Annotated in this window: 35 protein-coding genes (1 of these 35 running past the window's edge); 25 read left to right on the forward strand and 10 right to left on the reverse strand. The window is 57.4% G+C overall.

Translation table 11 applies throughout. The annotated features are described in order from the left end of the window. Positions 1-415: 415 nt before the first annotated feature. The 4 genes from NG895_RS07005 to NG895_RS07020 all read left to right on the forward strand — a co-directional run bounded on the left by NG895_RS07005 (position 416) and on the right by NG895_RS07020 (position 12,446). Positions 416-1,573 carry a TIGR03032 family protein gene (locus tag NG895_RS07005; RefSeq protein ID WP_261360703.1) on the forward strand — a complete coding sequence of 386 codons (1,158 nt, stop codon included), beginning with the start codon at positions 416-418 and terminating at the stop codon, positions 1,571-1,573. A gap of 257 nt (positions 1,574-1,830) precedes the next feature. Further along, positions 1,831-10,785 (forward strand): beta strand repeat-containing protein, encoded by an 8,955-nt coding sequence (locus NG895_RS07010; RefSeq protein WP_252851759.1) that lies wholly within the window; start codon positions 1,831-1,833, stop codon positions 10,783-10,785. A 538-nt stretch (positions 10,786-11,323) separates the two neighbouring features. After that, positions 11,324-11,566 (forward strand): hypothetical protein, encoded by a 243-nt coding sequence (locus NG895_RS07015; RefSeq protein WP_252851760.1) that lies wholly within the window; start codon positions 11,324-11,326, stop codon positions 11,564-11,566. A gap of 691 nt (positions 11,567-12,257) precedes the next feature. Further along, the gene (locus tag NG895_RS07020; protein ID WP_252851761.1) at positions 12,258-12,446 is read left to right on the forward strand and encodes a hypothetical protein; all 189 of its coding nucleotides are present in this window, start codon (positions 12,258-12,260) and stop codon (positions 12,444-12,446) included. Positions 12,447-13,682: 1,236 nt separating this feature from the next. Here NG895_RS07020 and NG895_RS30835 read toward each other — a convergent pair. From NG895_RS30835 to NG895_RS07045, 5 genes are all read right to left on the reverse strand, one after another. Then, the gene (locus NG895_RS30835; RefSeq protein WP_425267211.1) at positions 13,683-14,030 is read right to left on the reverse strand and encodes a PEP-CTERM sorting domain-containing protein; all 348 of its coding nucleotides are present in this window, start codon (positions 14,028-14,030) and stop codon (positions 13,683-13,685) included. Further along, positions 14,027-17,644 carry a hypothetical protein gene (locus NG895_RS07030; protein WP_252851763.1) on the reverse strand — a complete coding sequence of 1,206 codons (3,618 nt, stop codon included), beginning with the start codon at positions 17,642-17,644 and terminating at the stop codon, positions 14,027-14,029. The genes NG895_RS30835 and NG895_RS07030 overlap by 4 nt, the downstream gene beginning before the upstream one ends. A 52-nt stretch (positions 17,645-17,696) precedes the next feature. Further along, on the reverse strand, positions 17,697-20,462 hold the full coding sequence (locus NG895_RS07035; RefSeq protein ID WP_252851764.1) for a serine/threonine-protein kinase: 2,766 nt from the start codon (positions 20,460-20,462) through the stop codon (positions 17,697-17,699). Between the two features lie 22 nt (positions 20,463-20,484). Then, positions 20,485-21,099: a sigma-70 family RNA polymerase sigma factor gene (locus tag NG895_RS07040; protein ID WP_252851765.1), complete on the reverse strand. Its 615-nt coding sequence runs from the start codon at positions 21,097-21,099 to the stop codon at positions 20,485-20,487. Positions 21,100-21,829: 730 nt separating this feature from the next. Continuing rightward, positions 21,830-23,380 carry a BCCT family transporter gene (locus NG895_RS07045; RefSeq protein WP_252851766.1) on the reverse strand — a complete coding sequence of 517 codons (1,551 nt, stop codon included), beginning with the start codon at positions 23,378-23,380 and terminating at the stop codon, positions 21,830-21,832. Between the two features lie 146 nt (positions 23,381-23,526). Here NG895_RS07045 and NG895_RS07050 point away from each other — a divergent pair, with 146 nt between their 5' ends. From NG895_RS07050 to NG895_RS07055, 3 genes are all read left to right on the forward strand, one after another. After that, positions 23,527-24,255, forward strand: a complete 729-nt coding sequence (locus tag NG895_RS07050; RefSeq protein ID WP_252851767.1) for a sulfotransferase-like domain-containing protein — start codon at positions 23,527-23,529, stop codon at positions 24,253-24,255. A gap of 143 nt (positions 24,256-24,398) precedes the next feature. Further along, on the forward strand, positions 24,399-24,530 hold the full coding sequence (locus NG895_RS30175; RefSeq protein WP_261360704.1) for a hypothetical protein: 132 nt from the start codon (positions 24,399-24,401) through the stop codon (positions 24,528-24,530). A 747-nt stretch (positions 24,531-25,277) separates the two neighbouring features. After that, the gene (locus NG895_RS07055; protein ID WP_252851768.1) at positions 25,278-25,613 is read left to right on the forward strand and encodes a hypothetical protein; all 336 of its coding nucleotides are present in this window, start codon (positions 25,278-25,280) and stop codon (positions 25,611-25,613) included. A 334-nt stretch (positions 25,614-25,947) separates the two neighbouring features. On the opposite strand, the gene NG895_RS07060 is transcribed toward NG895_RS07055, so the two are convergent. The 3 genes from NG895_RS07060 to NG895_RS07070 form a co-directional block, all read right to left on the reverse strand. Further along, positions 25,948-26,814, reverse strand: coding sequence for a phytanoyl-CoA dioxygenase family protein (locus tag NG895_RS07060; RefSeq protein ID WP_252851769.1), 867 nt, complete (start codon positions 26,812-26,814; stop codon positions 25,948-25,950). Positions 26,815-27,045: 231 nt separating this feature from the next. After that, a complete protein-coding gene (locus NG895_RS07065; protein WP_252851770.1) occupies positions 27,046-30,339 on the reverse strand; it encodes a hybrid sensor histidine kinase/response regulator in 3,294 nt (1,097 codons plus the stop codon). A 122-nt stretch (positions 30,340-30,461) separates the two neighbouring features. Continuing rightward, positions 30,462-31,052: an ANTAR domain-containing response regulator gene (locus NG895_RS07070; RefSeq protein WP_252851771.1), complete on the reverse strand. Its 591-nt coding sequence runs from the start codon at positions 31,050-31,052 to the stop codon at positions 30,462-30,464. Positions 31,053-31,534: 482 nt separating this feature from the next. Between NG895_RS07070 and NG895_RS07075 the strand changes: the two genes are divergently transcribed. From NG895_RS07075 to NG895_RS07165, 18 genes are all read left to right on the forward strand, one after another. After that, positions 31,535-32,737, forward strand: coding sequence for a CpaE/TadZ family protein (locus tag NG895_RS07075; RefSeq protein WP_252851772.1), 1,203 nt, complete (start codon positions 31,535-31,537; stop codon positions 32,735-32,737). Between the two features lie 39 nt (positions 32,738-32,776). Next, on the forward strand, positions 32,777-34,120 hold the full coding sequence (locus NG895_RS07080; protein WP_252851773.1) for a TadA family conjugal transfer-associated ATPase: 1,344 nt from the start codon (positions 32,777-32,779) through the stop codon (positions 34,118-34,120). Beyond that, positions 34,120-35,061, forward strand: a complete 942-nt coding sequence (locus NG895_RS07085; RefSeq protein ID WP_252851774.1) for a type II secretion system F family protein — start codon at positions 34,120-34,122, stop codon at positions 35,059-35,061. The genes NG895_RS07080 and NG895_RS07085 overlap by 1 nt, the downstream gene beginning before the upstream one ends. Before the next feature lie 13 nt (positions 35,062-35,074). Then, positions 35,075-36,001, forward strand: a complete 927-nt coding sequence (locus NG895_RS07090; protein WP_252851775.1) for a type II secretion system F family protein — start codon at positions 35,075-35,077, stop codon at positions 35,999-36,001. Between the two features lie 2 nt (positions 36,002-36,003). Next, on the forward strand, positions 36,004-36,456 hold the full coding sequence (locus tag NG895_RS07095) for a TadE/TadG family type IV pilus assembly protein (protein WP_252851776.1): 453 nt from the start codon (positions 36,004-36,006) through the stop codon (positions 36,454-36,456). Between the two features lie 16 nt (positions 36,457-36,472). Further along, the gene (locus NG895_RS07100; protein ID WP_252851777.1) at positions 36,473-36,937 is read left to right on the forward strand and encodes a TadE/TadG family type IV pilus assembly protein; all 465 of its coding nucleotides are present in this window, start codon (positions 36,473-36,475) and stop codon (positions 36,935-36,937) included. A gap of 12 nt (positions 36,938-36,949) precedes the next feature. Next, a complete protein-coding gene (locus NG895_RS07105) occupies positions 36,950-38,752 on the forward strand; it encodes a TadE/TadG family type IV pilus assembly protein (RefSeq protein ID WP_252851778.1) in 1,803 nt (600 codons plus the stop codon). A 47-nt stretch (positions 38,753-38,799) separates the two neighbouring features. After that, positions 38,800-40,101 carry a PAS domain-containing sensor histidine kinase gene (locus NG895_RS07110; RefSeq protein ID WP_252851779.1) on the forward strand — a complete coding sequence of 434 codons (1,302 nt, stop codon included), beginning with the start codon at positions 38,800-38,802 and terminating at the stop codon, positions 40,099-40,101. 39 nt (positions 40,102-40,140) lie between these two features. Then, the gene (locus NG895_RS07115; RefSeq protein ID WP_252851780.1) at positions 40,141-40,551 is read left to right on the forward strand and encodes a response regulator; all 411 of its coding nucleotides are present in this window, start codon (positions 40,141-40,143) and stop codon (positions 40,549-40,551) included. A gap of 60 nt (positions 40,552-40,611) precedes the next feature. Next, positions 40,612-41,061: a hypothetical protein gene (locus NG895_RS07120; RefSeq protein WP_252851781.1), complete on the forward strand. Its 450-nt coding sequence runs from the start codon at positions 40,612-40,614 to the stop codon at positions 41,059-41,061. An 869-nt stretch (positions 41,062-41,930) separates the two neighbouring features. Beyond that, the gene (locus NG895_RS07125; protein WP_261360706.1) at positions 41,931-42,473 is read left to right on the forward strand and encodes a sigma-70 family RNA polymerase sigma factor; all 543 of its coding nucleotides are present in this window, start codon (positions 41,931-41,933) and stop codon (positions 42,471-42,473) included. Then, complete coding sequence (locus NG895_RS07130) at positions 42,466-44,307, forward strand: LamG domain-containing protein (RefSeq protein WP_252851783.1); 1,842 nt, start codon at positions 42,466-42,468, stop codon at positions 44,305-44,307. The genes NG895_RS07125 and NG895_RS07130 overlap by 8 nt, the downstream gene beginning before the upstream one ends. Before the next feature lie 52 nt (positions 44,308-44,359). Beyond that, positions 44,360-45,388 carry a DUF1559 family PulG-like putative transporter gene (locus NG895_RS07140; RefSeq protein ID WP_279676014.1) on the forward strand — a complete coding sequence of 343 codons (1,029 nt, stop codon included), beginning with the start codon at positions 44,360-44,362 and terminating at the stop codon, positions 45,386-45,388. Between the two features lie 56 nt (positions 45,389-45,444). Then, on the forward strand, positions 45,445-45,870 hold the full coding sequence (locus NG895_RS07145) for a hypothetical protein (RefSeq protein ID WP_252851784.1): 426 nt from the start codon (positions 45,445-45,447) through the stop codon (positions 45,868-45,870). Positions 45,871-45,945: 75 nt separating this feature from the next. After that, positions 45,946-46,977 carry a PEP-CTERM sorting domain-containing protein gene (locus NG895_RS07150; protein WP_252851785.1) on the forward strand — a complete coding sequence of 344 codons (1,032 nt, stop codon included), beginning with the start codon at positions 45,946-45,948 and terminating at the stop codon, positions 46,975-46,977. An 83-nt stretch (positions 46,978-47,060) separates the two neighbouring features. Further along, complete coding sequence (locus NG895_RS07155; RefSeq protein ID WP_252851786.1) at positions 47,061-48,980, forward strand: hypothetical protein; 1,920 nt, start codon at positions 47,061-47,063, stop codon at positions 48,978-48,980. Between the two features lie 87 nt (positions 48,981-49,067). Continuing rightward, entirely contained in the window at positions 49,068-49,913 is an 846-nt protein-coding gene (locus NG895_RS07160; protein WP_252851787.1) for a PEP-CTERM sorting domain-containing protein, read from the forward strand. A 156-nt stretch (positions 49,914-50,069) separates the two neighbouring features. After that, complete coding sequence (locus NG895_RS07165) at positions 50,070-54,107, forward strand: lamin tail domain-containing protein (RefSeq protein ID WP_252851788.1); 4,038 nt, start codon at positions 50,070-50,072, stop codon at positions 54,105-54,107. A gap of 407 nt (positions 54,108-54,514) precedes the next feature. On the opposite strand, the gene NG895_RS07170 is transcribed toward NG895_RS07165, so the two are convergent. Next, positions 54,515-55,351, reverse strand: a complete 837-nt coding sequence (locus NG895_RS07170; RefSeq protein ID WP_252851789.1) for a PEP-CTERM sorting domain-containing protein — start codon at positions 55,349-55,351, stop codon at positions 54,515-54,517. Between the two features lie 212 nt (positions 55,352-55,563). Continuing rightward, positions 55,564-57,671 carry the final stretch of a PEP-CTERM sorting domain-containing protein gene (locus NG895_RS07175; protein ID WP_252851790.1) on the reverse strand. The gene runs 2,200 nt beyond the window's last position, so only the last 2,108 of its 4,308 coding nucleotides appear in the window; its start codon lies beyond the right edge, outside the window; the stop codon is at positions 55,564-55,566.

A 57,671-nucleotide genomic window follows, 5' to 3' on the forward strand; every position in this document is an offset into this window, starting at 1 on the left:
CAAAAACAGAGGGGAAATGACCGATTCCCCATCCCCATGGCGCAGCAGTTGGCGCACATTTCTAACCATAGGAACCTAACAGTTGAAATTCTCAGTGAGCCCCGGTGGCATCGTAGCGTACGCACGCAGTTCCGATATTGCTTCGCGCCACAAGACCACGGCCCTCGGCGGAGAGGCTCAGTTGGACAAATGACCTTAGAAGATTACGCGAGCCAGTCACGCAATGGCACCTGAAGGTTGACCGTCGCAATAGGGGCCGCTTATGGTGATGAAGCGGGAGAGTAGCTACAAAGCCTAGATTCACTTGATGCAACTTGGGCTGCGGTCACGCTCGGTGAGAAGGCTGCTCCCCATCTGATCTTTATTGCGACTCATCCGATCCCAGCCTTCAGTCTCCGATCCACATTCAATTACCATGGCCGATCCGATAGGACCCGAGCATAGCAATCCACCGAAACAAAGTACCGCAAACGCAGAACCATGGGTGACCGTACAAACGTCTCGTCACTTCATGGATTGGCTCGGTGAGTTCGACATCAGTTTGGGTTTCACGACCTACCAGACTGGGAAAGTCTTCTTTCTCGGGCGAAAGCCCGATAATGGAATCTCCGTGTTTGAGCGGACTTTCAACCATTGTATGGGGTTGTGGGCATCCGACGACTCCCAAGAGCTTTGGCTCAGCTCTAAGTTTCAACTATGGCGGTTTCAGCAGGTTCCTGCGGCGGCAGTCCCGTACCGGACGGATCACGAAGCAGGTGGTTCCACAACTCACCAAGCGTGGACAGAACGAGGTTATGACGTCGCGTATGTGCCCCGGGTCGGTTACACCACCGGCGATCTAGATATTCACGACATCGCCGTGGATTCGGATGGGAGAGTAGTTTTCGTGTGCACTTTGTTTGGCTGCTTGGCAACACTCAGCCAGCGCGCCAGTTTCCAGCCGTTGTGGCGACCTCCTTTCCTGAGTGCTTTGGTGCCCGAGGACCGTTGTCACTTGAATGGACTGGCCATGCGAAATGGTCGGCCTGCCTTCGTGACTGCGGTGGCCGACACCGATGTGGTGGATGGGTGGCGAGATCGTCGGCATGATGGCGGGTGCGTGGTCGACGTTCACTCTGGCGAGATGATCGCACGAGGGCTCTCAATGCCTCACTCACCGCGATGGTACCGCGACAGCTTGTGGGTGCTGAATTCTGGGACCGGAGAGTTGGGCACGATCAATCTCGACACGGGCCAGTTCGATCCCGTCGCCTTTTGCCCTGGATACCTGCGCGGGCTCAGCTTTATCGGCGACTACGCGATTGTCACACTCTCGAAGCCAAGACACGCTAGCTTCAATGGGCTCGCACTTGACGATCGCCTTCAGGCCCGCAACGCTGAGGCGCAGTGTGGTCTGCAAGTCATTGATGTGCGAAGCGGCACAGTCGCACACTGGGTGCGCTTGGACGGAGCGCTCGTAACGGAGCTTTACGATGTAGTCGTACTCCCTGGTGTGCGTCAGCCTATAGGGTTGGGGTTGAAGACAAACGAGATCGAACGGCTCATTCTGGTCGACGAACCAGGAAACCTCTAGACTTCGGACGATTAGATTCGTCGTTCTGGCCTTTGACGACTCGCTTATCCTAGCAGTTTACCAGTAAGAACCGCCCATCGCATAATTTGACAGCACGTGTCGCCAACGTTTATTCTTGCGGGGTCTCACGTCTGTTGATTCTCATCTAGTTGGGGGGGCTTGCGATGAAGCGGTCGGACTTGCTTGCTGGATTACGCCCACTGTTTCCTGCAGCCACCCGGAAGCGCACTCCCAAGACGACATTTCCGCGGCCATCGATGCGCCGAGCCAGATTCGAGCACCTGGAAGACCGTCGGCTACTGGCGGTCGACTTCGGCGACGCGCCGGATACGGCGTTGGGAACAGGCGTCGGCAATTACAATACGCTCTCCACGGACAACGGTCCGCAGCATACGATTGTCGTCGGCCTCCAAATGGGCGCCAGTGTCGATGGCGACGGAGGCGCTCTGCAGAACGCTGCCGCGAACGCCGACGACGTCAACGCCGCGCTACCCGACGACGAAGATGGCTTGGTCAATCCCACTGCTGACCTCGTGCTGACCGAGGGCACCCAGCCCACAATCGACGTATGGGTCACGAACACCAGCGGCTCGACGGCCACGCTCTACGGTTGGATCGACTATAACACCGATGGGGTGTTCGACAATGTGACGGAGCGAACGTCGGTGAATGTCGCCAATGGCACGACCGATGGTGTGTCTACGCTCCTGTTTCCCACCGTGCCGGACGGCATTGCAGGCACTACCTACGCACGGTTCCGACTGAGCACCGATACGGCGGCTGCTAGTCCAACAGGCGCCGCAGCGGATGGGGAGGTGGAAGACTACCGGGTCAATGTGACTGCCCGCAGCAGTGGTTTGGTTGACAATGCAAAGAGCGAAAAGATTGCCCATAACGGCATTGGCCGGCCCACGCTAGACAATAGCGATTATTTTGGGCGATCGGTTGCCGCGATTGGTGACATCGATGGTGATGGCATCACAGACTTAGCAGTAGGCGCCAACGGAGATGATACTATTGGCAACGAACGAGGGGTCCTTCATATATTCTTGATGAATCCTGACGGTTCGGCTAGAGCTGAGTCGGTGATTTCCTCCGGTCAGATCGGGTTGGCGAATGGTGACTACTTTGGCAGCTCAGTAGCGTCAATTGGTGATCTTGACGGCGATGGAATTACGGACGTGGCCGTGGGCGCGGAGAGAGCTGATGTTTCCAATGGCACCAACGTTGGGCGTCTTCATGTCGTGTATCTGAATGCAAACGGTACTCGAAAATCCTCGAACTCATTCACCAATTATGCAAATCCTGGTGCTTACTTTGGTCGTTCGGTAACTGGCATTGGCGACCTAGACGGCGACGGGATTCTCGACCTTGCAGTGGGTGCTTACGGCGACGACACCGGTGGAGCAGATCGAGGATCGGTCTATGTCGCCTTCATGGACTCGGATGGAGACCCCGGTTTGCAGCGGAATATCGCGAGCAATAGTAACGGCGGTCCTCAGCTCACCGACGGCGATAAGTTTGGCAGTTCCCTTGCCAACATTGGCGACCTCGATGGCGACGGAGTCACGGACCTTGCCGTAGGAGCGGTGGGCGACGACACGGGCGGAAGCGATCGCGGCGCAGTCCATATCCTATTCATGAACTCCGACGGCACGGCGAAGAGCACGCAGAAGATTGCCAGCGGCACGGCCGGCGGCCCAACGCTGACCGACGGTGATCAGTTTGGCCGTTCGGTAGCGTCACTGGGTGACCTGGACGGAGACGGCGTGACTGACCTGGCGGTGGGTTCCTACTACGACGACACGGGTGGAAGCGCCCGCGGTGCAATTCATGTGCTGTTCATGAACACCGATGGCACCGTCAAAAAGAGCCACAAGATTGCCAGTGGCACGAATGGCGGACCGACTCTGTCGAACGACGATCGCTTCGGTGTTTCCATCACGTCGATGGGTGACCTCGACGGGGACGGCATCACCGACCTGGCCGTGGGCGCCAATTTTGACGACACCGGCGGCATCAATCGCGGTGCGGTTCACATGCTGTTTCTCGGCGAAGAGTTGATTAACACGCCACCTGTGTTCACCTCTCCTGCAGCAGTGGATGTGCCCGAGAACTCGACCTCCGTGATGACCGTGACGGCCGATGATGCCGAAGCCCCACCACAGGTAGTCACGTTCTCCATCGCCGGCGGCGCGGACCAGGATAAATTCGCCATTACATCAGATGGCGAACTCTCCTTCATCGATGCACCCGATTTCGAAATGCCTGTCGACGCCAACGGCAACAATGTCTACGTCGTCACTGTCGAGGCAAACGATGGCGATGGTGGGACTGTGAGCCAGACGATCAGCGTGACGGTTACGCCCGTCAACGATTATTCACCGAAGTTTACCTCCCCGGCCGCGGTGGAGATGCCAGAAAATACGCTGGTGGTTCAGACCGTCACCGCAACGGACGGCGATCTACCGAGCCAACCAATCACTTTTTCCATATCGCCTTCCTTCGATGCAAATCTATTCTCCATTACCAACGACGGCGTACTGTCGTTTAAGGAGGCTCCCGATTACGAATCTCCCGCTGACGAAGGCCAGGACAACACCTATCGAGTGACCGTCGGGATCAGCGACGGCTTTTCTTCCTTGTATCGTGTGGTGACGATCACCGTTACTCCCACCAACGACAATGCGCCTGTTTTTACTTCTCCTTCCACCGCGAACGTTGTAGAAGGCACGCTGGACGTCCTGACGGTCGTAGCGACAGACGCGGACCTACCTGAACAGGCCATTTCCTACGATTTAGAAGGTGGCGCCGACCTCAACCGTTTTTCGATTGACAGCAGCGGTTTGCTGTCGTTCATTACGCCTCCCGATTACGACGCCCCCAGCGATGCCAATGGCGACAATGTCTACGAGGCGTTGGTGACAGCCAGCGATGGAGCAGGCGAATTTACTACCCAGCCGATCAGCGTCCGTGTGGTGTCGGGAACCGACTTCGGCGACGCTCCAGATTCCGGCGTGGGAACCGGTGCTGGCAACTATCAGACTCTCGCAGCGGACAATGGGGCCAGGCATACGCTCGTCACTGGGCTGCAATTGGGGAGTGCTATTGATGGCGACGATGGGCTGCTTAGCAACTCATCAGCACTGGCGGACGACTTAGACGCCGCCTTGCCCGATGACGAGGACGGGCTGGTCAGTCCGGCGACCGATCTGCAATTGACGATCGGTACGACGCCGACAATCGCCATGCGTGTCACCAACAGCACGGGAACGACCGCGATTCTCTGGGGATGGGTCGACTACAACGGGGACGGAGCGTTCGACAATACCACGGAGCGCGCAGCTGTCGCCGTGCCAAGCGGAACGATCAACGAAATCGCGATGTTGACCTTACCCATGGTAACCGGCGACTTGGCCGGCGACACCTACGCCCGATTCCGCCTCAGCACCGATTTGGCAGCCGCCGACTCGACGGGGCTTGCCCTGGATGGCGAGGTCGAAGACTACCGCGTCTCGATCACGGCCCAGAGCGACGGGACGGTGGATTCAACCGCCACGCAAAAGATCGCCTCGGGCATAGCCGGCAGCCCAGCCCTGCAAGACCTTGATCTGTTCGGCCGGGCCGTCGAAGGGATTGGTGACCTCGACGGCGACGGCGTGCGCGATGTGGCCGTCGGAGCGATTGGCGACGATTCGGGTCGCGGTGCGGTGTACGTGCTCTTCATGAACCCAGATGGCACGATCAAGGACCAAACAGAAATCGCCAGCAGCCTCAACGGCGGTCCGGCGCTCAATGGTTTTGATCGTTTCGGTCACTCCATCGCTTCCTTGGGCGACCTGGATGCGGACGGTGTGACGGACCTCGCCGTGGGAGCAATAGCAGTAGACACTGGCGGAACTAACCGTGGTGCAGTTTTTGTGTTGTTCATGAACCCTAACGGGAGCGTCAAGAGTTTTGAGATGATTGCCAGTGGCACGGGTGGAGGGCCGGCACTGTCAAACGGCGATCTCTTCGGCGTTGGAGTGTCGGCCGTGGGGGATCTCGACGGGGATGGGATTGTCGACTTGGCGGTGGGCGCAAATCAAGATGATACCGGCGGCGTGGATCGTGGAGCGGTGCACCTGCTGTATATGAATGCCGATGGGACCGCGAAGGCCACTCAGAAGATTGCCAGTGGTCTCAATGGAGGACCCGTCCTGGCCGACGGCGATCAGTTTGGCCGTTCGGTGAGTACGCTGGGCGACCTGGACGGTGATGGACGCCCCGAACTCGTTGTCGGGGCCCCCGCCAATAGTGCGAGTGCTGGTGCTGTTTACATCCTGTCGCTGAATCCTAATGGCACCGTTAAGTCAACGCAGAAGATTGGCAGCGACATCGGCGGTGGCCCCTTGTTGCCAGCCGGCGTTGCGTTTGGCGCCGCGGTTGAGACTGCGGGCGATCTGGATGGCGATGGCGTGGATGATCTTGTTGCAGGGGCACGCTTCGATCGGACGGCAAGCGACACGACCGGTGCGATCCACATCCTATTCATGAACTCCGACGGCACGGTGAGAGAGAGCCAGAAAATCGCCGGTAACATCAATGGCGGTCCGTCACTAAATGTAGGTGGCGAATTTGGAGACTCGGTGAGTGCCATTGGCGATCTGAACGGAGATGGCGTCACGGAACTGATCGTAGGAGCCGCCAACGATGCCACCGGCGGACCGGACCGTGGGGCGGCTTACGTATTGTTCCTGAATGATCTCAACACCGATCCGGTGTTCACTTCGCCAACTTCAGTCAATGTCCCGGAAAATTCGACGACCGTACTCACCGTAACGGCAGAGGACAGTGATTTGCCCCCGCAAACGCTATCTTACTCGCTTGTTGGCGGCAACGATCAATCAAGCTTCTCTATTACTAGCGGTGGCGTGCTCAGCTTCTCCAGTCCACCCGATTTCGAGACCCCCTCGGACGACAACGGCGACAACATCTACGAGGTCGTAGTCCGCGTGAGCGACGGCCAGGAGGGTGAGGCTACCCAGTCGCTCCTAGTCAACGTGACGCCAGTGAACGACAACGATCCGATCTTCACGTCAACTTCTTCCGTTGACGTACCCGAGAATATCACTGGCATCCTTTCGTTGACCGCCACCGATGACGATGCGCCCACACAATCCATTACGTTCTCGGTGGCGGGTGGCGCCGACCAGGGGCAATTCGACGTTTCCCCGGGCGGCGTTCTCTCCTTCGCCTCACCTGCCGACTTTGAGGTGCCAATGGACTTCAACGGCGACAACGTTTACGAGGTGATCGTCGAAGCGAGTGACGGGTTCGGTGGTTTGAGTCAGCAGTCAATCACGGTGATGGTGACACCCGAGAACGACAATGATCCGGTGTTCATTACGCCAGACCAACATGAAGTACTCGAAGGGATGACCGATGTATTGCAGATCGCCGCCATCGACGACGATCTTCCCGCACAAACGGTCACTTACACTCTTGCGGGCGGCGAGGATGTTGATCAGTTTTCGCTTGACCCAGCGGGCCAATTGACTTTCGATGTCGTCACCGATTTCTTCAGCCCGACGGATGCCAACGGCGACAACGTCTATGAAGTGACGATCGAGGCAAATGATGGTCAAGGCGGGACAACAACTCAGATGCTGAGTATAACTGTTGTCTCGAATACCGATCTAGGCGACGCGCCGGATGTGCAACCGGGAACGGACATCAACGACTATCAAACATTATTTAGCGACAACGGTCCACGACATCGCATTGTCGACGGGTTGCGATTGGGTGCCAGCGTGGATGGCGACCCGGGCGACTTACAGAACTTTCTGGCCCAGGCAGACGATGTCGGGGCGGCATTGCCTGATGACGAAGATGGTGTGTCAAACCCGGCCAATGATTTGGTGCTGACGGTTGGCACGACGCCCTCGATTAACTTGTGGGTAACGAACACGACCGCTGATCCTGCCACGTTGTATGGGTGGGTGGATTACAACGCCGACGGCGTCTTCGATAATGCCACCGAGCGTGCTAGCGTTGCGGTTCCCGCCGGGACGGACGGTGAGATTGCTACACTGATATTTCCCAGCATTCCGTATGGTGTAACGGGCACGACCTACGCCCGCTTCCGCTTGAGTTCCGATGTGGCAGCAGCCGATCCGGTGGGACTGGCAATTGATGGCGAGGTCGAGGACTATCGGGCGACGATTGTACGAGCGAGTGATGGTACGGTTGATCCGGCGTCAACCGTTGCGATAGGAAGCGGAATCGGCAATGGTCCGGTGGTCGCTGACAACGCGTATCTAGGCAATTCAGTGGCCAACATTGGCGACCTAGACAACGACGGCATTTCTGATCTGGCTGTCGGTGCCACAGGCGATAGCACAGGAGGTTCTCGCAGTGGTGCCATCTACGTGCTCTTCATGAACGCCGATGGCACGGTGAAGAACGACACGAAGATCGCGCACAACACCTCAGGTGGTCCGTCCTTGGGAGTCCTCGACCAATTTGGACGTTCGATCACGGCCCTAGGCGACCTCGATGGCGATGGCGTGACGGAATTGGCGGTGGGGGCCAATGGTACCTTGAGCGGCGGTTCAGGACCTGGAGCGGTCTACGTCCTGTTTATGAACACTGATGGCACTGTCAAGAACAGCACCAAGATTGCCAATGGGTTGAATGGCGGTCCCTCAATCGGAAACGGCGACCAATTTGGCTGGGCTGTCGGATCACTGGGTGACTTCGACGGCGATGGAATGACCGACCTGGCCGTGGGGTCTCTTTCTGATAGTACCGGCGGCCCGCAACGCGGAGCGGTGCACGTTCTTTTCTTGAACACTGATGGCACGGTGAAGAGCAGCCAGAAGATCGCAAGCGGAGTCGGTGGTGGGCCCGTGTTGTCAGATGACGACTTCTTCGGGCGTTCGCTCACAGCGATCGATGATCTCAATGGAGATGGACGCGGTGAACTCGTGGTTGGCTCAGTGAGAGACGATACGGGCGGCGACAATCGTGGGGCCGTGTACGTCTTGTTTATGAATCCCGATGGCACGGTGGCAAGCTACCAGAAAATCGCCAGCGACACGCTCGGAGGACCAACGCTCACCGATGGCGACAACTTTGGCTTCTCCGTTTCACCGGTCGGTGACCTGGATGGCGATGGCGTGGCCGATCTCGCGGTGGGTGCCGCCTACGACGATTCCGGCGGAGCGGATCGTGGAGCCGTGCATGTATTGTATCTGAACTCCGACGGTAGCGTGAAAGGGACGGGAAAGATCGCCAGCGACCTGTCGGGCGGCCCAACGATTGCCGACGACGAGTCATTCGGAAGCGGCGTAACGTCGCTTGGCGATTTGAACGGCGATGGGGTCATCGACCTGGCTGTGGGCTCGGAACTCGCCGATCTGGGTGGACTCAACCGTGGTGCCGTGCGAGTGCTGTTCCTCGATAAGGTCAACACTGATCCAGTCTTTAGCTCTCCCAATGCTGTAGCCGTAGCGGAGAATTCAGCTTCGGTGCTTACCGTAACGGCAACCGATGCTGATTATCCGCCACAACTGGTCAACTTCTCCATCGTTGGTGGAGTGGACGATGGCGCATTCACGATCACTGAGCAAGGCGAACTGTCGTTCGTCGCACCACCCGACTACGAAGCTCCCACGGATGCCGACGGCGACAATATCTACGAGGTGGCCGTCGAAGCGAGCGATGGCGACGGTGGCACGGCAACGCAAGATATGCTCGTCACGGTCACCGCTGAGAACGACAATCTGCCGGTATTCACGACGCCTTCCGCTGTTGACGTGCAGGAGAATACCACGGCCGTTCTCACTGTCGCGGCTACGGACGCAGACTTGCCAGAGCAGACGCTCATTTACTCGATCGTCGGTGGAACTGACGAAACGGCCTTCATGATTACTGAAGACGGTACGCTATCCTTCGCCGCCAGTCCTGATTACGAACAGCCTGCTGATGTCGATGGAAACAACACGTACGAGGTGACCATCCTGGCCTATGACGGGGCTGGCGGTGAGCAGACACAGACGATAAACGTCAGCGTGACACCAGTCGACGACAACAGCCCGATATTTACGACTCCTGATACTGTCGATGTCGAGGAAAACACGACGGCCCTACTCACAGTGGTGGCCACGGACACCGACCAGCCTCCACAGGCGATTACGTACAGCATCGTTGGCGGTGCCGATCAGGCGAAGTTCGATATTACAAGTGGCGGAGAGCTGACACTTGTCGAAGGACTCGATTTTGAGTCGCCAACCGATGCAAACGGCGACGGTATCTATGTGGTCATTGTACAGGCTACGGACGGCGTCTCGCCGACCTTCCAGGCGATCTTGGTCACGGTCGTTCCAGTGAATGACAACGATCCGGTGTTCACTTCGCCCAGTGCAGTAGGCGTCGACGAAAACACGACCAGCGTGCTGACCGTTACAGCGACGGACGCGGATCTGCCGGCTCAAGACATCACCTTTACGCTCGTGGGTGGGGCCGACCAAGCCAGTTTCTCTATCACCAGTGCCGGCGAACTCAGTTTCAATGAAGCCCCCGACTTCGAGATGCCTGTGGACTCGGATGGCAACAATGTCTACGAAGTGACGGTCGAAGCCACTGACGGACAGTTGGGTACAACAATGCAAACGGTTCTTGTCACCGTCGAGGATGTCGAAGAGCCGTCTTTTGGGGACTTCAATCGAGATGGCCGAGTCAATCTCGCCGACTACGTCGTCTGGCGCAACAACCTGGGCGCGTCAGACGAAAGCAGCATCAACGATAACGGCGACGGCATGAACGGTGTCGACGCGGCAGACTACCAACTCTGGAAAGACAACTTCGGCAACACTTATCCAGTGCCAGTCGCGGCACTAACTGCTACCGTTGCCGCAATGAGTGCGTCGGCAACTACTGGATCGGAAGCAACTGGCGACGCATCAAATCCTGCAACTGACGCAGCCTTTGCCGCGTACAATTCGCCGGAACCTGATGCGACCGCGACCCAATCATCCCGTGGTGAGTCAACGACGACGTCAAGCGGCACCAATGACCAGCCATCACTACTTCTGCTGCTGGACCAGCAAGAGCACGATAGCGAAAATTCACAGCCAGTAGACTCCCTAGCTAGCGAAGAACGGCGATCACAAAGGTCGCCAGCGACACTCGAGTCTTCACTGGCCGTCGTCTTCGACGATTGGCGTTAGGATTTAACTTCTAGGAGATCCGTCTGGATTGCACCATTCCCTAAAGCGTGGATCAATCCGTTCAGTTCGCTCCATTCTCCTGCGACCGAACCGCCAAGGTGGTCGGCCATGCAGGCTTAAGTACTCAACTAAGAAGTCGAAGCGATAACACTCATTGCCAAGAAGAGCAGCTGCCAGTGTCGCCCCTTGCTGGAATGACTTCAGCGCGATGCTTCCAAAGCGTTGTCGATTTCCGTCGGAAAGGTCGTACGCAGGTCGCAGCAGCCACCCTCAAAGTGCCCAGTTTAGAATGGCAGTTCGGTGCGCGGATTCGATTGGGGCCGAGACAGCGCCAACAGCGCCGCATACTGCGCCGCGGGCATGGAGAATCGGTAAGTCTTCCACGCTTTGTGAGGTTCTTACGAGTCCCGGATGGACTCGCAGGCAGGTTAAAAGACTTCAACTTGTGACGGCCACGTGACACTGACATTGGACGCCAAGGCGACGTACCGTTGGGCAGTTGTGCTATAGTGCCGTATGTTATCTGCGGAGAAGCAACATGTACGTCCCTGCGTTCGAGCAGCGAGGCACGACCAAAATGCCCCAAGAGCCCCACCAAGAACCCTCGACTGAGGCGACCAGCAGCCGCGATTCGACTAGATTCGATCCGCGGACCAAACCGGGGTATCCACCGAATCCGAAGCGCCTGACGCCGGAGGAGGCGCAGCGGCAGTGCGACGCGCTGCCGGAGTCGGCCTGGGAGGCGGGCGAGGAAATGGCGCGGAAGCAGGGCCTGATCTGAGCCAGCTGACCGAAGTCCAGTGCGTCCAGCTGGCCCCTCATCGGCAGATCGGGTGGAGTTACCCCACAACTGGTATCATTTGGGGGCGTGGAGTCTTTGGGTTGGACCATCCACGGTCCCGAGCTTGGCCGGCGTGACGCCCGCTCCTTTTCGACGAACCGGCGAGCACTTCCCTTCAGGCGAGAGGCCGACGCACAGTCGCCAAGATTGCCCCCGTTGGGGCGTTTCTGCCCTAATCCACCCTTTCCCGCGGCGGCCAAGACGCGGCGCCAGACGGCCTCCTGGACCCTCAGGCCACACATCATGCGTTCACGCTAGAAAGCGCAAAACGGTAGTCTACCGTTTTGGCAGCTTCGACCCTACTGTGCATAAATAGTATCAAATGCAATCCAAAGAAACCATTTGCAACGGCGAATACAGGGGTGTATGATCCTATGAAACCAGAGGGAAACGCCGAAACTCTCGTGATTCGTGGGCGTTTTGACATGCAAGAGGTCACAGATTCGAGTTCTGTCGTGCCCACTTCTGTTAAACCCTTTGGCAGACGCGAGTTAGCGTATCCGGCACTTCTGCCGTGCAGCCTGTAGTCACCCTCGTTTTGGTTGTAATCGTACAACCGAAAGGACGCAGGCATGCCACGTAAGCCTCGAGTACCGCCTACTCGCTTCACAAGCCCTCTGGCCTCGCCGTTGTGAAGATTAAGCAGCGGTCCATCTACTTGGGCAAGTTCGGCTCGGACGAATCCCGAGAAGCCTGCGCGCGCATTGTCGCTGATCTGCTGGCCAGTCGCCCCATCACGCCACCGGCGACATCTGCCAAAACACAAGTTGCCCCCGCTCCATCACTCACCTTCGGTAACTTGGCGGCTCGTTACATCTAGCACGCTGAGAGCTACTACCGCAAAAACGGCAAAGTAACCAGCGAAGTCTACTGTATCCGCCGCGCGGGGGAGTTCCGCACGGCCAACCATTCCGATTTAACCGCTGAAGCATTTTGCATTGGCGACCTAAAGGTGGTGCGGCAGGACATCGTCGAATCGGGCGTATCTAGAGATCCGTCGTGAACAAGTACGTGGGCCGCAACGGAGGAACTGGGGCCCAGCAACGTCGCGGCTGGCTCAACTGGAAGCTAGGCTCGCCACACAGAGGACGCGCCGAGAACGCAAGGAAATCTCGCGTGCTGAGAAACTACAGCGTTACCTGATGCCGTACCGTTACGAAGAATGGCTCCAACTGGCCGATGCGGGGCGTGAGTCTGCTTGCACGGGCGATTCTACGAGGTTCAATACCCTGTTTGACCAACTCGACATTCCTGACAACCTTGAAACCATCAACGCCTCAAGACATACGGGACGAGTATGTTGCGGAGGAGAGTGGCCTGTTCATTTGAAGTGCCGCAACCTCTGGAGGGAGCGAGGAAGTTGAAAACCTCCCGAGCCTCGGCCTGTGCCGTAAGCGGACGACGCCTCGCATCGGCCTCCGCCGCGCGAGTTTTGGGCCAACTTCCGGGATCTATATGCATGGGCCCAAAACTCCGGGGGTTTTGTCCCCCCTCGGTGTTCTCAAACCGCTTGTTTTCTAGGGTTCTTTTCATTCTCCTGGGGACAAAACTCCCCGCGTTGTTCTCCGCATGTTTTTTGGGTTGGCCCAAAACGTTCCCAGTTGGCCCAAAACTCTTGAGGGGCTGGGGGCTGGGGTCAAGGATTCAAATCGCCGATGGCTTGAGCATAACTTCCTCTTGAAATCCCTCTCCCCCTTCGCGGGGAGAGGTTAGGTGAGGGGGGAAGAAAATATCGGGAAGTTATGCTCGAGCCATCTCCTCCCGCCCACCTACTCACCTACTCACCTACTCACCTACTCACCTACCAGCCTTCCACACGACCACGGCCCTGACGGGCCCCGCTCGCAGGGGGCGCGCAGTTTTGCTCGTTCATTAGACCATCCTCGCGGGCCACTTCTACCGCAATTTTTTTACACACGCTCGGCCTGATTGGTCGCGATCGCGGCAGCATGCAAGCCGGAACCTCCCGAGCCTCGGCCTTTGCCGTAAGCGCCCTATGCCGAAACAGACGGGCGCCTCGGGAGTCGCCGAAAGCAGCGGGAGTGTTTCGTCGCTGTTAGATTACGCGTCGAAAGACCGCCAGGGAGCTAATGGCCAGCAGTGCGAGCAGGACCGTGGACGGTTCGGGGACGGCGGTCGTACCCCATGGGGCATCGAGGCGAACCAGAAATGGTTGGACGAGCCCGTCTGGACCTGCTCCTATACCAGCAAAGAATTGGCCATTTCTCGAGACACCCCCAAGCCAACCTAGCTGCCAATCCTCAAGTTGTGCTGCCAGGCCATGGCGAGTTTTCAGAACATCCAGAAAGTCTTCCATGCCCCTTTCCTCAGTCCAAACAAACGCACTTGAGGGTCCACTTTCCCCAGCGCTGTAGCCGACGATAATGCTGCCGTCTGGGGTCATGTCGTGCACATCCGAAGTATGGACGGACAGTTCTGCGTGCGCTGGAAGCCAGCCCAGTCCTTGGATACCGCCCGCGTATGCAAGAGCCTAGCAAATCCGATGTGTCGCCTTACGCAACAGATGCAAATTCCAGCACTGATGACGAGCAGTAGAGTATTCGTCGCTGGTTCGGAGACCGCGTTGGAGTCCAGTCGCACCAGCCACGCCTCCTGGTGACCGTCGGGATTGGTTCCTAATCCCGCCACTGCTCTTCCATCGTCAGAGACAGCTAATGCGTTGGTGAGTCGCCAACCTGAGAAGTCGACATTGGCCGCCGCGAGAACGCTCTCCAGCGACCGCATGCCCGAAAACTCATCCCAAATAAATGCTGTGCGGCCGTCGGACGTCGAAGCACCACCGACAATTATCGAGCCGTCGGCAGATACGTCGCGGGCCCAGCTATTGAACGCTCCTCCCGGTAGATCACCGAGGCCGATCATTGCGGTGCTTTCAGTCCAAAGCATGGCCTGTCTTCCCGAGGGTGAATCGGAGTATCCAACGATCGTTGTACCGTCGTCCGAGATCGCGCTGGCCCGGCTTGACTCACCTCCTCCAGGAAGATGGCCCAGGCCGACCATTCCCGTGGCTTCGGTCCAACGAAAAGCTTCCCAGCGGTCGGGCATCAACATCAGCGGCGAGGCGGAAAAGCCAACTACGACCGAGCCATCGCCGGCGACACCTCCGGCGCGGCTCCAATTGCCGCCGGGTAGATAGCCAAGGGGCACCACGCCGGTGTCAGTCGTCCAGCGGAACGCCTGGAGGTTGGTCGGTGTATCACCGGCGGTGTCGCCGATAACCACTGTTCCATCCGCATTGACGCCGAGGGCCGCAACTGGTGAATCAAAGTGCTCAATGCCGGCCCACTCCGTCCACCGAAACCCGCCCTCGCTCGAACCGCCTACAATCACCGATCCATCGCGTGAGATGCCGGAGGCCGTGGCAGTGACACCGTTATCCTGATAATCACTTACGCCTAACTCCACGAGGCCGGTCGATTCGGTCCAACGAAAGGCGTCATGCACATTTCCATTAGCGACTAGAGCTTCGCCAGCGACCACGCTGCCGTCGCCGGAGATGTCCCCCGGGAAGCTATTCGGATAGCCTGGCGAAAGATGACCGAGTGGAATGAACTCAGCGGCAGCTATCGAATCCATCGATGTAGTAAACAGTATGATCAATGGCAGGTGAATGCGAAGGAGCCCACGAGGAGTAGACTTGATCACGAGCAACATAACACAGCAAGCAACTGCCAGGGCGGTCGTCGCTGGCTCGGGAATTGGGGAAGAGTCAAGCCTCACCAGCCAAGCTTCCTGGTAGCCGTCAGGATTGATTCCCGTTCCGGCAATGGTTGCCCCGTCAGGTGTAATGAGGACTGGGTAACCATAATCCGAGAGCTCCCATCCCATGAGGTTGAGTTGCAGTTCGTTCGTGAAAACGTCAGATAAGCTGCGGGTGCCATGGACTTCGTCCCAGATAAACGCATCGCCGGCCTCGTTGCCTAAACGCATCGATCCGACGACGATCGAACCATCTGCCGTTACGCTGTGCGCTTCACTGCGGTCAAAACCTTCCGGGAATGGCAAGCCTTGCATGACACCATCTTCCCAGCGAAATGCTTGCTCAAAACTAAAGACGCCATTCTCAGCCAGGTATCGACCTGAACCGACAACGACGGATCCGTCTTCCGACACATCCAGGGCCGTACTCTCAAAACGTCCACCTTCCAGATCGCCGAGACCTTCCATCACGCCGCTCTCCCAGCGAAATGCCTCAATCCCATTTGCACTTCGAGATTGTCCGACGATCACCGAACCGTCGGCTGACGCTGCAAGCCCGTAGCTCTCGAAGTCCCCGCCGGGCAGATCGCCCAGCCCGCTCATCACGCCATCTTGCCAACGAAACGCCTGCGGACCGGATGCCGAGTCACTGAACCCTACTATTGTCGTTCCATCTGTGGAAACGCCCGCGGCGCCACTTAGCCCTTCGCCGCCCGGTAGAGAACCAAGTGCCATCATGGAACCACTTTCCCAGCGAACCGCTCGAGCGGTCGGTGTCTGGTCGAGCAGTGCATACCCCACTCCTGCAATCACGGAGGCATCCCCTGAAATACCATTGGCGATGCTGCCAGGCCAGCCATTCGGCAAAGAACCCATTCCGGTCATGGTCCCTGCCTCCCAGCGAAAGGCCTCCTGTGCGCCTTGTGCAGAAGAGCTCGCTCCGACGACGACAGCATTGTTAGACACTGCATACGCGATACTTGATCGCTCGCCTCCGGGCAAGTCGCCCAGGGGAATGAACATTGCGGCGTGGGCGAGGCCCATCGGCAGTGCGAACACTATCGGCGCAAGTAAGCACTTTGCGTATGCAGTGTGTCGTCGCAAGTGCAACATGCATAATCCCGCGCAAACGACAAGCGCCAGGGTACTCGTTGCTGGCTCGGGGACCACGTTGGAGTCGAGTCGCACGAGCCACGCCTCCTCGTAGCCGTCAGAATTGCGTCCAATTCCGGTCACAACTAAACCATCATCAGAGACCGCTACGGCGTCGGTCAGTGCCCAACCTGAAAGGTCGACGTTGGCCGCCGTTAGGATGCTCTCGAGCGATCGCATGCCTGTGATTTCGTCCCAAATGATAGCCACTTGCCCCAACTCACTCGTCGCGCGACCGACCACTACTGATCCGTCTGCGGAAACGTCACTGGCAGCGCTATTGAACTCTCCGCCTGGAAGATCGCCCAAACCGACCATGCCGGTCGATTCCGTCCAACGATAGGCTTGGCCACCGTAGGTTTCGCCATCGTGTTGGTATGGGCCACCGTACAACGGTGGAGAATCGCTTCCCACGATCGTCGTACCGTCACTGGAAATCGCAATAGGGGCGTTTCTTGTTTCCTCGCCAGTCAGGTCGACGTGGCCCAAATCGATCATGCCGGTGGCTTCCGACCAGCGAAAGCCTCGTACGTCATCGACGTCGCTGGCAGAAGAGCCAACGACAATCGTACCATCCCCCGACACATCGCCAACAAAACTCTCGTCGGTTCCAGGTAAGAATCCAAGCGGCACTGTCCCTACGTCGGTTGTCCAGCGATACGCTTGAATCTCGCCAACACCGGTGAACAGTGCGCCCACGATGACCGAGCCGTCCAAACTTGAGTTGGTGGGCCACCAGTTGATCACATTACTTGGTCGGTCGATGTAGCTCAGTCCTGCTTCCTCGTTCCACACAAATACATGGCCTCCGTCGCCGGAAGAACTTGGGCCTGGTCCCCTGCCTACCACCAGAGAGCCATCGCCCGAGACCGCGGCTGCCGATCCGGAAGTGCCGCCCAGCATGTAATCTGACACCCCTAATCCGACCATGCCGGTCGATTCCGTCCAACGAAAGGCGTCATCGACGCCATCTGATGTAACCCTTGCACGACCGACGACAACAGTACCGTCTGACGAGATGGCGCTGGGAGAGCTATACGGATAATCTGGCGAAAGATTGCCGAGCGGGATAAACTCAGCGGCCACTACTGGCTGGACCACCAAGAAGAAGCACGCCGCAAAGTAAGTCCATGGATGACAAAGCATCGGATCCTCGCGTCAAGATTAGATAGGAATAGTGAGATGAGTCGAAAACTTGTTAGGGCCGTTTCGATACAGAGTCTGGCTCCTTCCGCGCTTCGATCTCTCGCAACGCCAATTCCCGCAGCCGCACAAGTTCGTTTTGGTTTCCACGAAAGCGCGGATTCTCGGGATAGTCAATGAGCAAGCGATTTACGATCTCGAGGCCGTCATCGCACGCTTGAAGCACGACCTCCGGGTCGCCACCTTTGTCGATTACGATTTGTGCTAGAGCCAGATAGTGATTGGCCAAATAGCTGTTGGCGGTTGGATCCTTCGGTCGCAGATCCAATGCGCGTTGCTGTTGCTCGATCGCTTCGGTAACAAGCAGTTCGGCTCGATCCAGGTGAATCCCGTTTCGTTGCAAGAGGGTGCCCAGGTTACTCAGGGCGCCTCCGTAGCCGCTTAGATAGTCGGCATTTCTGGGAAACTCCTCGGCCAGCTCGGCGAAGATTTCAATCGCTTCTTCGGCGGGTGGCAGGAAGCTATCCGGCTCGTCCATGAAACAGCCCACCAGGTTCATCAGGGAAGAGGCCAGGCGAACTCGGTAGATGACGGTGGCGGGGTAGTCCTCGACCAGCTCGCGATAAATGTCTGCAGCCGCGTTGAAGTCTTCGGCCGCGAGGGAAAGCTCAGGCGACGCCTGCCCAAGTTCTTGCGCTTCCAGCATCGATCGTTTTAGCTTGGCCGCGCCTAGATTTAGCAATGCCGACCCGTAGAGGTGCCTATCCTCGGCCAGCCTACTCTCCCGCGCGAGGTTGCCCGCGATCGTGACGGCTTCCTGCAGTTTTTCAGTCTCGGCCGACAGGTCTCCGCCCCGACCGACAAAGAGTCCATAATTGATAAGGAGTTTGACATACGCCCGCTGCAGTGATGCCTCTTGAGAGTCGTTTACCAAGAGCTGCTCAAACTGTTCTTCGGCTTCTCCATAAGAACGTGCCGTTTGCTCAACGTCGCCCGTCTTTTCGATCAGGTTGGCGGCGAGGTTCAAAGCATTGGCGAGTTCCAAATGTGCCGCGTTCGCATATGAAGAGTCCGGCGGAAACTCTCGGAGCAGGGCGATGCCCTGTGAGAATGACTCGATGTCTTCGCGTATACGCCCGGTAAGGATTAGGCTGCGAGCCAATTCCAAGCGCACTCGCCAGTCGTCTGGCGCAGCTCCCGCCGCTGCGTGAAGTAACTTTAGCGAACGCGCAATGGAGGTTTCTGCCTCGAATTGGCGGCCGAGTTCGTTTAGCAGACTAGCGAGCCGTTGATGGACGATGCCCATCTCGATGCGAGCTTGCGGTCCATCCGCTTCACGATCGAGAAGTTGCTGGTAGAGTCCGACGGCGTCCTGCAGCAACTCGCGACGCACCTCTTCCATGAGCGGCACATTCTTAAGCTTCTCGTCACCCACGCGAGCCAGCATTTGGTCGACCGCGTCCAGCGCTAACCGGTAGTTGTCCTCGGCCTGCTGGGCATTCTTAGTCGCCACGGTCCGTTCGTGATCGATCACTGCCAGGGCCGCCCCCAGTCCCCCAGTGGCCATGAGCAACAGGGCGAGCGCAGCGGCCACGAGCGCCGCATGCCGGCGCACCCAACGGTTGATCTTGGTGGCCATCGAGGGCGGCCGGGCAGTGATCGAACGCTCGTCGGCAAACGCCCGCAGGTCCGCGGCCAGCTCGCTGGCGGTCTGGTAGCGATCGGCCGGGTCTTTTTCCATTGCCTTGCTGACGATGGTTGCGAGATCGGCCGGTACACTCGCCGCGACTTGTCGCAGTGGCGTGGGGGGCACGTCGATCACCCGCCGCAGCACGTCGGCCCGCTCGCTGCCAGCGAACGCGGGCTTCAGCGCGACCAGCTCGTAGAGCGTTGTTCCCAGGGCGTGGATGTCGGTGCGATAGTCCACCAGCGCGGTCTTGCCAGCCGCCTGTTCGGGGCTCATGTATCGCAGCGTGCCGAGGATGTCGCCGGTGAGCGTGACGCCCGCCTCGGTTTCGAGCCGCGCCAGGCCGAAGTCGGTCACCCACACGTGCGACTGGCTGTCGAGCATCAGGTTGGCGGGCTTGATGTCGCGGTGCAGCACGCCCTGGTTGTGGGCGTAGTCGATGGCGTCGGCCGCGTCGGCCATCACCCGCGCCATCTGACGGTAGTATTTCTGTGGGCTCTTGGTGCGAACGGTCGACAAGCCGGCCGCGGTAACGGTTTCGGCGTCGGGCGAGGCCTGTTCGCCGTCGGCGGTGGTTTGCTGGCTGAGCTCGGCAATCGCTTGGCCCAGGGTTTGCCCCTCGATCAGTTCCATGGCGTAGTAGTGCACGCCCCGCTCGACGCCCACCGAGTAGACACCCACGATATGCGGATGCCGGAGCGTGGCGGCCGCACGGGCTTCATTTTTGAAACGTTCGAGCTGCTGCGGTGTGAGCGTCGCCGCAAGCGGCAATACCTTAAGCGCGACGCGGCGGCCAAGCGAGATTTGCTCGGCCTCGTACACCACGCCCATCCCGCCACGGCCGATCTCGCGAATGAGGCGGAAGTCGCCCAACTGCCCACGAAGTTCGCGGTCGCCAGTCACCTCGTTGGCCGAAAGCCCATCGACTGATAGCCCTTCAACGGTTGCCATCGCTTCGATGGCGGGTAGTAGCGTGCGCAGTCGATCGGCGTGCTGCGGATGCTCGCCGATAAGCGTTTGAACGTCGCCCGTCTTCCCCGCCTCGACCAGTTCGCTGATGCGGTCGACCAGGACGTCGAGAGAGGTTCCCTCGACGGCAATCGAATCGGCGTTGGAAACTACTTTGGAAGGCATGGGAGAAGAGAGAGGTAAGGGTTCAGGTGTCGGTCAACGCTTGTTCGAGCCGTTCGAGAGCTCGGGTATGACGGCGGCGGGTGGCGGCGAGCGTGGCGTCGGTGGTTTCGGCAATTTCTTTGAGGGACAAGTGTTCGAGGTAACGCATGGCCAATAGTTCGCGATCGGCCGGACGGAGCCCGTCCAATGCCGTCCGCACGCGCTCACGAAGTTCGTCGTTCACAAGTTTCAGTGCTGGTCCGGTTTGACTGACCGCCAACAGGTCGACCAACTGCCCGACGGAGTTGTCTGAAATTGGCACCACGGCATCCACCTCGCGCTCGACCGATCGGCGGGCGGCTTTCAAGTGAGTGCGATGAACTTTGATGAGTCGCTGCCAGGCGATCCGCCGGAGCCAGGGGTAGAACGATATGGGTCGCTCGTCGGCGTACACCGGCAGCCGCTGGAAGGCTTCGGCGAGTACGTCCTGGACCACGTCCGAGGGATCGACACGGGCAGATAATCGACGGTCCAGATGAACATCGACCATGCGACGCAGCCGCGGTCGAAAGCGGGTCACTAACTCCTGGGCCGCCGACTGGTCGCCGGCCACCGTCTGTTGGAGCAACTGATCCGTATCTGGTTGTGAGTTGGGCATTAGCAGTTCGTGGAGGAAGTTTCTCTAGTACTGGTCTGCCGAAAAGTCTCCAAACTAAGACAGCTAAAATCTGAGTTATATAAAGCTGGGCCGCCAAGCGGTGCCGATTATCGCCCCTAAGTCCCCGCGGGGCAAGTAATTAAGGCGAAACAGGGGTGCTGAGAGAACCGCCGAGATTAATTGTCCTGGGGGCCTCAATCACCAACAACTTGAGCGGTTGTTCCGCAGTCTAGAGGGCGGTTCGGGAAACCACGCATACTTTCTGCTGAAGGATGGAGACCTTGTAACTCTGCTGCCGCAAGGCCGCCGATGCCGTGGCAGGACGCCTGGATTCTGTCGCTATTCTCGGCGACGAACTAGGTGCGGGGCTTAGTCGGCCTGGCATCGGCAAAGTACGCCAGCACGTCGAACTCCTCCGCACGCTCAGCGTCGACAGTGCGGCGAATTTGCGATTACTTCGCCACTTTCTGCGCCGCAGTTGGTGTGGCACGGGCCGAGACTCGCCTGGTCCAAACATAGGCCACTGTTTTCCTTTCGCCGGCGAGTCAAAATCTGCGTCGACACGCCGATCTGCTTTGCCGCCAGTTCCTGCGTGGTCCCCTCTGGCATCAATACCTCCGCTTCGCGAGGCTTGAGGATCATCTCATCGGCGTTGTACTATTCACCTCGTGCCACCCTAAATCTCCCTAAAATTGCGTCGTAAGCCGAGATTATTCATCACGGAATGGACTCACTTGAGGGGGCTGGGGCAAGACGCCACTATTGGTTCTTCGCGGATCAGGGATCGCGCCACCGAGAAGCATATCAGTAGCAGGATCACTGCCAGTGGCAGACCAGTCATAATCTGGAACGCTCGCATCGGGGCAATGCCTCCACCGAGCAGCAGAACGGCAGCGACAACTCCTTCAAGCGTGGCCCAGAACACACGTTGACGCTTCGGTGGATTTCGGTCACCGCCCGATGCTATGTAGTCAATTACAAGCGACGCCGAATCGGAAGAAGTTACGAAGAACACAATGATTACGACTAAGGATACAGCTGACAGCGCAGTGGACGCCGGGAAGTCATTGAAGAACACAAAAATGGCAATGGAGAAGTTGTCCGTTACGGCCGTCACTAGCTCCGTGTCGCCATTCTCGACGCGATCAATGCCCATTCCACCAAAAACGCAAAACCACACACATGTCACCAGCGTGGGCAGCAATAGAACACCAAGCATGAACTCGCGGATTGTTCGGCCTTTTGAGATCCGGGCTAAAAACAGGCCAACGAAGGGCGACCATGCAATCCACCATCCCCAATAGAACAACGTCCAATCCGATTGCCATTCCACCGATCCCCCAAAGCTGGAAACAAGTGCATGCTCGAAGACGGTTCGTAGGTAGTTGCCCCCGTACACAAATATCGATTCCAGTCCAACTGATGTCGGCCCCGCAATGATGACATATAGCCATAACGGTATCGCCATCAGTATTGCGAGTTTGCTGAGGAGCTTGATGCCTCGGTCGAGCCCGCTTACGACTGATGCAGTTGCAAGTGCGGTGATGAACACGATAAGCAGGATTTGAACGCGTACCGAGTGTTCAATTCCAGTGAGGTGAGATAAGCCCGCATTGAGTTGTTGCGCACCGAAGCCGAGACTTGTAGCCACTCCGAACATAGTACCAAGTATGGCGAATATGTCTACGATACCGCCAATCAATCCATGCGTCTTCTTTCCAAGAACGGGGAATAGCACCGCTCGAAAAGTCAGCAGCTGGCCTCGGCGATAGGCGGCGTGGGCCATTCCAAGACCGGCCACTGCAAAGATACACCAACCATGGAGACCCCAGTGAAGCAAGGTGATGTCCATTGCCAGGAGTGCCGTTTGCTCTGCACTCGCAGTTTGCACAGGTGGAGTCTCTAAGTGTGTGATCGGTTCGGCGACGGACCAAAACAAGATGCCAATGCCCATTCCGGCACTGAACAGCATGGAGAACCAAGTTAGGTAGCCGAATTCTGGGTGATCCTCCGGCTTGCCAAGCTTGACCTTTCCGTATTTTGTGCAGCACAGAACCAGGCAGAATATCAAACAAAGGGTAACCGTCGTATGATAGAACCAGCCCATCGAACTGCTAATCAATGACTGAGCAGTGCCGAAAATGCGTACCGCAGTCTTGGTGAACACGATGCCAAACAGCACGAACCCCGCGATAAGCAATGCGGAGGTAAAGAACACTCCAGGATCAGTTTTGAGTTGGAGTAGTTTTGTGAATCTCTCTACAACTCTTGGACGTTTCATAATCCCTAATCTTGCCTAAGTAGCCGTTCATGAAAATAGAGAGTGCTGCTAGTCTAGCCTATCCTCGCCGATTCATCGACCGTCGCACGCAAATCAGCTGCGGAACGATCTTGAAAGAACCGCATTCCACACGTTAGGAGGTGCTTATGAAGAGAATCATTGCTCTATGGGCGCATCCGCGATCGAGATCGACTGCGCTTGAGAGAGTGTTTATGGAGCGTGGTGACTTCCACGTGATTCACGAACCTTTCGCCGCTCTGTATTATCTGCATGAGCAACGAGCTGCGGCCGTAGAAGCCGAATTGGACACATCGCAGCCGAGCGACTTTACCGCTATTCGCGATCGCATTCTGAACCACTCTCAGACCTCAAACGTGTTCTTTAAAGACATGTGTTACCACTGTCACGATCATCTAATCGATGACAAGACGATGCTTGAAAAAGTCGACCATGTCTTTCTCGTCCGCGATCCCAAACCGACCATAGCATCGCATTTCGCCAAAAACCCAGACGTTACGATGGAGGAGATCGGCTACGAACGGCAAGCCAGCCTCTTCGATGTAGTCCATCGCGTTGAAGGCTCTCCTCCTATCGTTGTTTGTGCTGAAACTCTGGTGGCCGAACCTACATTGATTCTCTCAGAACTATGCCAACGATTGGGAATTCCCCACTATCCAGAAGCCATTCGTTGGTCGTCTGGTCAGCAAGAAGAGTGGAAAGACTGGCAATCATGGCACGAGGGAGTGGCAGACAGCCAAGGACTCAGCCGACAACACACCCGCTACGATAGGACGGTCGATAATGATCAAGCGTTGGCGCGCTTTTACCAATACCACCTACCTTTCTACCGACATATGTACCGTTACCGTATTTAACCGCACCGGGCGCGGTAGTCAGGTCCATTCTAAGACAATAGCTACCTTGCTTTCCCAAGTTGGCCACAGAGTGGGGTAACGTCATGGGGCTGTGGAGCGGCGTCGATGAGGCCGTGGTCCGACGTCAGTGAGTAGAAAACTACATGACCAGTGAAGAACGTTCGGTAGCCGACGACGACGTCCGCGACCTGCTGACCGGCTCGGCCGGTACGGTGACCATTAGCTTGGCTTGCTCACTGCGTTTGAAATGGTTGATGCCAGGGGCTCCAGGCTGACCACTTACCGGAGTCGCTCTGCTGGCGAACGCGACAATAGTAGATGCTCTCAGCATCGAGCTGATGTTTTCCCTCAAGTGCGCCACTAAATTGCCCTGTATCCGTCCCAATTCTCAGTCGGTCCCGCGCGTCGCTTGGTGTGGACCTCCAAACAGGTTTGTCTCCTGAGCTGTCAGTGGCAATCTCGACTTGCCATGCTCGTTGGGCCCCTGGACCTCGATATGGTGTTTTGATCAAGACTGGATTCTTAGAGCAGGCGACCGGACCGATCGGTTGGGTCGAGACGACGAAGTTGTCAATCCAACGAGCCTGATCGACAGGGGAGCCCTCGTTCCAATAGGCCTCGAGAAACACTGCGTTGATGCCGCGCTCGCTAAAAGTTCCTCGCCAATCTAGATTCCGTCTCTCCGCTTCCAGTCGGCCATCAATCCATAGTTGGTTCAATCCATCCTGCCTGCCAGGAGTGTTCAGCTTAGCACGGGCTTCGACACAGACCCACCAGCCTGCCCCATCTTCGCCGTGTAGTTTGAATCGCGATGCCGGTTTGTTCCCAAGCCAGTGCAAGTTCTCAAAGTCGTTGTACTTCGTGGTGACCACTCTACCCTTTTGGACTCCCGATGCTGGATCCAATGTGAGAGCCTCCCCACTGCTCCAGACGTGCGCAATCATCGACTGCCGCCAATCGGGTGGCACCAGGCTCGTCGCGCGGGAGAGTTTCGCCGCCCCGCCCCCTGTCCAATCCCACGGATGCTTTACGTAGATTCGCCAGTAGACATCGGTGAACTTGTCCTCACCGCGAACGACTTTAGATCGATAAGTGGGCGAGTCACCAAAGAAGACTTTGCGACCGCCGATACCGCGACTTCCTTGCGGATAGTCCATGCGAAGCGATTTGCCGACGCCGCCGAAGTGTGGCCGATCGACTATGTCACCGCTCGACTCGGCATAGCGCGACTGCTCTTCGGCGTTGTCGAAATCATCGAACCAGATCACCGCCGAATCAGTCTCAGCTGGCTGCAGATCAAGAACGCCCACACTGTCGATCCGCGGTGGTTCTGGTACAACTTGGGTCGTTCCAATTGAACAACGAAGCACCAGCCAACCACAGATAACTGACAAATAAATCAATGACCGAATCAATTGCTTCATCTCGTGGTTCTTCTCAACATTGGAGCCGGAATCCCAAAGATCTGATTGTCCAATCCGAGCGGTCTTGAATTCTAGCTGTACTCCGACGATTAGTGGCCCTGCATTATAGTCAATTGCAACTTGTAAAAGTAACAGGTCGACATCGGATCAGAACTAACAAGTCCTTTGACCCTTCATACGCCGATAAGCACACGAATGGGCGGTGACGTGGGGCGTGCACCGCCTGCGTACAGCCAATCCCATTCCACCAACGATGGTTGTAGCCTCACTAACCAAGTAGCGGGAAGAACTGCCCAGAAAGTGGCTCACCCTGTGGGATCACCGGTACGCCTTCGAGGAGTGGTTCGTCCGTATCGCTCTTCACGCCATCGGCTACGAGGTTGACTACCGCCACACGCCGTGGTCGATCGCTAAGATTGGCCTGCGATCCATGGACCGTCAACGGATGATGAAACGTCGCCTCGCCACGGCGCGCCTTCACCACCACGGGGTTCTCAAGGGCATCGCACTGTTCGTCTGTCAGCAACTTTCGAATGCCGTCCATATTGCCGGCTAGGTCTCCTTGCGGCAACAAGTCCCAGCGGTGGCTACCAGGTACGTACTGAATCGAGCCGTTTTCTTCGTCGCAATCGTCCAAAGGCAACCAACAAGTGAGATGCGCCAGCGGTGTGGTGCGGGTCCAATACGAATAGTCTTGATGCCAGGCGACCACCCCACCGTGGTGGGCGGGCTTGCAGAACAGTTGGTCGTGCCAGAACCGCGGCGTCGCTCCCAGCAACTGTCTTGCCGCTGCCACCAGCCGCGCGTTCCACAAGAGGTCGTGAAAGCCTGGTCGAAGTCGCCACGCCCCCAGGGCATGGAACAATGCGGTCTCCGGCGTGGTCGACTCGTTCGTATGGTACTCGTACCACAGCTCGTGGCCGTCATGATCGGGCGCAAAGAACTCTTCGAGCTCTTCGCACAACGCGTCACACTGCATGTCGGTAAGTAGTTGTACACCGGTGATGAACCCGTCGCGCTCGAATTGCGCGAGCTGCCCTTCAGTCAGCACCTCGCTGGGCACCGAGATCGGCTCGCTAAACAGTGGGCCGATAGGGTGATGTACTAAAGACAAGTCCTGCACGGGGCGGGTCATTCGTCATGCTCCCTTAGCCATGGTTCGCCAAATCGAAGCGCCGGAAACCATTCCCGGCTAAGCAGGTGCGTTCGACGACCCATTCTAGGCCGATCCTGCCTGCTCGTCATAGGTCTCTCTGATGGCCCGGGACTGCGATCGAGACTTTGCCACCGGCCCCCTCCCATAGCAAGGCAAGGGCCCGCGCGATTGTTCGCGATGGATTTCTCAGAGGGTGTACGGGATGGATCGCTATCCAACTGCTGAGCTCGACTGGATTTCAGGGTGGATCATCTCGTCGACCGAGAGCAGTTCTTCCTGGAGTCGCTTGGCACAGTCGATACTCGCATGTACCGCCTCCTGCAGTTCAACGAGCAGGTCGGTTAGCAAGCGTGTTTCGCTGGCTCGGCTCGCAGTTTCCGCATCGCAGGCAACCGCACGGACGGCATCCGCACAAGCGACGCCTGCTATGCCTTTTAGCGAGTGGGCCGCCTGGCGGGCGGCGTCGAAGTCGCGTTGTTGTGTTGCTTCGAGAACTTCTGTCAGACGCATGGGAACGTCTCTCACGAACGACGTCAGCATGTCGCAGGCAAACTGCCGGTCGCCCGCGCACCGGGCCAGGATCGCCTGGCGGCAGATTGGCGAATCGTCTAGTTCAATAGGGGCTTTCGACAGCGTTGAGAGCAATGGGCTTGGCCTACCTGGTTGTAATTTGTCCAACGCTTCCCGCAGGACTTGCCGTAAATCTTCAATGGTAAAAGGTTTGGCCAGATAGCAGTCCATACCGCTCGCGTGGCACAACTCGATATCGCCCTGCATGGCATTTGCCGTCAACGCGATGATTGGCACCGGAGGCAAGCCCAGCTGCGCCTCGCGGTCGCGAAGTCGCATCGTGGCCTCGTATCCATCCATTGCGGGCATCTGGCAGTCCATCAGAATGGCGTCGTACCCTACCGCGAAACTCATGGCGAGCGCTTCCTCGCCGTTGCCGGCAATGTCGCACTGCCACCCCAAACGCAGCAAAGCCTCGCTTGTAAATAGTTGATTCGTTTCGTTGTCGTCAACCACCAGAATCTTGCGGCTAGGATGCTGATCCCCGTCTTGGGCGTAAGTTGATTCGAACAAAAAGGGCTCGTCGACGGAGATCTCGCGAACGACCCGGGCTACGTTTTCCGTTAAGTTCACCTGCCCTAGCGGCGTATCGATCAACGGAATGACCTTCATACAAGATGGCGTTTCGACGTCACTGCCGATCAGCAGCACGCGTTGCAGATCGCGTTTTTCGGCGGTGGTCAGGAGATACTGGTAGCCAGTGCGATCGCATATAACCAGATCGCAGTTTCGGCCCCCGTCTTCGCTCAAGTGCATTTGGACCGTCATGCGATGGGCTTCCAGGCAACGACTGGCGTAGGTGCGATACTCCTCGTCGTCCACGACCAGCCCAACACGCACTCCCTGAAGTGATTCGACGGGCTGCTCTTCAGCTACCTCGGCCGTAGTCGCAAGAGGTATCGCCAGACGAAACCAGAACTCGGAGCCTTTTCCCTCGGTACTCAGTACGCCGATGTTGCCCCCCATGGCCTCGACCAGGTTGCGACAGATCGCCAGCCCGAGACCAGTACCGCCGTATTTTCTGTTGATGGAGCGGTCGACCTGAGAGAACTCTTTGAACAGTCGATCCAACTTCTCTTCGGGGATGCCAATGCCGGTATCGGTGACACTGAATCGGATACGGGCGACATCTTCGGTGATGCTCTCGACGATCGCCTGGCAGTGAATGCTGCCTCGCTTGGTGAACTTGATAGCATTGCCCAGCAGGTTAAACAGCACTTGCTGGATACGGGCCCGGTCAGCCCGCAGTGCGATACTGGTGCGGGTATTGATGCTGCGACTGAGCGTCACTTCGGTGCCGTCGAGCAGCGGCGACATGGAACATACCGCTTCGTCCAGCAGGTCCAGTAGATCGAAGGGATGTTCGTCGAGCTCCAATCCACCGGATTCGATCTTGGAATAATCCAAGACGTTGTTCACCAGCGACGTGAGGCCCATCGCGTTAGTGCGACATGCTTTGACGAATCGCTGCTGGCGTTTATCCAGCGGCGTATGCTGCAGCAGTTCGGTCATTCCAATCACCCCGTTGAGTGGGGTGCGCAACTCGTGACTCATCGAAGCGAGGAAGAGGCTCTTGGCCTTGTTGGCGAGTTCTGCCTCTTCCTTAGCCAACTCCAGGCGATCCCGATACTCTTTTCGCTCGGTAATGTCTCGCACGATGCCCGTAAATAACGTGGCGTTGCCCACCTTCACTTCGCTAATCGACAACTCGATGGGAAACTCGCTGCCATCCTTTCTCTTGGCCGATAGCTCGCGGGTGGAACCGATAATGCGTTTGCAATTGGTTTTTTGGTAAGTGGCAAGGTACCGATCATGATAGTCCCGGTGAGGCATCGGCATCAGCATGTTGACGTTGTGCCCAACCAGTTCGTTCTCGGTGTAACCGAACATCTGCGTGGCCGCTAAGTTGCATACTTGAATGATGCCACACCCGTCGATGGTAATGATGCCATCCGCCGCGGTGTCGAGGATGCTGCGGTTCAGCGCGGACGTCTCCTGGAACACTTTTTCGTTTTGCCGCGACTCGGAGATGTCGAGACTAATGCCCACCAACGACGCGGGCTCGCCCTGGTGGTCGAGCACCAGTTCGGCATGCGCCCGGACATGGGTTTCCAGCCAATCGTTTTCTCGCAGTCGAAAATCGGCACGGAACGGGCGGGCCTCCGTTACGCTCGCCACGACCAGTCGCCGAACTCTCTTGCGATCCTCCGGATGGATTCGGGCGCGGAGTTCCTGGTAATCGATGGGAGCGTCGGCCGCTTCGGGGAGATCGAAGAGCCTGCGCGTCTGTTCGTCGCATTTCAGCGAACCCGAGGCAATATCGAACTCCCACACGCCGAATTCGCCGGCCTCCAGGGCTCGATTCAGAAACTCTCGAGTCGCGGGCGTTCCGTTGGTCAGGCTTGTGACTGAGTTCCACAGTCGGGGACTAGCCATGTGACGAATCAGCAACACCGCGCCGCACCAGGCCCCCACGGCGGCCCCCCACTTGAGACAATCGGTGGCCCATTGAGATGCCGGCCACCAGTTGGCCAGGGGCTCGGCTAGGAATGTCACCCCACATGCCAGCACCACTACCGCAACCCACTTCAAGGTGTCTTCCGGCGGCAGGTCTTGTCGCTTCTTCAGGCCATAGGTGACGAGCAGCAACGTGGCGACGACTGCTCCCGCCAACCCAAGTTCTGGACTTCCAGTCAGCCAATCGCCCCCTCGGGCCCGGACAAGAATTTCCCCCTCAATGGATGGCTTGTCCGTGGAAGGGAGACTGGCTGGTAGAGTTAAAGCTTCCCGGGTAACGGCATGCTCCGCCGACTGATTCGTTGGGGTTTGGAGCGAATGGTAGCGGGCCGTTGCGGTGGAAGTCGCCAGCATGGCTGCGACACAAAGTCCCCAGCGAAACGTCCATTCGGTGGGTTGAGTGCCTTGCTGTCTCATGGGGATCTGTCATACGTCGCACATTGCCCGATGGCTGCCGACTAGTGTATTGCTCCGTCAGCACGGGTTTCCACGCCTACCAATCGACGACCAATTGCTGCTTAGCGGCCAGGGAAATTCGACTACTTCACGGTCAAGGCTTCTTCGGCCAATAGGATGCTGTTGGCGATGTCCACAAGTTGCTTCCTGTTATCTCGAGCCAGCTTCTGGAGATGGCGAAACGCCACCGATTCATTCATTGACAGTTTTGTCATGATCACGCCTTTGGCCTTCTCGACAATCTTCCGATTGGCCAGATCTTGACGAAGCGACGCAACATCACTCCTATAAGATTGGATTTCTTCGAATCGTTTTATCGCCAAGGGAATGGTTGCCCGCAAATCCTCAAAGTCGATCGGTTTTACCAAGTACGCCAGGGCGGAGCTTTCCGCCACCCGCTCCACGAGTTGCTCATCGTGATGGGATGACAAGATGATCACCGGAGTCTCCGACGAAATGCCGCTCTCCTCTAATGCGGTCAGGCCATCAGGCCCTGGCATCTCGATGTCGGTAATAACCAAATCGGGATGCTGCGAACTGCAGCCGGAAATAAGTGCAGCCGCCGAGGAAGCGTTCACCACTACCTCGTATCCAAGTTTCTCCAACGATACGCGGAGAAAGTCGCGGACGATCTGGTCGTCGTCCGCTATTGCAATTCGCCCCCTGACATCCATTGGTCTACCTTCTTACCTAGTGGAAAGTGGAACGGATCGTCCAATGTTCACAAGCCTTCAAAGTGCTGGTCCCAAAACGATCATAGACCACCCTGTGCGCAGTCCCGTTGTGGGTGTCCACAAAACCCCGGGGGGTTGCGTCCCATAGAAAGCCAGAGATTCGATACAACTGGTAGAACAAATGGCAGCTTGAATGTGGCGATTCGGTTGATCCATATGTAGCTGCGCATCGCTCGCAAGACGAAACAGCCAGGTGGACTCTCGTTGTTCTCCATATTTGCCCGCCCAAGAAGCACAGGCTATGCTTGATCAACTTCGGTCCACGATCGACTTGAAGTGACCGGCGTCACGTACGCAAACACCTTGGCCACGAAAGCCTCCACCGCGCTGTTGAGCGTTGTGGGGGCTTTTTTTATGCGCGCCGTCCAAGGGGGGGGAAGATCAGCGCCAATGTAGTCCGTTCTCGCGCGATGAGGCAACGCATGGAAACTTGGATACTGACAGAGAATGAAACACTAAGCGGGAATCTCCACGATGCACTGGCACATTCGGGGATTGTCTGTCCTGAGGAACGGATCCTCGACCTGGCTTCGCTGCCGGAATGGAAGGATGTGCTGAAGCAAGCCCAGGGCGTGTTGTTCGTGGTCGTGCAGCGGTTCGGCAAGGATCACTGCAATCTGGTGCGGTACCTTCGTAACGTTGTCGAGCGGGATACCACGATTGCGATTGCAAGTGCATCGACCGACGACATGGCAGTCGTGCAGGCGGTGCGGGTAGGGGCCAACGACTTTCTGGCACTCAACGAATGGCTGACCGACGAGGTGGTAAGTTTCCTCGGCCGTCTGCGCGAGTCGCAGCGGCAAGACGGCGACGAAGGCACCGTGGTCACGGTGATTCCCTGCCAGTCGGCAAGCGACGCCAGCCTGACCACGCTTAACCTATCGGGCGTGTTCTCGATGCTGGAGGGATCCTGCATGGTCTGCGATATGCACTTTCGTGGAAGCGACCTGGCCCTGCGGCTGAAGCTGGACCACCGCCACAATGTGGTCGATCTACTGACCCAGGCCGACGTTATCGACGAAGGCATGCTGCGTCAGGTTCTCGTAGAACACGCCAGCGGTATTAGTCTGCTACCCGGCCCCGATCTATTTGCCGATCTGGCGGGCATTCAAATGCCGCTGTGCCGCGATGTTGTGGCACTGGCACGGTCATGCTGGCCAATTGTCACGGTGAACACCGAAAGCGTGTACCAGGCTAGACAAGTTGGTGTGCTGGGCATGAGCGACGTCGTGGTGCTGGCTATTCGCCTGGACATCGCCTCGGTTCACCGCGCCAAGCAAGCCATCACGATGCTCTTGGAGAGCAACGTACCGCGCGCAAGCATACATATTGTTGCCGTGGGGGCAGGTATCGCTGGCGAATTGCCGGCTAACTCGGTGAAGAAGATTCTGCAGGTCGACAACTTCCACTGCGTCCCCGAAGATCAGGAAGCAGTGGTCAAGTCGACGAACATTGGCAATCCGCTTGTCTTCGAGCAGCCTAACTGCAAGACAGCCAAGGCCTTTCGCGCATGCGCCGAATCGCTACTCGGCATCGAAGCACCGGCAAAGACCTCTACTCTGCCACTGAGCGGCTTGCGGGCCGCCAGCTTTCTGGCGATCAGCGCACTAATGCTTTGCAGTTAACAGCATTCAGGGTCACATCCATTACCGGGGGGATAGTATATGGCGGCGTTAGTAAAGCCGGGCGCTCAGGGCGATGAGACCAGGGGACGAGACCAAGATCTGCAGCGTCTGAAAGAGAAACTGCACGAGCAGTTGATCAATGGAGTCGACTTCGCGGTCTTGCGGTCGGTTGACGAAAAGGTACTTCGCGAAGAGTTACGCCGGGGAGCGGCCGAGTTGTGCAGTGCCCACCTGGGTCTGATCAGCCAATCGGAGCGGACGCGTCTGGTTGACGAACTGGTCGACGAAGCCCTGGGATTGGGACCGCTGGAACCTCTGATGCACGACCCAACGATTTCCGACATACTGATCAATGGTCCGAAGTGTGTCTATGTCGAACGGCGGGGGCAACTGGAGTCGACCTCTGTTGAATTCCGCGACAACGATCATCTAGTCCAAATAGTGCAGCGCATTGCTGGCAAGGTGGGCAGAAGGCTCGATGAGTCGAGTCCAATGGTCGACGCCCGCTTGCAGGATGGCAGCCGCCTGAACGCGGTGATTCAACCATTGGCCCTGGATGGGGCACTGGTTTCGATTCGTCGGTTCGCTGCCCGACCCTTCACGCCTGAGGACCTGATCGCCCGCAAAGCGGCATCGCCTCAGATGATGGAGTTTATGGCCGCTTGCGTGAAAAGCCGCCTTAACATCCTCATTTCCGGCGGCACGGGTAGTGGCAAGTCGACCCTGCTCAACACTTTGTCAAGCTTCATACCCAGTACTGAACGAATTGCGACCATCGAGGACGCTGCGGAACTCCGGCTGCAGCAACCTCATGTCGCGCGAATGGAAACACGTCCTCCCAACCTGGAAGGCAAAGGCGAAGTCACCTCGCGGGATCTTCTCAAGAATGCCCTGCGCATGCGGCCCGATCGCATTGTAGTGGGCGAATGCCGCGGAGAAGAAGCATTCGACATGCTGCAGGCGATGAACACCGGCCATGAGGGGGGGATGTCGACCATTCATGCTAACGAAACTCGAGACGCCCTGACCCGCTTGGAAATGCTCGTAGGCATGGCGGCGCCCGAGCTGCCCATGTGGTTCATTCATCGCCAGATCGCCTCGGCGATTCATGTCGTGGTGCAAGTCGCACGACTTCCTTCAGGTGAACGCAAGATCCTGCAGATTTCGGAAGTGACCGGCATTCATGGCGACACGATTAGTATGCATGACCTGTTCCAGTACAGGACTGGAGAGTCCGGCGACGACTCCGGAGGATTCGAAGCTTGCGGTATTCAACCCAACTGCCTGGCGCGGTTGCGTGAGAAGAAGATCACGCTGTCGCCTGGCCTTTTCGAGAAAAGCCGGCACGCATCCAATCGCCTCGACTTTGTGAGAGGCCTCTAATGACTGCCGACTGGATACCCACCATTACCGTCGTGGCCGTGACGGTCGTCGTACTCTGTACGGCGCTCTTGCTGCAGGAGTGGCTCCGTCACCGCACTGCAATCAAGAAGCGCCTAGCCGAACTGGCTGGCAACGACGACGATGAACGATCGGTTTCGCTGTTCAAGGACCTGCGCCAACTGCAGCAGCCTGGCATGTTCCAGCGGGAAACGTGGACCGAATGGCTGCGTCGCCAGATGGACCAGGCCGGCATCACGGCGCCGTTGCAATCCTTCGCCTGGAGCTGCGCCGCCATGGCAGGGTGCGCGGCGATAATTGGTGGATTGAAGAACTGGTGGCTGGCCGTGGTGCTCGCTCCTTTGGGTGGACTGGTGCCACTGGCGATCCTGTTGCTTCGCAGTCACCACCGCCAGCGAAAACTGTGCCGGCAGTTGCCTGAGGCTTTCGAGATGATCAGCCGCGCAGTGAAGGCCGGGCAGACCGTCCCCGCCGCGCTGCAGATTATCGCGGAAGACTTCGAACAGCCCATCTCAACCGAGTTCGCCCAGTGCTATGAACAGCAGAACTTGGGCATGAGTCGCGAGTTGTCGCTGAGGAAGCTGGCCGAACGCTCCGGCATCATGGAACTACAGATCTTCGTCGTAGCGTTGTTGGTGCAAGCCAAGAGCGGCGGCGACCTGGTGCAGCTGCTTGACAATCTAGCGTTACTGATACGCAAACGCCTGAAGCTGCGAGAGCGAGTCCGGGCATTGACTGGCGAAGGGCGCATGCAAGCTATGGTGCTAATCGTGCTGCCATTGGTGGCCCTGGCTTCCATCGCCTACCTGTCCCCCGAATACGCCAGCGCCCTGTTCCAGCGGCCATGGCTATTGGCCATTACCGCCTCGGCGCAAACGCTGGGAGCACTGTGGATTCGCAAGATCATCAACTTCGAATACTGAGAGGGGCCGTACCTTGTTCAATCCCTATGTACTCTCAATGGTAGGCATCACGCTGTTCGCGGCGTGCGCTTACACGATTGCCGTTACCTTCGATCCCTATTGGGACCGTGTCCAGCAAAGACTCAACGAGCTCGATACGCCTGCTCAAGGTGGAAGCTCCGTAGGTGCTTCTTTCGACTCCCAATCGAAACAAAGCTGGCTTGCCTGGCTGGGACATTGGATCGACTTGCCAAAACAAGCTGATCGTCCCAGCCTCCAGCAACATCTGGCCAAGGCCGGCATCTATCACCCGAGTGCCGTGTCCTGGTTCATGATGGGCACCTTGGTCACTATTGGCGTGGTAACCATCAGCACGCTGGTGGGTGGCATGCTCCTGGGACTCGACTATCGCTATGCGATACTGCTGACTGCCGTGGTAGGTACGCTGGGGGCGTTCCTGCCGCGTGTGTGGTTGCACCAGGCCATTGCCAAGCAGCACCTGCAGTTGCGCCGGTCGCTGCCCGACCTCCTCGACCTGATGACTGTTTGCCTGCAGGGAGGGCTCAGCTTGCAGGAAACGATCCGCCGCGTGAGCGACGAGCTGAAGCTGGCGCATCCGTCGTTGGCAGCAGAGCTCGATATCGTGCAACGCGACGTCGAACTCGGCTCCACGGTCGATCAAGCCTTGAAGCGGTTCGCAACGCGGTCGGGCTACGAAGGCGTACGTACCCTGAGCACCTTTATCCGCGAAGCCCAGCGGTTTGGAACCAACATCAGCGAGGCACTCCGCAGCCACGCCGACATGCTTCGCTCGCAACGGGAACAGTCGGCGGAAGAAAACGCCCAAAAGGCTGCGGTCAAGATTCTTCTGCCGACTCTGCTGCTGATCTTCCCTGCAATTTTCATCGTTGCCGTAGGTCCGGCAATCATTCAGATTCAACAAGCGTTCATGGCCGATTGAAGATGGCTCAAAAGCTGACAAACCGCAAGCGTCGCCTCCGCCATCGAGCCATGCCCCGCCCTGGTGTGGTGGCCACCGAGTGCGCGCTCACCATGCCCATCCTGCTCCTGCTGGGCTTGGCTACGGCGGACTTCGGCCGTGTGGCCCATTTTCACGAAACGGTGACGAATGCTGCTCGCACGGCGGCCGAAACCGGCGCCGGTCGGAGCTTCACTGACTTTACCAAAGCAAGCTGGGAGAACGACGTCCGCCAAGCGGCGTTGGACGAACTATCGTCGCTGTCCGCTTTCGACGAGAACCAGGCGACCGTTACCATCGCCACCTCAATGGATGACGACGACCTGGCCCGCATCGTGGTGACGGTTAGCTATCCGTTCAGCACGACGGTCGCCTGGCCCGGACTCTCTTCCCAACTGCAACTTGAACACCGTGTGGAGTTCCGCCAATTCCGCTAGTGCCCGTATCCTCCCTATGAAACTCATCCGCACTGCAATTCGAACTCGCCTCCAACCGCGCGGCGCTGCCGCGTTGGAGACGGCCTTTGTTTTGCCGGTGACGCTGCTCGTGGTGTTTGCCCTGCTCGACCTGGGACTGGCTGCACTGCGATACAACACTCTGGTCGATGCCTCGCAACGTCTGGCTCGCGAAGCAGCAATGCATGGTGATTTGGCTCCGTCGGTTGCGGGGTCCTGGGGCCCTGCCACCTACACCGGCACGGCTGCCGACGCAGATGAGATTATGAACCCTATTCGGCAACATCTCCCCACGATGGCAGCCGATCTGGTTGCGGTCGAACTTACGTGGCCCGATACCGGCAATTCGCCGCGCGATCGGATAGAGGTTGGATTGCGCTACCAGCATCAGCCACTCCTGCCTGTGTTTCCCTGGGGCACGCTCGACCTGCAGTCCACCACAACAATGAGAATCGTCAACTAACGGATGAAATCTGTGCGAAGTATCACCCTGACCAACCTTGGTGTCGGCTGCCAGTTGCGGCGCACGTTGCGTGCCGAGCGTGACGGCAAGATCCTTGTTCTGCTGGCAATTATGTTGCCTACCCTGCTCGGCATCGCTGGCGTCGTGCTCGATGGGGGACTGATTGCTTCGGAGCAGCGAAAGCTGCAGCACGCTGTGGATGCGGCCGCCATGGCTGCGGCAATGGACCTGCGGTTGTCGAAAACCGATGCCCAGGCTACTCAAACCGCCAGGGACGTGATTCAAACGGCAAACGGTTTCACGGACGCCACCATCACGGTAAACCTGCCGCCCGAATCAGGAGACTTCCAAGGGCAACTGGGCCATGTCGAAGTGATCGCCGAATCGACGTACTCCTCTCATATCATGGGGTTGCTCGACGGAGTTCTCGCGCACCAGCTTCGGGCTCGCTCCGTCAGTGGTGTACGAGATGTGACTTCCGGGGCCGCGATTGTTGTGTTGGACCCGAACCCTGGACAAATCGAGTACCCGTCATCCAGCCAGTTGCTAGCGGCACTGGATGAAGTGGCGCTGGTGGACGATGCGATCGACCAGTTGGGTCTGAACGATCTGCTGAGTTCCGTCCCCTTGATTGGTTCCACTGTTGCCAGTTTGCTGACCACTAATCTGCAGGACACGGTTCCCACCGAGGTGACCGGCCTGCTCGATGGCGTAATTGCCGCTACGCCCTCCTGGTCGGCGCCTGCGTTGATAGGTGGGCTCGAAGTGGAAGGCGCGGGGCAGTTCGAGGTGGATGGCGCTATCCTCATCAATACCGAGTGGGGCAGTCGGGATGAGGATGGTGGACCTGCCGGTTGCGATGCGGGACCTCCCTATGGCATTGCGTGCATGCCGCTCCTGCCGCTAACGTCGGTCCGCGCCCGTGACATTCGAGTGGTGGGTGGTGTCGACAACCCCGACCACTACATGGCCTTCGCTGCGAACCAGCCCTCGCCGCTGCAGGCGAATCGTCTTCCCGTGCCGGACCCGCTGGAAGACCTCCCTGTGCCATCCTCGGCCAGCGATGCCAATAACGTGGTGGCCACCGTCCACCATCCGGCGGATGTGGTGAAGATTGCTCTACCGGTTGAATTAGCCGACCAGATACTTGACAACGTCTACAACGGGCTTCCGCTCTCACTGCGTTCGCTGCTAAACCCTCTCCTTACTCCCATTCGCAACCTGCTGACAAATGCTACCGTCGAACCTGGTGTCTACAATTCCCTCACGGTTATTGCTCCGGTGGGAGGCGTACAGTTTCTGCCGGGCGTGTACATCATCCGCGGATCGAACCCCGATATTGGTACCTCACTGACCATCGTTGGCCCGGTACAGGCCGAGGGGGTGATGTTCTACATCACCGATTCCGCCGATTTCAGCGCGGTCACCGGTCTGCCCGACGCCAAAGAATCGTCCGAAACCTCCCCGCCGGAAACGCTGTTGTCGAACGTCCCCAGCGTGTTGTTGGCCCCGTTACTACCCACGGCTCGCATCACCGGGCTGGACGATCCGACCAGCCCACTGGATGGAATGCTGATCTTTCAGAACCGTAATGACCGTCGTCCGATGGTCATCGATATCCAACAGATTCTGGGAGACAGCGATATCTCAGGCACCATTTACTCGAAGTGGGGCCACTTGTTGTTCGTGGGAGGATTCGGTGCGCATGACCTACGCTTCGTGAGTGGAACGGCGCGGATCGTGACCGTGACCAACACCACGTTATCCCCCAACAATCTGCTGCCCGCAGCTCAAGATGTCCTGCTGCTCGAGTAGCTGTCGCCCCGAATACTCCACTACCGAAACGGCCGAGTCTGTGCCCCATGCTCCGTACCATTCTTCAAAAAGTACTCTCTCCATCTCCGCGAGAATTGCGACCATTCGTCGACGCGCTGCTGGCAGCGGTGGACGATGCCGCACTGTGGGTCGATTCACGGGGAGTGGTCCGTATCTGTAACCAGAAGGCTCAGCACCTGCTGGCAAGCAGTCGCCGCAAGCTGGTTGGATCGAAGGTCAATCGGGTCCTCCCTTCCCTTTTCGCCGAGGGTTCTCAGGAATTGTTCGAAGGGCTGCTGCGAACCGGATCCACGTTCGCTACGCCGGAACGAATGGAGACGCTTGCGCTCGACGCCGAAGGTGTCACGTTTCCGGTGGTGCTCATCGTCAAGACGTTCGAAATGAGAGGCCGGTCGCACTACGTGCTACTAATCCGAGACGTCACACGACGCCAGGCGGAGAAGAATGAGTTGGAGAGCTTCGCCAACCAACTGCTCATCACCAAAAAAGCGCTGGAGCAACAGAACCGACAACTCGAAGACCGTATCAAGTCCCGCACCGAGGAGTTGCGGGTGGCCAAGGAACAGGCCGAGTCCGCCAACGAGGCCAAGTCGTCATTCTTGGCAAACATGTCGCACGAACTGCGGACCCCAATCCATGGCATCCTTGGATTTGCCAGGTTCGGCTGCCGACGATTCGAGGAGGCTCCCCGACCCAAACTGCTAGAGTACTTTCAGCAAATTGGCACGTGTGGGAACACCTTGCTGAATCTGGTCAATCAACTTCTCGATCTGGCAAAACTCGAGTCCGGTGTGTTATCCATCGAGACAACCACCGCCAACCTGGCCGATGTGGCAGCCAGAGAAGTGCAAAGCCTGTCGGCCATAGCCGAAGAAAAGCAGGTGTCCATTCGACTCGATTGCAGTGAGTATCTGCCCGATGCAGTCATGGATGTCGATCGAATCGGCCAGGTACTACGCAACCTGCTTAGCAACGCACTGAAAGTTTCCTGTCCAGGCGACACCATCGCGCTGCAAGTCGATAGCAAGGACGATTGCGTTCGCCTACGCGTCGTTGACGAGGGGCCAGGAATCCCCACGCACGAGCTCGATAGTATCTTCGATAAGTTCGTCCAGTCGACCCGGGCGGACGCCGGTGCGGGAGGCACCGGGCTGGGCTTGGCAATCTGCCGTGAGATCGTCCAGCTGCATAGAGGCCGTATCTGGGCCAACAACGAGAGTCCCTGCGGCGCGGCGGTCTGTTTCGAGATTCCTGTCCCCAACTTAGCGAACCCCGGTGAACAGACGACGCGGGTCGTCCACCAGGATCTTGTCGGTCAAAACACGTAAGTGAGATTTGTACTCCCCAAATAGAAACGAGCTGTATCCATGTCCGCCGCCGCAACGGTGCTTGCTATCGACGACAATGAAATGAACCTGCGCATCATCCTGGAGTCATTGGGCGACCAGTTCGATGTGCTAACGGCCAGCAATGGACGCGAAGGCCTGCAACTGGCCATCACCCATCGACCACGGGTGGTGTTGCTCGACATCATGATGCCGGTCATGGATGGATACGAAGTCTGCTCGGTACTGAGGAGCCGATTTTCCCGTGAAGCATGCGGCATCATCCTGGTATCCGCCAAGTACGAAATCGTCGATCGCCTGAAAGGGTTTCACATCGGTGCCAACGGGTTCATCGCTAAACCGTTCGACGATGAGGAGCTGTTGGGAAAGATTCAGAAATCGATGCTTGGCGAGGACTGCTCTGAACTGCCCGAAGAGGCCCTCGAGATCTAGCGGCTCGCCTCTGATATGTCGCATGGCCCTCCACCTGCCGTACCGTAGCTGCCTGCTGCCATGCCTCCAGCAGCGGGTGAGCCCCGCCGCCGGGGAGGCGGAGTCGATCGCGTTTGGCTTGTCAAATCCGTCGTCGAGCATCTGAGGGTCGCCATACTGCTTGCGCTGGATCTCGAAGCTGTGCAGGTGTGCGTTCTTTCAGCCCATCTGGGAGGCGCCGCCGCGATCAGATTCTACGCCTGTGGAAATCTTCGCCGGCAGGAGGTGCACTCGCCGTCGAATCAGTGCACCAGCGCGGTGATCGCCATTGACTCGGGCAGCGACATGATCGCTTTGAAGGCGAGCGGGTTCGGGGGGCATGGTCCCGTTACCGTGCATCGGTTCCTCGTGCTGAGCAGCCTGGGCTGTGAGGGGAATAACGAACTGCACATCCCCAAGAACCCGGCCCTGCCCTCCGCCGACCTGGTGCTTTCCCAAGTTTGCGTGGCATCTCATCCAGAAGGCAACTGACTCCAAGCAGTCAGCCTTTGGGCCTTCAAATGAACTGCTTGATCCATTACATGCGCTCCTACTCGCGTCGCAAGCTCTTCCTGGCAATGGATTAACGCCGACCCATTGAAGCTGCAAAGCAAAGTACGCAGGCGCCCACGCTTGGTTTCGAGGAGCCTAATCAGACACAGCAATGGCGCTTGGAAACGTGTACCACGTCAAAAAAGCGCACGCTTACTGGTGTGAAGAGTGTCGTCGCAAACGGTTCTGCAGCAACAACTTAAGAAAGTGCCCCCTCAAGGAATCGAATCTTGAATCTACTGATTAAGGGGCGCGGAGCCTTTCGTAGATCCCACGAAAAACAGGGCCTTCTTGGTCCAAATCTAGCAGGTTTGGTCGTCTTATACACGCCAGCCGTGTACTGAGACGTGCAACAGTACTCGCGTCGGCGAACGCCACCTCCGCACCTTGGGCCAGATCGGTCACCGCGGCAGTCAAAGCATCTGCTGTGGTGTCGGGCGATCTACGTCGCATCGTGCCAAGCCCGTAGTAAATATCTTTCTTATGGACTCAAGGCTAACAAGACGGCGGCATCCAAATTGCCTTGTTAGTCAAGAACGATCAGGTAACTCACAAGCAACCCTGGGCTCCCGGCAAACCTCAATCGCTGTGGCCGCAGGCGGCGGTGCTTCACGTCCTGTGCGGCCAGGTTGTAAAAAACTACGGATTCCCAAATTTCTGCAATTCTTGCGTTACCAAACAAGCGGCTCCGGCGATTAAGTATTGAAGTATAAGTGCTTGGTGTCCGGCGGACTGAACACGGGTGCAAGCAGGCGGTATTTGTTTGTTCAGCGTCACGGCACCCCTCTTCCATAAAGATCGTCTGACCGATGTGTGAATCGGAAACAGATAGGATTTCTAGGTTCTCTCAGTTGGTAACTGAGAGCCGCAGTCGCGTGTTTAGCTTTATCTATTCGATGCTGCACAATCAGGCGGACGCGGAGGATGTCTACCAGCAGACGACGATCGTCATGTGGGAAAAATTCGGAGAGTATCAGCCGGGTACGAGTTTCGTGAACTGGGCTCTTGCGATTGCCCACAACAAGATCAAGCAATTTCGACGCCAAACTGGCAGGGACCGTCTGCACTTCGACGATAGGGTCATGCAACTGATGGCCGAGACCTATTCGGAGTTGGAAGTGCGGAAGTCATCTTCGGAGCGGTTCGAAGGTCTGCTGCACTGCTTGAGCAAGCTTACTGACAAGCAGCGGCGAGTGCTTCGTCTTCGTTACTCTGACAGCTTCTCGATACAAGACCTGGCCCAACGGGAACGCAAATCCGAGGCGGCCATGGTGATGGTGCTTGCACGGCTGCGCAAGTCGCTGCAGGCGTGCATCACAGCAGCAATCTCACGAGGGCTCGTCGATGGATGAAGCGAATGCCGACAATGAACTCTTCTTGCTGGTCGAACTCACGATGACTGGCCGGGCCGACCAAGGTCAAATCGATCGTTTGGGCTGGTTACTTGAGCGCGACAAAGAGGCCCGAGAAAAATACGCACGTGCCTGGATGTTGGACGTCGACTTACGTCAAGTGCTGCACTCGGGTGTGGATCCAGCACTGCAGCAAGTCGAGGAATGTCTCGTTTGCGTGCCTCCTGATACCGATGAGATTTTGGGTCGCGTCGAGGTAGGCTCGATGCGCCGAATGCAACAGAAAATTCTCTCGCCCTCGTTCCAGTTAGGCGCCGCCGTGCTGGTGCTTGTGGGGCTAGTGGGATACTTGCTTGGCCGCGGACCGGAAGGCACGCATTCACAACAGCCAGTGGCTTCAGCGACCGATCCCAATATGGACCTTAGGCGGGGTCGAGACTTGGCCGATTCGCCGCTGCAAAGCGGCGCTTTGCGTATTCGCCTTACGAAAGCGTCGCGGTGCGTGTGGGGTCACTCGTCCGAAGATTCCAGAACCCTTCTTGCGAGTGGTGTCGAGCGGGGCGAGTCTTTGGAGCTACTGGAAGGCTTCGCTACTTTTTCGCTGGTCGCCGACCGCTGGCAAGCAAGTGTCCAAATCGAAGGCCCCGCCGCCATGGTGGTAACCTCCGATGAACTGCCTGCTCTACGGCATGGACAAATGCTAGTCGACATCAAATCGTCCACAGAACCACTATCGATTGACTTGCCCTATGCCGAAGTGCACCTGATGCCAGGTTCGGAGGTAGGCGTCGTGGCGTTCGGTTCCCTTTGCGAGGTGCATGTCTTTCGCGGGGTCGCCAGCTTAAAGAGCTTGTGGAACATGCAATCGATAGGGGGTGGCAGCGCCGACGGTGCTTTTGTGGTGCCGGAAGGCTCCTCGTTGGCGATGGAAGCACGCAATGGGAATGTGGTTTCCACCACCGAGAGCACCGCGAATCGTGGAATGTTCGATGCAGCCGAGTTCATGAAGGGGGGGCAGCTTGTCGTCACCAAGAAGTACGTCGATCAGGTGGTCGACGCCAACCCGGTTGCCTACTGGCGATTCGAAGAAGCTGTCGATGGAGTGGTGAACAACACAATGCGTGATCGGTTCGCCCTGCTCGTCCATGGCGGTTTGAAGCTCGATGGCCTGACTGGAAACCGATATGTGAACTTCCGCTTAGACGAAAACGCCGACCATCAGCGTTTCCTATACACAGCCGAACCCATTTCTCCTGCACTGCAGGGAGATTACTCCGTCGAGTTCTGGATGAATCCTAGCCATCACCAAACCAGCACACTGCTGGCGTTGGTCGTACCCGAGGCAGGCCGCCAAGAACCACAAACCACTTGGGAAGGCATACGCATTTCGGAGCATGGGTTGTTGATTGAGATCGGCGGATTTTCGGGGGATCGTGGGATAATGCAACCCCGCAAGTTGCGGTACGTTCACCGAAACCCTCCCGGCACCGGAGGAGGCACTTCCACATTCTCTACGAAAACTTACGCGGTACGCGAGTGGCAGCACGTCGTATGTGAAAAAGAAGGCGATAGAATGCGGGCCTATCTGAATGGCAAGCTGTGCAGCGAGGCTACCGATTCGACCAAGCTGCCACCCGAGTTGGTTGTCGTGATTGGTCAGATTTCGGACGCTCGGTTCGAGCGATCGTTCTATGGTCAGATCGACGAGTTCGCAATTTACAATCGTGCTTTGAGAGAGGATGAGATTCGATCTCACTATCAAGCAGCCCAATTTATTGACCATTCGCCATTATTTGGAGCTCCCACTTCTCTGAGGCCCAATCTGGAGTTGTAACCAAATGGATTGTCGCGCACACAGGTGGTTCGGGCAGTCGGAACAGCCGGCATTGCCCCGATGTCGCGTTAACTCGCTTGTCGGCTTTACTCTTGTTGAGTTGCTGGTGGTGATCGCCATCATCGGCATTCTTGTAGCACTGCTCTTACCAGCAGTCCAGGCTGCGCGAGAGGCAGCGAGGCGGGCAGAGTGCGTGAACAAAGAGAAGCAACAGGTGCTGGCCTTACTGCAACACGAACAACAAAAGGGCAAACTACCTGCCGGCAGGCTGGGATGCGATGGCGGAAACGCCGATCAACCTCCGGGCGTGTGTGCGGACTCGCTGAACAACCAGGAGATTTCCATTAGCGGGTTCTTTGCCATCCTGCCATTCCTCGAGCAGCAAGCATTATTCGATCAAGTGCCGACGCAGGAACCGTTTCCAGACAACACGTTGCGGTTCAACCCCGAAGAAGACCGAATCTACGCCCGCAGCTGGTTTGCCGATCCGCTTAATCAACAGCTAATTCAGCAACAGATCGACGTCTATCGCTGCCCCAGCGATGAATCAACGCCCTTGTACACGCACGTGGGCGGTACCGCTATGTTCGCCACCGGAAGTTACGCGATGAGCATGGGCACGAAAGGCCCACAGTCTTCCACGGATTACTCGTCACGCGGCAGTAATGTCAAATGGCTCAACACCGGCGCTTTTCTCTATCCGGGACGGGAGCGGTCCCTTCGGCAGATCACCGATGGGCAGAGTAACACTTTCTTCGTCGGCGAGGCGTCGGGTGGTGACCAGCTTAGTGGGCGTAACCGCTGGATTGTGGCCTCGCGGTACATCGACTCGATGCGGACCACTAACTACCCACTCAATACACCAGCGGAACTAGACCTCGCGGGAACCAAGAGTTGGTTCTCGACAAACTACGTGACCAACGGTGCGTTTCGAAGCTTCCATCCCTCCGGAGCCAACTTCGGGTTCGGCGACGGCCATGTTGAATTCATTACGGATGAAATCGGTTTAGATGTATACCAGGCGTTGTCCACAATTGCCGGCGATGTTGGAAAGGAAGAACCTCTTGATCTAGCTCGCTAGCAATTGTGAGTTTTTATCCCGATTCGTTACCTTGTTGTTCCCAGGCGGTACTTCTGATGGCGGTGCGTTCCAATTTCTGTGCGCTGGTGATCTTGCTAGCCGCGTTGGCGGGTTGCTCCGATAGCGTGGACCGTGTGCCGGTCAAAGGAAGAGTGTTCGTCGATGGACAACCACTTACCCATGGGATGGTTCAAGTTGTCCCCGAAGGAGCGCGCCCTGCCTACGGCGAGCTGAACGCCGAGGGTGAATACAGCCTGATGACCTTCAAGGAGAACGACGGCACCGTTCCAGGTGTTCATCCGGTAACGGTGACTGCCATCGAGACCGTAGACGAATGGCACAACAAGTGGCACGCGCCCAAAGAGTATTCCAACGCGAGTGCTGGGCTCACCGTAGAAGTCGGGTCTGATGGCTCTGCCTCGGACATCGAGCTTAGTTGGAAAGGCGGAAAACCTTTTGTGGAGAGCAACCGAAAGGACTAACTTTTGTATTCAATTGCCCACACTTCACCTCGATCGACACACTTTTCCCAGGAACCATTAGCGAAGGGAACTACCATGCGAGTTAAGTTTACTGCCTTGCTTTCGATTGTCTTGACTGCAGCTGGATTCGGCAACGCCGCCGACTTCGTCCTCGTGACCGATGATGCAGCCGCAGACGCCCCCCTGATCAACCATCTAGAGAACTACATGGGCCACACGGTCACGTCTACCGGCTCGTTCATAGACTTGCAACCAGGCTCTGCAGAGGTGGCAACACTCAATGCCGCCGACATGGTGATCGTTAGCCGTACTACGGGCAGCGGTAACTACGACACGACCGATGTCGTAGCTGCATGGGACAGCTTGACGGTTCCCCTACTATTGGGAAATGGCTGGATCACTCGCAACAACCGCTGGATGTGGGTAGATACAGACGCAATGCAGGAAAATTACGACGGCGACATCTCCGACCCGGTGGGCGATACGGAAACGGATCCCCTGTTTGCCAATCTCGTTCCCGACACAGGAGATCTGATTGGCGGCCCACCGATCTCTGGAATTGCGAAGTACGATTGGACATCCGATTCGGATCTGCCAAATAGTGGAGTGATTTTGGGCAACGGTGAGATCATCGGCGTACGCAACAACGCTGCCCAACCGAACATCATCGTAGCCAGTTGGGATGCCGGGCAGATGACCGGCAGCGGAAATGTACTGGGCGGCAACCGATATTTCTACGCCATGCCCCAGAGTTGGAGCAGCTTCAGGAACAACGGAGTCCCACTGTTCGAAAACATTCTCGGACAGGAATTTCCCATCGTGGATGGCGACGTCAATCTCGACGGCGCGGTGACCATTGAGGATTTCAACGCGATTCGCGACAGTTTCGGAGACGAAGTCAACATGCGAAGCCTGGGCGACCTGAACGCCGATGGCCTGGTCAATTTCATCGACTTCAACGAGTGGAAGAACGCGGCCGGGCCACTGCTGGCTTCGCAAGCTGTATGGGGAAATGCAGTGCCGGAGCCCAGCACTGCCGCATTGCTGGCCATCGGAGTGATAGGCTTGATGGTGCGTCGAGTACGGGGCGCGAACAGACGGGCCTGAGTCGCGGCAAGCAACTGCTTGCGATATCAGCCATTTGAGATTCCTGCGCGTCTTCCTCTACTCAGCTTAAACTAAACACTACCATGAAATACACTATTCCAATCCGACTAACGATGAGCCTCGCCGTGTGCTGGCTCGCCGCATGTTATCATGCTAATGTGCTGGCCCAAGTCGAAATTAACTGGGTGGGCGCCGACGGCGCCGCTTACAATGTGGATTCCAACTGGGATTTCGAGGGCTTCGGTGGCGTTCCCGGGATTGTGCCCGGCGACATCGCTGTGATTGGCAACGCCACGCAACTTACTGGTGTTGCCAATCTCAACTCGAATCCTCTCTCTCCCGCTGGCTTGATCCTCGGCAACGTGGCCGATAGCTCTGGCACACTCAACATGACCGGGGGAAGCCTTACTGTTGAAGTACAATCGGGGACCGCCGGCAGGATCTGGGTTGGCGCTGGCGGTACCGGCACGCTGAACCTCTCGGGTGGATCACTGAACTCTGTCGTGTTCAGCTCCAATGCCGCCAGCACCATGAATCTCACTGGGGGGTCTCTGAACGTATCGCAGATCATGGAGCTCAACGGCACAACCATTATTACGGGCAACTCCGCGAGTCTGAATGTTGGCATCCTGGACCTGAACGCTTCCAGCTCCTACGCCCCGACGATTACTGCTGCAGGCATTACCAAGGCCAACGCCACCGGCCTCACGGCCCTAGAGGGCACACTGGACGTCACGTTCGCCGGCGGAGTGACACCGTCGATTGGCGAAACTTGGGACTTGATCGAAGCCAGCACCATCGTCGGCGACTTCGCGGCCGTGAACACGACGGTTGACGGCACTTTGCCCGACTGGCACCGTTTTCGTGTCGCTAAGGTCGACGCAGGTGGCGGCAGAGAGATTGCTCAGCTGCAGGCGTACGAAGCACTTCGCTTGCAAGTTAATCCCAACAACGGAAACATGACCATTCTGTCTGGCACCAGCACCGGGGTCGCCATCAACGGATATCGCATTCAGTCGTCGGCCGACAGGCTCGATTTCGATGGAGCCACTTGGACGACACTGTCGCCAACCAACGGGTGGAACGTTGCGAATGCCTCCAGTGCACAGTTGGCGGAACTCAAATCAAGCTCAGGTGGATTGAACGTCACAGAATCGGCCAGCGTATCCCTGGGCACGCCGTATATGGTCGACGCGGAGACCTTGCCATTCGGCGAAGTACCAGGCGAAGACATCACGTTTACTTACAACACCCCCAGCGGCGAAACCTTCGACGGAATCGTCGAGCTCGTCGGTGGAGATTTCTTCAACAACTTTGTGCTCACCATTGATCCCGATGATGGCCAGGCGGAATTGAGGAACGATTCGAACTACACGATTGCATTTGATTCCTACCAGCTGACTTCAGCATCCAGCGTTCTGGATGCGGCAAATTGGGATCCCCTCGGTGGAGCCTGGCAGATTGCGAATCAGAATCAGGTCGACGCCGGATCGCAACTGGCCGAGCTCAACACGACCGGCAATCGAGTGCTGGGCCCTGGCCAGCGACTGTTGTTGGGTACCATCTTCCCGCAAATTGGTTCGGTCGATCCTACGACCGACCTGGCATTGGTGGCAGCCAACTCCGACCCGGGGGCTGAGATTCCCGTGGTGAATGCTGTGATTCGCGTCGGTGATGTGGAGCCCCTCATCAATGTGCAGGGCGACTTCAACGGCGACGGCATTGTGGACCTTGCCGACTACACGGTGTGGCGTAACAACCTGGGCGCCAGTAGCGAATCAGTCATCAACGACGCCGGCAACGGCAACAACATGGTCGACTCGGGAGACTACACCGTATGGAAAAACAACTTCGGCACAGTTGCTGGAGCGGTGTCCGCAGTCGTCGGTACACAGACTGCCGTGCCGGAACCCCAGTCGTTGCTACTTTGTGTAGGTCTTGTTGCCGGAGTGGCGATGATGCGGTCGCGCAATCATCGCCAGCGCGTCGAGGTAGACGGATAACCCTCTTTGGCTTCCGCAGCCTATCGTTTTGCTTGTCAAACTTCCAAACTAATTGCTTCTCAAGTTGTACACCTGGAGTGTTGTCTAATGACTTGTTTCTTCCGATTGCCGCTGACTGTAGCGTTTCTCGCTGCCGTGTGTAGTTTTTCCACTTTTTGCGAGGGAGCAAGCATTTTGCTTGTCACGCAAGATGCCACCAGAGATGCCGATCTGATTGCTCACCTAGAGTCTTTAGGACATGCGGTGACTACAGGATCCTTCTCGGAGCTGGATACGACACCGGCAGACATCGCGACCCTTAACACTGCCGACTTGGTTGTAGTTACTCGAAATACGAACAGTGGCGACTATGCGAGCAATGCAGAAGAAGTAGCCGCTTGGGACAGCCTGACATCTCCGTTGGTTTTGGGAAACGGCTACATCAGCCGCAATACACGTTGGAGTTGGGTCGACACTGGCAACATCCAGGAGAACTACGGTCTTGATATTTCGGCTCCGGTCGGAACCACTGCAACCCATCCTTTTCTTGCTGGAGCACTGCCGAACGAGGACTTTTTGACCGATCCTGGCGCCTCTCCGGCCATTTCAGGACTCATGAAGTACCGCCCGTCGAGTAGCACGGATATTCCTGACGGCGGAGGTGTAATGGGAGATGGAGATACCATCGCCGTACGAAACAACGCCAGTGTTCCGAATGTCTACATCGCAAGCTGGAACGCCAGCGAGATGACCGGCAGTGGTAACGTATTGGGTGGCGATCGAGTCTTCTATGCATTGCCGGAGGACTTCTCGAACTTCCAGCCCGCCGGCATCACCATCTTTGACAACATTGTCAATTCCACACTCGGTATTCCCGAACCATCGAGCTTGGCAATCCTAAGCATTGTTGGCCTCGCCGGTGCCGTTGCATTTCGGAGCCGTCTTGGAAGCTGACAGGGGACTGGGATGACTATAGACGCCAGGGTGCTGTGCCCTTGGGGCAGCGAGGGCACGGCGCCCCTGGTGTTGGGTCGATGGCCTGCCTGGAGCTTGTCGGTGCAGAAGATCGACACGGACGGTTAGCTTATCGCAGGGGCAGAGTGCATGGGCATGAAGAGAACAGTTTCGCGGGCAATTGGTGGTGCGAGGTCGTTGGGTTTTGAAGCTCTTGAGCCACGGCGCTTGCTGGCGGTGGTGATTAGCGAACTCGGTGGAGGCGATTCTGACTTCTTGGCAACTCGTATTCGCGAGAGTGCCAGTGAGCCATTCGGCGAGGCGGAAATCACGCCCGATTGGATTGAGTTGGCGAATTCATCGCCAGCCGCGATTGATCTCTCCGGGTATCACTTGACGGACGATGCTACGGATCCATTCAAGTGGGAAATACCTTCAGGCACCACCCTGGCTGGAAACGGCCACATAGTGTTTTTTGCTTCCGGCGAGGATGTAACCGACGTTAGTCTCGACCTGGCAGGTTTCCTGCACACCAGCTTCAGCCTCGACAATGGTGGCGAGTATCTTTCCCTAACGGACACCCAAGGACAAGTGGTGTTCGAGTACGCCCCGAAGTTCTCACCGCTGGAGAAAGGCTACACACTCGGCCTGAACGCAGGCGGCAGCACTGTCTACTTCGCCAATGCCACGCCGGGCGAGGCCAATGACGACGCGTCCGCAGTGAGTGGGTTTGTCGAAGATACGAAGTTCAGCATCGACCGCGGTTTCTACGACGCACCAATGGTTGTGGAAGTGACCTCGAACACTCCGGGGGCAACGATCGTCTACACCGTTGACGGTTCGGAACCCACTCTCACCAATGGCACGCAGGTCGCCGCACCGAGTTCTGTCACCACTCCGCTTGCGTCGGTAAACCTATCGACCACGACCGTGTTGAGGGCTCGCGCCTATTTGTCGGGCTACGCAGAGACGAATGTCGATACGCACACTTACCTGTTCCTCAACGATGTTCTTCAGCAGTCGGCCACTCCCAGGGGTTTTCCGACTGCCTGGGGAGCCGCGCCGTTTGCTGACTACGAGATGGATCCAGAGATCGTCGACGATGTTTCGTATACGCAGTACTTGATCAACGGGCTGCGTGAACTTCCGACACTATCGATCGCCGGAGATGTTGACGACCTCTTTGGGGTTTCGGGAATCTACTCCAATCCGCTCAACGACACCCTGGAGGCCCCCGCGTCGGCGGAGTTGATTTACGGAGACGGGGCCGTGGCCTTCCAAGTCGACGCGGGCCTCAAGTTGCAGGGCGGTGCCAGTCGCGAGCCGGATAAGTCGCCCAAGCATTCGCTTAGCTTGCGGTTTCGCAACCAGTACGGTCCCGGCATGTTGGACTATCCGCTGTTCGAGGATTCGACCGTCTCCAGCTACGACAGCATCCAATTGCGCGCCATGTTTAACAACTCGTGGATTCACTGGGACAATGACCAAAGACCACGGAGCACCATGATTCGCGACCAGTACATGCGTGATTCGCTGTTGGCCATGGGGCAGGTAGACGCAGGGCAAGGGAATTACGTTCATCTGTATCTCGATGGGTTGTACTGGGGCGTGTATAACATGTCCGAACGCCCCGAAGCGTCGCACTACGCCGAGTACTTTGGCGGCAGCGAAGACGACTACGACGCCCTCAATGGCGGCACCCCGGTTGATGGCGATTTGGCCAGTTTCCACTCCATGCAGTCAACGGTCGCATCGGGCGACTGGTCTGCAATCCAGCAGGTGTTGGACGTCGACAATTTTATCGACTTCAACATCATGCAACGTTTCGCCGGCAATTCCGATTTGAAGTCGGACGGCAACTGGAAAGCTGTGGGGGGTGGCCCCGATGATGCGCCTTGGCGGTTTTATGCTTGGGATTCCGAACGGATTCTCGAAGGGGTTACCTCGACTTATGTCGGCCCCGCACACGATCCAGCCGGCATCTACGACCAGCTCCTCGGACTTGATGAATTTCGTCTTCGGTTTGCGGATCGCATTCAGCAGCATTTCTTCAATGAAGGCGCCCTCACGCCCGCCAATAACGTCGCGCGCTTTCAGGCGCGAGTTGACGAGCTTCAGAACGCCATCGTTGCCGAATCGGCTCGGTGGGGAGATTATCGACGTGATGGTCACCAACTGAATTGCGGTTGCGATCTTTACGATCGCGACGATTATTGGCAACCGGAAGTCGATCGGTTGCTGAACGACTATCTGCCATTCCGTACTGACATTGTACTCGACTACTATCAGTCGATTGGGCTTTATCCAGATGTCGTCGCTCCAGAATTCAGCCAACATGGAGGTGCCATATCGAGTGGGTTCCAGCTTCAGATCGATACTCCGCTTTCGACGGTAACCACCGAGACGTCATTCATTGAAGAATTACAAGGCGATGTCACGGTCTGGGTGCCTACGTCTGCGGTTCACGACACCCTGGTCGGTGGCGCCCGCGAGTGGACGTTGCCCGAGTTCGACGATGCGGCCTGGATCGTTGGCGTCGGCGCGGTGGGCTACGACACAGGCAGCGGTTACACGTCGTTCTGGGGGGTCGATTTGCTGGATCCGAGCCTCGGCGAATTAGGAATCGACACAGACAACAATCTCACCCCTGATAATTCCTCGGTCTATACCCGCTACGAATTCAACGTCGATTCAGACTTTGATACTGGCTCCGTCGAGGACTTACTGCTACGAATCGGCTACGACGATGGATTCATTGCCTATCTCAACGGCATCGAAATCTTACGAGTGAATGCGCCGAGTTCCCCAGCCTGGAATTCGATCGCCACCGAGTCTCACGAAGCAAGTTCTTCAATCAATGCTTTGACGGAGTTTTCGGTTTCGCAGTACCGCAATGAGTTACTCTCGGGTGAAACCAATGTGTTGGCGATTCACGGCTTGAATCGTTCGACGACGAGTTCAGACTTCCTAATCTCGCCCGAACTGGTCTACACCATCGAGTCGGCAGTGACGCCGGCGCCGACCTATTACACAACCAATGGTGCGGATCCGCGTTTAGAAGGCGGAGCGATCAATTCAAGCGATGCCAACCTCTACACTGGTCCACTGACAATCAACAACACGACGACCGTCAAGGCAAGATCACTGGTCAACGGCGAGTGGAGCGCTCTGACCGACGCAACATTCACTGTCGCGAACGATGTCTCGAACATCGTCATTACTGAGCTGCACTATCATCCCTTGAACCCCAGCTTGGAAGATGAAGACGATCAGGAGTTCATCGAACTATTCAATGCTGGCAATTCCGCGGTCGATCTATCTGGTTTACAAATCACTCAGTTTGCATCAGAACCCTACGTGATTGCCGAAGGAGTAACGCTCGAGGCGGGCGAGTATCTGATTGTCGCGCGTAACGCGCCCGTGTTCAACTCGGTGTACACGGCAGACATAAACGTGCTCAGTGAGGGATATGCGGGACGAAATCTCAGCAACGGTGGAGAGACCGTCGCACTTGCTGACGCCTTAGGTGTTGAATTCTTCAGCTTCACCTATGACGACCACGCCCCCTGGCCCGAGGCCTCTGACGGCGACGGTCCATCGCTGGAAATCATCGATCCATTGGGCGATCCTTCGGACCCTTCCAACTGGCGTGCTAGCGCCATCATTGGCGGTTCACCTGGTTCGGCCGGTCTAGCCATGCCGCTCATCGCAGGTGACTACGATGGCAGTGGGACGGTCGATACCGATGACTACGGCGTATGGCGTAGCTACTTCGGCCAATCGCTGTACACGGCCGGCGCCGGCCCCGACGGCAACAGCGATGGCCGCGTTGATCTCGCCGACTACGTCATCTGGCGCAATAACTTGGGAGCCAGCATTGCCCAGCTAAACAGTCCGGCCTCTATCGAAAGCAGTGGCGAACCAAGTGTTGCAGCTGGTGTGACTGCCAGCGACGCGGCGTTCGCCATGTACCAATCGCCGGAAATCGCCACGGTAGAGGATCAATCCGCACCACAGTTCGCGACCAACGTCACACGCTCGCCCTCAGCAACACCCGAGTCTCCACTCGTCTCGCACGGCAAAGCTCGCTCCTTTCCCTCGCCCGTGGTAGGGCATCATGATTCGGAGCAGCACAATAACGCGGAAATCGCTGCGAACCTTGCCATCCAGTGGCGAAAACTCTCGTTGTTCTGAGCGGCCCAAGGATGACGTCCTGATTGTTGCGCAGATTGACTTGGGCAGTCCCTGCTTGGTAGGAATTGAGTTGTCGAGATTCAATCCACCAAGCGAAGGAGACTGCCACGATGACAAGTTTAGCAGGAAGTGCCGAAATCGGAGGCATTGTTCAGGTCGACGAGGCTCAGATTCGGGGGCCCTACCGGCTGGGCAAAGCCCTTAAACAATTGTGCGCAGGTTGACAGACGCTACCAACGAAGCCGATGGTAACGGCGAATTCATGAGTGTATGAACCTATGAAAATAGAGGGAGGCGCAAACGAACTCGCTCGGACCGGAGTGGTCCAAGCGAGCTGTAGAATCCTCACAGTGACTCGACGCAGTGGCGATTCCAAACGATTGGCCGACGCGTGGAATGCCCCAAGCTTAGCGGCGTCGCCAAGTGACTCCGACGCAACCACCCACGACCAGCAAAACTGTGATCAGCGTAGAAGGCTCGGGAACTGCGGCCATATCAGGGATCTCACCACCTGGACCACCAAGCGACAACGCCTGCCCGTTCGTCAATGGGAAGTCGTAGATGGCCAAATTAGAAACGTGCACCTCAGCGTCATCACCGTCGTTGTCGGCAAAGAAATGCACAAGGTTCAGGTTAGCTGTGGAATAAAGAGAGTGACGACCATCCAGGCCCTGCGATCCGTGATCGAACGACCAATTCGTGCCGCTGCTATCGGTGACGGTGGTTGTAAAAGACGATGGCTCCGCCCCAATGTTTGCGGAGAATACGATGCGGTACCACTCTTCCGCCGCAACCGTCTGCGTGCTGTAACCAATCGCAGCGACACCGATCTCGTTGCTGGTTGAGATGAAATAATCTCCGTCATTGGTGTTGTCAGCGTTGGTTTGAAACAGGGTGCGCCAGGTGCTGTCGGTGGACGTGGGGAGGTAAAGATCGTAAACGAACGTGAACTGGTTCACGTACTCACTACTGCCACCATTGGGAACGAGGTCGTGATTGGCGGTGAAATAGTCGCCTAATCCCACGGCGAAGGCTCCGTCCGAGCCGTCGATACCCGCGACACCGGCAATCGTGCTATTGGAGTTGTTGACGATCAAATCGTTGCCAATGGTCGCCACAGCGGGATTCGACCCGTCATCGAACTCCCACAACCCGACCAGATTCGCCTGCGCCGAACCAGCGGCGAGCACAGAGCCCAGCGCCGATGCGCCAATGAGGAGAAGCAGACTTCTACAGGTGCCCATTAGTCAACCCTTTCATTTAACGTGCAAAAGATGTTACTCAGGATGCCAGACTCTCGAGAGGCGAAACACAACCCAACGTGCTGGTGGGTCAGGCAACTCCACTGCAGTCTCTCCACTTCGATGGAGCTCTTCTCTAAACCGATGTAGCCAATACCTGCGTGCTGCTAACGAGAATCCAATGATTTGCTCGATGGCAGCGGACGCGCAATCAACTATCTGCGGCCCCTTGCCCAGGCGGCAGCGAACAAGCTGCTGATGCCAATCATGACGAGGGCCGATGGTTCGGGCACCGGACTTCCACTGAGAGCCGAGACGATGGCCGACCCCATGGATGGATTGGCCGCGTTGATCAGAGCCCAGTCCCGCAGGTCCGTCGTACCATCGTGATTCATATCGCCCTTTTCCCAGGTCGACCAATCGCCCACGGTAATCACCTTGTTGCCCCAGCCCGTTATCCGGTTCTCGAACAGCCAGTTATCGACAAACGCGGTCACGTCGTCGGTTGCGGCGGGGCCGGTGCCATTGCCCGAGACCACACCGTTCATGTTTACGTCGCCCATCAGCAGGACGCCACCCGGCATCGTGTTGGCGATCTCGTCGGCTATCCATTCGTTGTCGGCAAACAGATCGAAGGTTCCGTAGTTCTGCCCACCCGCCAGATCGGAGTTGTCGCCGAACACGTACATTTCCAAATCATCGATCGTTCCGTCGAAGTACTCGCCGAAATCCGCTGTGCTGGGATTCGAGTCCTGGTTGGCCAACTCGGCGGCTCCAATCGACAGCACTCCCACCCGATCGCCTGCCGTCAAGTCGCCTGGATCGGGAAAATCGTTGCTCGCTGAGACCGCAATTCCGTCGACGTACACGACACTAGTGAACCCCGCGTCGCTACCGACACCCGGTACGAACACCGGTGCTCCGGGAGCCTCGGAGGGATAAATGTGCTGCATCACGTGATACCAGGTATCACCGACCACAGGCACCGTGGCGGGGATGGATCCGTCGGTGGTCTCGGTGTCGAAAATCTGAGTCCACTTGCCGTCGGCCGTGATGGCAACACCACCTGCCTCGGTGGTGTCCATGACGATGGTCTGCCGGACGCCGGCATTCAACCCGGCCTGATCCGGACGGACCCACATCTGCAGTCCGCGAGCTTGCAGGCCGGCATAGATGAAGGGGAAACCACTGGGAAAGTTGTTGGTATCGGTAACCGATTGTTCCGGGATATTCAGCGGTATTCCCTGCAACCGATCGTCGACCCCATCGAATTCGATGCCGTATCCGCTGCCTCCTGGACGGGAAGTTGTAACGACATCTCGGTAGACCGGTGAACCAAACGCCTGCAGGTCCTGAGCATCGGTGAAGTTCGTTGCGTCAACAAATGCGCTGTCGGCGGTGAACTTGGAGCCACCTTCTCCCTGGAAATTGGTGCCGACTTCGAGTCCGTTGGATACGGGAGCTTCCACACTGTCGTCGCCCAGCAAGTAAGAGCGATCGGTTGTCTTGGCCGCCCAGGAAGGCAAGCTAAGGGAGACAAATAGTGCAGTGAGCAGGAAACAGCAAACTCGCCGAGATATGTCAGCACCCCAACCTGGCTTTTGTCGACCGATTCCCATCACCCCAACCAGGCCAACAACGAGCAACATCGCACCTGGTTCAGGAACGGTTGACCCAGCTAGCGCCCCGGCCCCCATTCCGGTGCCGAAGTTGCTCTTCCAAGAGGAATATTCTTCAGCGTCGACTGTCCCGTTTCCGGCAGTGTAGGATCCAGCTGGCAGCACCGATTCGCTGGCGCCGAGGTTGTTTCTCCAGACGGTGTAGTCGGCGATGTCAACAACACCGTCGCCATTGAAATCGCCGACCGTGGGCTGAGAAATAAAGATTTCGACATTTCCAGACACCAGGGTGCCGTCCTCCAAGGCATAGTTAAACGTGATATCTTCTGCACCAGAAATCCCGCCGGTATACACGCTACCGAGATTCACCGAGAACGAGTCGGCGAACGCGGTGCTGCCAGATAAGAATGCTTCGGTAAGAATGTCGACGCTGGAGTTTCCTTCGTCCCAAGTTTCACCAGGATCATTGCCAGCGCCTGGGGTCGGGCTGCCAGCGTGATCCACCGGGTCGATGCCGGCGGTGATACCAGACTGGTCGGAAAGACTGTTCCACCCCGAGGTGGTCAGCAAACCGTCTCCACCTTGGCCGTCCCCGGAAATGATCTCGTAGAAATTGATGGGTTGGCCCAAGTCATTCCCCGATTCGTTGTCAATCGTAACATTGCCAGTTCTCTTGTCGATATTGAGAGTGAGCGTGGGCTCGG

Origin of the sequence: Aeoliella straminimaris (genome assembly GCF_024054565.1) — a bacterium.
GTDB classification, from domain to species: Bacteria; Planctomycetota; Planctomycetia; order Pirellulales; family Lacipirellulaceae; genus Aeoliella; species Aeoliella straminimaris.

Bases quoted from the DNA above. Each gene is read 5' to 3' on its own strand.
- NG895_RS07005 (WP_261360703.1), top strand. From the start codon at position 416: ATGGCCGATCCGATAGGACCCGAGCATAGCAATCCACCGAAACAAAGT.
- NG895_RS07010 (WP_252851759.1), top strand. From the start codon at position 1,831: ATGCGCCGAGCCAGATTCGAGCACCTGGAAGACCGTCGGCTACTGGCG.
- NG895_RS07015 (WP_252851760.1), top strand. From the start codon at position 11,324: ATGTACGTCCCTGCGTTCGAGCAGCGAGGCACGACCAAAATGCCCCAA.
- NG895_RS30835 (WP_425267211.1), bottom strand. From the start codon at position 14,030: ATGACCCCAGACGGCAGCATTATCGTCGGCTACAGCGCTGGGGAAAGT.
- NG895_RS07030 (WP_252851763.1), bottom strand. From the start codon at position 17,644: ATGCTTTGTCATCCATGGACTTACTTTGCGGCGTGCTTCTTCTTGGTG.
- NG895_RS07035 (WP_252851764.1), bottom strand. From the start codon at position 20,462: ATGCCTTCCAAAGTAGTTTCCAACGCCGATTCGATTGCCGTCGAGGGA.
- NG895_RS07040 (WP_252851765.1), bottom strand. From the start codon at position 21,099: ATGCCCAACTCACAACCAGATACGGATCAGTTGCTCCAACAGACGGTG.
- NG895_RS07045 (WP_252851766.1), bottom strand. From the start codon at position 23,380: ATGAAACGTCCAAGAGTTGTAGAGAGATTCACAAAACTACTCCAACTC.
- NG895_RS07050 (WP_252851767.1), top strand. From the start codon at position 23,527: ATGAAGAGAATCATTGCTCTATGGGCGCATCCGCGATCGAGATCGACT.
- NG895_RS30175 (WP_261360704.1), top strand. From the start codon at position 24,399: ATGACCAGTGAAGAACGTTCGGTAGCCGACGACGACGTCCGCGACCTG.
- NG895_RS07055 (WP_252851768.1), top strand. From the start codon at position 25,278: ATGCTTTACGTAGATTCGCCAGTAGACATCGGTGAACTTGTCCTCACC.
- NG895_RS07060 (WP_252851769.1), bottom strand. From the start codon at position 26,814: ATGACCCGCCCCGTGCAGGACTTGTCTTTAGTACATCACCCTATCGGC.
- NG895_RS07065 (WP_252851770.1), bottom strand. From the start codon at position 30,339: ATGAGACAGCAAGGCACTCAACCCACCGAATGGACGTTTCGCTGGGGA.
- NG895_RS07070 (WP_252851771.1), bottom strand. From the start codon at position 31,052: ATGGATGTCAGGGGGCGAATTGCAATAGCGGACGACGACCAGATCGTC.
- NG895_RS07075 (WP_252851772.1), top strand. From the start codon at position 31,535: ATGGAAACTTGGATACTGACAGAGAATGAAACACTAAGCGGGAATCTC.
- NG895_RS07080 (WP_252851773.1), top strand. From the start codon at position 32,777: ATGGCGGCGTTAGTAAAGCCGGGCGCTCAGGGCGATGAGACCAGGGGA.
- NG895_RS07085 (WP_252851774.1), top strand. From the start codon at position 34,120: ATGACTGCCGACTGGATACCCACCATTACCGTCGTGGCCGTGACGGTC.
- NG895_RS07095 (WP_252851776.1), top strand. From the start codon at position 36,004: ATGGCTCAAAAGCTGACAAACCGCAAGCGTCGCCTCCGCCATCGAGCC.
- NG895_RS07100 (WP_252851777.1), top strand. From the start codon at position 36,473: ATGAAACTCATCCGCACTGCAATTCGAACTCGCCTCCAACCGCGCGGC.
- NG895_RS07110 (WP_252851779.1), top strand. From the start codon at position 38,800: ATGCTCCGTACCATTCTTCAAAAAGTACTCTCTCCATCTCCGCGAGAA.
- NG895_RS07115 (WP_252851780.1), top strand. From the start codon at position 40,141: ATGTCCGCCGCCGCAACGGTGCTTGCTATCGACGACAATGAAATGAAC.
- NG895_RS07120 (WP_252851781.1), top strand. From the start codon at position 40,612: ATGCCTCCAGCAGCGGGTGAGCCCCGCCGCCGGGGAGGCGGAGTCGAT.
- NG895_RS07125 (WP_261360706.1), top strand. From the start codon at position 41,931: ATGTGTGAATCGGAAACAGATAGGATTTCTAGGTTCTCTCAGTTGGTA.
- NG895_RS07130 (WP_252851783.1), top strand. From the start codon at position 42,466: ATGGATGAAGCGAATGCCGACAATGAACTCTTCTTGCTGGTCGAACTC.
- NG895_RS07145 (WP_252851784.1), top strand. From the start codon at position 45,445: ATGGCGGTGCGTTCCAATTTCTGTGCGCTGGTGATCTTGCTAGCCGCG.
- NG895_RS07150 (WP_252851785.1), top strand. From the start codon at position 45,946: ATGCGAGTTAAGTTTACTGCCTTGCTTTCGATTGTCTTGACTGCAGCT.
- NG895_RS07155 (WP_252851786.1), top strand. From the start codon at position 47,061: ATGAAATACACTATTCCAATCCGACTAACGATGAGCCTCGCCGTGTGC.
- NG895_RS07160 (WP_252851787.1), top strand. From the start codon at position 49,068: ATGACTTGTTTCTTCCGATTGCCGCTGACTGTAGCGTTTCTCGCTGCC.
- NG895_RS07165 (WP_252851788.1), top strand. From the start codon at position 50,070: ATGAAGAGAACAGTTTCGCGGGCAATTGGTGGTGCGAGGTCGTTGGGT.
- NG895_RS07170 (WP_252851789.1), bottom strand. From the start codon at position 55,351: ATGGGCACCTGTAGAAGTCTGCTTCTCCTCATTGGCGCATCGGCGCTG.